The sequence below is a fragment of the Paludibaculum fermentans genome (assembly GCF_015277775.1).
Classification (GTDB): domain Bacteria; phylum Acidobacteriota; class Terriglobia; order Bryobacterales; family Bryobacteraceae; genus Paludibaculum; species Paludibaculum fermentans.
On the sequence record NZ_CP063849.1, the window covers coordinates 3,977,336 to 4,035,006 of the forward strand.

General features: G+C 63.0%; 45 protein-coding genes and 1 pseudogene (2 of these 46 running past the window's edge). 14 read left to right on the forward strand and 32 right to left on the reverse strand.

All coding sequences use genetic code 11. The annotated features are described in order from the left end of the window. The 15 genes from IRI77_RS15540 to IRI77_RS15610 form a co-directional block, all read right to left on the reverse strand. On the reverse strand, positions 1-299 hold the 5' end (the start) of the coding sequence (locus tag IRI77_RS15540; protein WP_194452956.1) for a heavy metal translocating P-type ATPase. It extends 2,038 nt beyond the left edge of the window; only the first 299 of its 2,337 coding nucleotides appear in the window; its start codon is at positions 297-299; its stop codon lies off the left edge, out of view. Between the two features lie 53 nt (positions 300-352). Continuing rightward, positions 353-529, reverse strand: coding sequence for a hypothetical protein (locus tag IRI77_RS15545; RefSeq protein WP_194452957.1), 177 nt, complete (start codon positions 527-529; stop codon positions 353-355). Beyond that, complete coding sequence (locus IRI77_RS15550) at positions 526-1,863, reverse strand: 4Fe-4S dicluster domain-containing protein (RefSeq protein ID WP_194452958.1); 1,338 nt, start codon at positions 1,861-1,863, stop codon at positions 526-528. Before IRI77_RS15550 ends, IRI77_RS15545 begins: the two co-directional genes overlap by 4 nt. After that, entirely contained in the window at positions 1,850-2,545 is a 696-nt protein-coding gene (locus IRI77_RS15555) for a sulfite exporter TauE/SafE family protein (protein ID WP_194452959.1), read from the reverse strand. The genes IRI77_RS15550 and IRI77_RS15555 overlap by 14 nt, the downstream gene beginning before the upstream one ends. Beyond that, on the reverse strand, positions 2,542-4,476 hold the full coding sequence (locus IRI77_RS15560; protein ID WP_194452960.1) for an FAD-dependent oxidoreductase: 1,935 nt from the start codon (positions 4,474-4,476) through the stop codon (positions 2,542-2,544). The genes IRI77_RS15555 and IRI77_RS15560 overlap by 4 nt, the downstream gene beginning before the upstream one ends. 6 nt (positions 4,477-4,482) lie before the next feature. Beyond that, positions 4,483-4,785, reverse strand: coding sequence for a hypothetical protein (locus IRI77_RS15565; protein ID WP_194452961.1), 303 nt, complete (start codon positions 4,783-4,785; stop codon positions 4,483-4,485). After that, positions 4,782-4,958: a cbb3-type cytochrome oxidase assembly protein gene (locus IRI77_RS15570; protein WP_194452962.1), complete on the reverse strand. Its 177-nt coding sequence runs from the start codon at positions 4,956-4,958 to the stop codon at positions 4,782-4,784. Before IRI77_RS15570 ends, IRI77_RS15565 begins: the two co-directional genes overlap by 4 nt. 9 nt (positions 4,959-4,967) lie before the next feature. After that, a complete protein-coding gene (locus tag IRI77_RS15575; RefSeq protein ID WP_194452963.1) occupies positions 4,968-5,537 on the reverse strand; it encodes a cbb3-type cytochrome c oxidase subunit II in 570 nt (189 codons plus the stop codon). A gap of 19 nt (positions 5,538-5,556) precedes the next feature. Further along, on the reverse strand, positions 5,557-6,963 hold the full coding sequence (locus tag IRI77_RS15580) for a cbb3-type cytochrome c oxidase subunit I (protein ID WP_194452964.1): 1,407 nt from the start codon (positions 6,961-6,963) through the stop codon (positions 5,557-5,559). Between the two features lie 16 nt (positions 6,964-6,979). Next, the gene (locus IRI77_RS15585) at positions 6,980-8,773 is read right to left on the reverse strand and encodes a c-type cytochrome (protein WP_194452965.1); all 1,794 of its coding nucleotides are present in this window, start codon (positions 8,771-8,773) and stop codon (positions 6,980-6,982) included. A 9-nt stretch (positions 8,774-8,782) separates the two neighbouring features. After that, on the reverse strand, positions 8,783-10,054 hold the full coding sequence (locus tag IRI77_RS15590; RefSeq protein WP_194452966.1) for a cytochrome b N-terminal domain-containing protein: 1,272 nt from the start codon (positions 10,052-10,054) through the stop codon (positions 8,783-8,785). Beyond that, positions 10,051-10,551 (reverse strand): QcrA and Rieske domain-containing protein, encoded by a 501-nt coding sequence (locus IRI77_RS15595; RefSeq protein ID WP_194452967.1) that lies wholly within the window; start codon positions 10,549-10,551, stop codon positions 10,051-10,053. Before IRI77_RS15595 ends, IRI77_RS15590 begins: the two co-directional genes overlap by 4 nt. Next, on the reverse strand, positions 10,517-10,720 hold the full coding sequence (locus IRI77_RS15600) for a hypothetical protein (RefSeq protein ID WP_194452968.1): 204 nt from the start codon (positions 10,718-10,720) through the stop codon (positions 10,517-10,519). The genes IRI77_RS15595 and IRI77_RS15600 overlap by 35 nt, the downstream gene beginning before the upstream one ends. After that, positions 10,711-11,154, reverse strand: coding sequence for an RrF2 family transcriptional regulator (locus tag IRI77_RS15605; RefSeq protein WP_194452969.1), 444 nt, complete (start codon positions 11,152-11,154; stop codon positions 10,711-10,713). Before IRI77_RS15605 ends, IRI77_RS15600 begins: the two co-directional genes overlap by 10 nt. A gap of 226 nt (positions 11,155-11,380) precedes the next feature. After that, positions 11,381-11,761, reverse strand: a complete 381-nt coding sequence (locus tag IRI77_RS15610) for a ribosomal maturation YjgA family protein (RefSeq protein ID WP_194452970.1) — start codon at positions 11,759-11,761, stop codon at positions 11,381-11,383. Positions 11,762-11,850: 89 nt separating this feature from the next. Here IRI77_RS15610 and IRI77_RS15615 point away from each other — a divergent pair, with 89 nt between their 5' ends. Beyond that, a complete protein-coding gene (locus IRI77_RS15615; RefSeq protein WP_194452971.1) occupies positions 11,851-13,152 on the forward strand; it encodes an acetylxylan esterase in 1,302 nt (433 codons plus the stop codon). Positions 13,153-13,184: 32 nt separating this feature from the next. Here the strand turns inward: IRI77_RS15615 and IRI77_RS15620 are convergent, their stop codons facing one another. Together IRI77_RS15620 and IRI77_RS15625 are read right to left on the reverse strand one after the other, a co-directional pair. Then, positions 13,185-14,051, reverse strand: a complete 867-nt coding sequence (locus tag IRI77_RS15620; RefSeq protein WP_228486755.1) for an alpha/beta fold hydrolase — start codon at positions 14,049-14,051, stop codon at positions 13,185-13,187. A 60-nt stretch (positions 14,052-14,111) separates the two neighbouring features. Then, the gene (locus IRI77_RS15625; RefSeq protein ID WP_194452972.1) at positions 14,112-14,618 is read right to left on the reverse strand and encodes a DinB family protein; all 507 of its coding nucleotides are present in this window, start codon (positions 14,616-14,618) and stop codon (positions 14,112-14,114) included. Positions 14,619-14,745: 127 nt separating this feature from the next. Here IRI77_RS15625 and IRI77_RS15630 point away from each other — a divergent pair, with 127 nt between their 5' ends. Both IRI77_RS15630 and IRI77_RS15635 read left to right on the forward strand, forming a co-directional pair. Next, positions 14,746-15,555, forward strand: coding sequence for a carbohydrate-binding family 9-like protein (locus IRI77_RS15630; RefSeq protein ID WP_194452973.1), 810 nt, complete (start codon positions 14,746-14,748; stop codon positions 15,553-15,555). A 178-nt stretch (positions 15,556-15,733) separates the two neighbouring features. Then, positions 15,734-17,356: a carboxylesterase/lipase family protein gene (locus IRI77_RS15635; RefSeq protein WP_194452974.1), complete on the forward strand. Its 1,623-nt coding sequence runs from the start codon at positions 15,734-15,736 to the stop codon at positions 17,354-17,356. Positions 17,357-17,369: 13 nt separating this feature from the next. Here IRI77_RS15635 and IRI77_RS15640 read toward each other — a convergent pair whose 3' ends face one another. Further along, entirely contained in the window at positions 17,370-19,946 is a 2,577-nt protein-coding gene (locus IRI77_RS15640) for a hypothetical protein (RefSeq protein ID WP_194452975.1), read from the reverse strand. Between the two features lie 198 nt (positions 19,947-20,144). Then, positions 20,145-22,388, reverse strand: a complete 2,244-nt coding sequence (locus tag IRI77_RS15645) for a PD40 domain-containing protein (RefSeq protein WP_194452976.1) — start codon at positions 22,386-22,388, stop codon at positions 20,145-20,147. Between the two features lie 170 nt (positions 22,389-22,558). Between IRI77_RS15645 and IRI77_RS15650 the strand changes: the two genes are divergently transcribed. From IRI77_RS15650 to IRI77_RS15660, 3 genes are all read left to right on the forward strand, one after another. Further along, positions 22,559-25,981, forward strand: coding sequence for a TonB-dependent receptor (locus IRI77_RS15650; RefSeq protein WP_194452977.1), 3,423 nt, complete (start codon positions 22,559-22,561; stop codon positions 25,979-25,981). A 231-nt stretch (positions 25,982-26,212) separates the two neighbouring features. Next, positions 26,213-28,915, forward strand: coding sequence for a PIG-L family deacetylase (locus IRI77_RS15655; RefSeq protein ID WP_194452978.1), 2,703 nt, complete (start codon positions 26,213-26,215; stop codon positions 28,913-28,915). Positions 28,916-29,058: 143 nt separating this feature from the next. Next, complete coding sequence (locus IRI77_RS15660) at positions 29,059-30,834, forward strand: beta-L-arabinofuranosidase domain-containing protein (RefSeq protein ID WP_194452979.1); 1,776 nt, start codon at positions 29,059-29,061, stop codon at positions 30,832-30,834. 82 nt (positions 30,835-30,916) lie between these two features. On the opposite strand, the gene IRI77_RS15665 is transcribed toward IRI77_RS15660, so the two are convergent. The 3 genes from IRI77_RS15665 to IRI77_RS15675 all read right to left on the reverse strand — a co-directional run bounded on the left by IRI77_RS15665 (position 30,917) and on the right by IRI77_RS15675 (position 36,050). Next, positions 30,917-32,440 (reverse strand): M81 family metallopeptidase, encoded by a 1,524-nt coding sequence (locus IRI77_RS15665; protein WP_194452980.1) that lies wholly within the window; start codon positions 32,438-32,440, stop codon positions 30,917-30,919. A gap of 83 nt (positions 32,441-32,523) precedes the next feature. Then, a complete protein-coding gene (locus IRI77_RS15670; protein WP_194452981.1) occupies positions 32,524-33,273 on the reverse strand; it encodes a hypothetical protein in 750 nt (249 codons plus the stop codon). Positions 33,274-33,569: 296 nt separating this feature from the next. Continuing rightward, positions 33,570-36,050 carry an ABC transporter permease gene (locus tag IRI77_RS15675; RefSeq protein ID WP_194452982.1) on the reverse strand — a complete coding sequence of 827 codons (2,481 nt, stop codon included), beginning with the start codon at positions 36,048-36,050 and terminating at the stop codon, positions 33,570-33,572. A 475-nt stretch (positions 36,051-36,525) separates the two neighbouring features. Between IRI77_RS15675 and IRI77_RS38650 the strand changes: the two are divergent. The 3 genes and pseudogenes from IRI77_RS38650 to IRI77_RS15685 form a co-directional block, all read left to right on the forward strand. Further along, a pseudogene (locus IRI77_RS38650) lies at positions 36,526-36,678 on the forward strand (double zinc ribbon domain-containing protein); the annotation flags it as partial. A gap of 687 nt (positions 36,679-37,365) precedes the next feature. Continuing rightward, positions 37,366-37,626 carry a hypothetical protein gene (locus IRI77_RS38055; RefSeq protein WP_228486756.1) on the forward strand — a complete coding sequence of 87 codons (261 nt, stop codon included), beginning with the start codon at positions 37,366-37,368 and terminating at the stop codon, positions 37,624-37,626. 13 nt (positions 37,627-37,639) lie between these two features. Further along, positions 37,640-38,713: a GYF domain-containing protein gene (locus IRI77_RS15685; RefSeq protein ID WP_194452984.1), complete on the forward strand. Its 1,074-nt coding sequence runs from the start codon at positions 37,640-37,642 to the stop codon at positions 38,711-38,713. Between the two features lie 6 nt (positions 38,714-38,719). Here IRI77_RS15685 and IRI77_RS15690 read toward each other — a convergent pair whose 3' ends face one another. Then, positions 38,720-39,043, reverse strand: coding sequence for a hypothetical protein (locus IRI77_RS15690; protein ID WP_194452985.1), 324 nt, complete (start codon positions 39,041-39,043; stop codon positions 38,720-38,722). A 128-nt stretch (positions 39,044-39,171) separates the two neighbouring features. Between IRI77_RS15690 and IRI77_RS15695 the strand changes: the two genes are divergently transcribed. Genes IRI77_RS15695 through IRI77_RS15705 form a run of 3 tightly spaced genes read left to right on the forward strand, consistent with a single transcriptional unit; the run spans position 39,172 to position 44,462 of the window. Beyond that, positions 39,172-40,059, forward strand: coding sequence for a zinc metalloprotease (locus tag IRI77_RS15695; protein WP_194452986.1), 888 nt, complete (start codon positions 39,172-39,174; stop codon positions 40,057-40,059). A gap of 4 nt (positions 40,060-40,063) precedes the next feature. Further along, positions 40,064-43,150, forward strand: a complete 3,087-nt coding sequence (locus tag IRI77_RS15700) for a hypothetical protein (RefSeq protein WP_194452987.1) — start codon at positions 40,064-40,066, stop codon at positions 43,148-43,150. Position 43,151: 1 nt separating this feature from the next. Beyond that, positions 43,152-44,462, forward strand: a complete 1,311-nt coding sequence (locus IRI77_RS15705; protein WP_194452988.1) for a GYF domain-containing protein — start codon at positions 43,152-43,154, stop codon at positions 44,460-44,462. A 45-nt stretch (positions 44,463-44,507) separates the two neighbouring features. Here the strand turns inward: IRI77_RS15705 and IRI77_RS15710 are convergent, their stop codons facing one another. From IRI77_RS15710 to IRI77_RS15725, 4 genes are all read right to left on the reverse strand, one after another. Beyond that, positions 44,508-45,098 (reverse strand): hypothetical protein, encoded by a 591-nt coding sequence (locus IRI77_RS15710; RefSeq protein WP_194452989.1) that lies wholly within the window; start codon positions 45,096-45,098, stop codon positions 44,508-44,510. A gap of 76 nt (positions 45,099-45,174) precedes the next feature. Next, positions 45,175-46,296 carry a substrate-binding domain-containing protein gene (locus tag IRI77_RS15715; protein ID WP_194452990.1) on the reverse strand — a complete coding sequence of 374 codons (1,122 nt, stop codon included), beginning with the start codon at positions 46,294-46,296 and terminating at the stop codon, positions 45,175-45,177. 42 nt (positions 46,297-46,338) lie between these two features. After that, a complete protein-coding gene (locus IRI77_RS15720; RefSeq protein WP_194452991.1) occupies positions 46,339-46,827 on the reverse strand; it encodes a molybdopterin-dependent oxidoreductase in 489 nt (162 codons plus the stop codon). Between the two features lie 8 nt (positions 46,828-46,835). Next, positions 46,836-50,192 carry a TonB-dependent receptor gene (locus tag IRI77_RS15725; protein ID WP_194452992.1) on the reverse strand — a complete coding sequence of 1,119 codons (3,357 nt, stop codon included), beginning with the start codon at positions 50,190-50,192 and terminating at the stop codon, positions 46,836-46,838. Positions 50,193-50,303: 111 nt separating this feature from the next. Here IRI77_RS15725 and IRI77_RS15730 point away from each other — a divergent pair, with 111 nt between their 5' ends. Next, positions 50,304-51,239 carry a 3-keto-disaccharide hydrolase gene (locus tag IRI77_RS15730; RefSeq protein WP_194452993.1) on the forward strand — a complete coding sequence of 312 codons (936 nt, stop codon included), beginning with the start codon at positions 50,304-50,306 and terminating at the stop codon, positions 51,237-51,239. Positions 51,240-51,445: 206 nt separating this feature from the next. After that, positions 51,446-53,002, forward strand: coding sequence for a TolB family protein (locus tag IRI77_RS15735; RefSeq protein ID WP_194452994.1), 1,557 nt, complete (start codon positions 51,446-51,448; stop codon positions 53,000-53,002). A 35-nt stretch (positions 53,003-53,037) separates the two neighbouring features. Here the strand turns inward: IRI77_RS15735 and IRI77_RS15740 are convergent, their stop codons facing one another. The 5 genes from IRI77_RS15740 to IRI77_RS15760 all read right to left on the reverse strand — a co-directional run. After that, the gene (locus IRI77_RS15740; RefSeq protein WP_228486757.1) at positions 53,038-54,135 is read right to left on the reverse strand and encodes an ROK family protein; all 1,098 of its coding nucleotides are present in this window, start codon (positions 54,133-54,135) and stop codon (positions 53,038-53,040) included. 6 nt (positions 54,136-54,141) lie between these two features. Next, positions 54,142-55,290, reverse strand: a complete 1,149-nt coding sequence (locus tag IRI77_RS15745; protein ID WP_194452995.1) for an MFS transporter — start codon at positions 55,288-55,290, stop codon at positions 54,142-54,144. A 173-nt stretch (positions 55,291-55,463) separates the two neighbouring features. Beyond that, entirely contained in the window at positions 55,464-56,333 is an 870-nt protein-coding gene (locus IRI77_RS15750) for a vWA domain-containing protein (protein ID WP_194452996.1), read from the reverse strand. Next, positions 56,330-57,613 (reverse strand): TolC family protein, encoded by a 1,284-nt coding sequence (locus IRI77_RS15755; protein WP_194452997.1) that lies wholly within the window; start codon positions 57,611-57,613, stop codon positions 56,330-56,332. Before IRI77_RS15755 ends, IRI77_RS15750 begins: the two co-directional genes overlap by 4 nt. Next, positions 57,606-57,671, reverse strand: partial view of an efflux RND transporter permease subunit gene (locus IRI77_RS15760; protein ID WP_194452999.1) — the 3' end only. 3,057 nt of this gene lie beyond the right edge of the window; 66 of the gene's 3,123 nt are visible here — the last part of the coding sequence; the start codon falls outside the window, past its right edge; it ends in the stop codon at positions 57,606-57,608. Before IRI77_RS15760 ends, IRI77_RS15755 begins: the two co-directional genes overlap by 8 nt.

Genomic DNA, 57,671 nt, shown 5'->3' on the forward strand with positions numbered 1-57,671 from the left:
GCAAAGAGGACGTTGGCGGAGACGATGCCATGTTCGGAAGCGAGGGCGTGCTCTATGAGCCAGCCGCAGGAGGAGCACCAGAGTCCGGAGAGCTGGTAGGTGGACTCGCGGGTTTCCGCGCCTTCGGGGATCTCGATGGGCGCGGCTTGGCTGTTCGAGATGAGGCCCAGCCGCAGGCTCTCGCGGTAGACCTCGCTGTTGCGGAAGTCCTCTCCGCGGGCGATGACTCCGCTCTCGGAGAGGATCGTGTAGACGTTGAGGCAGCCCTGGCAGCAGAAGGCACGTTCGGCGTCAGCCACTGGAAGGCGCAGAGGCTGCGGGCCGGTGGGGAGACCGCAGAGGTCGCAGTTCATCAGCGAGCCGAGCCGTGGCCGCCGGAGCGGTAGTTGCCGTGGTCGTCGAGGATAACGGGGTCAGCTTCGCGGGCAATGAGGTAAGTGGCGATGAGGATCCCGACGAAGAGGAACATGATGAAGCCCAGGAACTTGGGCAGAAAGGGCCAGCCGGCGCGAGTTGGTTTCGGGGTCATTTGGATTTCTTCTCCTGCGGCATAAGGAAGGTTTCGTCGAACACTTCCGGATCCTTCTCGCCGGTGGAGGCGAAGATGCGGAAGCGGTTCACTTCGTTGGCACCAGTGAAGGGCCGGGCTGAGACCTCGAACTGACGGTCTATGGTTTCGCCAGCCTTGAGGGGGACGGGACTGGGCTGGAGAGTCAGGGAGCCGGAGGGGAGGCCCTCCAGCCAGAAGGAGACGCTGGCGTCGCTGGAGCCGCGGTTGGCCAGTTTGACGCGGAAGGTATTGTAGACCGTGCCGTCGTCGCCGAGGCGGAACATGCTGGTACGGACGGGCTGGAGTTGCACCAGGATGGTGCGGCGCATGGAGAGGGCGACGTAGAGTCCGGAGAGATAGAAGAGGGTAACGAGGAGCACGACGACGCGTTTGGAGTCGCGGATGCCGAGCTTACGGTACCAGGCGGTCTCGGTCTCGACAACTTTACCGGTTTCGCCCCAGGTGTAGTGGATGAGCCCCTCTTTGCCCAGCTTGCCAAGGATGTCGGCGCAGGAGTCGATGCACTCGCCGCAGTGGACGCACTCGATCTGGTAGGGCGATTTGCGGATGTCGATGCCCATCAGGCAGTCGCGGACGCACTTCTTGCACTCGATGCATTCGTGGTTCTCGTCGCGATAGGTGACGAGGAGGGTGTTGCCATCGCCAAGCATGCCCTGGAGGTAACCGTAGGGGCAGACGGTGGTGCAGAAGCGCTGGCGGAGGAGGGTGAAGTCGAGGAAGGTGATGAGGGTGACGACGGCGCCGGAGATGCCGCCGGCGGTGTGCATGTCCAAGCTGGCGAGGCGGCGGATGAGGTCAGAGGGTGTCACGAAGTAGGAGATGAAGATGAAGGACAGGAAGACGCTGGCCACGCCGACGATGGCGTAGAAGAGGCCGCGGGCGAGGAGGTTGCGGCGCGGCGCGGGCCACTTGATGAAGTGCTTGGTGACCTTGCGCTTAATCCAGGATTCCGTTTCGAGACTGGCTTCACTGAAGATCATCTGCGGGCACATATAGCCGCAATAGATTCGTCCGTAAACTACCGAGGAGACGACGATGACGAACATCAGGAACATGAGCGCGAAGAAGATGATGCCGAATTCGCTGATGAGGAGTTCGTAACCGGCGAAGTAGAAGCGCTGACGGGGGATGTCAAAGCGCATCACGTTAAAGAACGGCAGCAGGACAAAGATGAGGAAGCAGGTGAGGTGAACGAGTTTGCGAACCCGGTGGTAGTGGGGCCGCGGGGGTGGCGGGCCGGCGTTGTGGCCGCAGGACTTTGGCGGCTTGTTGGAGATTTCAGGAGTGGCCATGGCAGTTGCCCATCGACATTGCAGGACCGGGCATGAGACCGCGCCACAGCAGGAAGACGCCCATGATGACCATGCTGATGGCGGGGAGGAGAAGATTCCAGCGGCCCAGGCGTGCTCCGATGCTGGTGGAGAAGAGGCCGATGGCGAGCAGGCAGACGGCGGTGCCGAGGCCGAAGGCGGCCATGGAAAAGGCACCGTGGAGGGCGGAACCGGTGGCGGCCGCCTGCAGGACGGCGGCATAGAGCAGGCCGCAGGGCAGGAAGCCCATGATGGCTCCCAAGGCGAGCCGGGCGATGGGCCGCGGGGAGCGGAAGAGCGGGCCGAGGAAACGGTTGAAGTGGCGGCTGATGCCGAAGCGCTCGATGCGGACGAGACCGGATTTCGGCAGTAGCGGCGACATGAGGATGCCGGCGAGGATCATGAGGGCGCCGGCGACGAGGGCGGTGGTGCGCTCGAAACCGGCGAGGCGGCCGAGGAGCCCTACAGCGTTGCCGGCGGCTCCGGCGAGCGCGCCGAGCAGGGCGTAAGTCAGGATGCGGCCGGCGTTGTACAGCACATGAGACGCCGGCCGTCCTCCCCCCGAAAGTGAATAAGACAGGACTATGGGACCGCACATCTGCGAGCAGTGGAGGCTTGAGACGATTCCGAAGCCGAGGGGCACTGCCAGGTCGAGGGGGTTCATCTTGAGTACAGAATCTTCGTGTTCTGCGTGGGCACCGAGACGCACTCGCGGTAGAACTCGAAATGCTTCATCGTGATGGCATGGGTCGGGCAGCGGCTGGCGCACATGGCGCAGCGGATGCACGTGGTTTCGTCCTTCATCATGACGCCGCCCAGAGCGTCGAGTTCTTCAGCGGGCAAGTCTTTCACCTGATCCGCCGGAACGAGAAGCGCATCGGCGGCCATCTCCAGATAATTGGGATCGGAGATGAGCTGGCTGAGGCCGACGAGGCGGATGAGGTTTTCCGGACAGACGTCGACGCAGCCGTTGCAGGCGACACAGATGGAGGTATCGAAGATGGTGTTGACGTTGCAGCGCAGGCAGCGGGCCGCCTGATGGCGCGCCTCTTGCTCGGGGTAGACCTCCTCCACGATCTCCATCGAGGAGGCGCGCCTGCTGCTTTCGAGCGCAGGCGGATTCGCGCGCTCGAAGCGTTGCCAGCCTTCCGCCATGGCGTAATTGGCCGGCTTCCAATTCTTGCGTAGGGCAATATCGGTGCGGGTGCCGCGGAGGAAGTCGTGCATGGACCGGGCAGCGATCTGGGCCGAGGCGATGGCATCGATAAAGAGGCGCGGTCCGTGGGCGATGTCGCCGCAGGCGAACACGTCGGGCGCCGTGGTCTGGTAAGTTTCGCGGTTCACTTTAATGAGGCCGCGATCGCTCTCCACGCCGTCTTCGGGCGCGAGGAACGAAAGATCGGAAGTCTGGCCGATGGCGAAAAGGACCGTGTCGGCGTGGATGTCCTCGACCTGAGCTTCGTCGAAGGTGGGGCTGAAGCGGCCTTCGGTGTTGAAGACAGAGGTGCAGGTGACGACGCGGAGTCCGGTGACCCGGCCGTTCTCGCTGAGCACCTCGCGGGGGCCGCGGCTGTTGTGAAGGCGGATGCCTTCTTCGGCACCTTCCTCGACTTCGATTTCGTCGGCGGGCATTTCAGCGCGGGACTCGAGGCAGACGACGTGGACTTCCTTGTCACCGCTCATGCGGAGAGCGGAGCGGGCCACGTCGTAGGCGACCTGTTCGCCGCGCTCCATCTCGGCGAGCGCCTCGCCCTTCTGCATGGCTTCGAAGGGACGGACAGCGGAACGGGCTACGTCATAGGCGACATTGCCGCCGCCGATGACGACAATGCGTTTGCCGAGCGGCAGGGGCGTACCGGCGTTGAAGGCACGCAGGAAGTCCATGCCGTCGTAAACGCCTTCGGTTTCGCCGCCGGGCAACTGGAGGCGACGGCCCTTGGGCAGGCCGATGCCGAGGAAGATGGCCCGGAAGCCATCGTCGCGCAGGCTCTGGATGGTGAAGTCGCGGCCGAGCCGCATATTGCATTTCAGGTCGACGCCGAGCGAGAGGATGGCCTGGATCTCGTGGCGGACCAGATCGCGCGGCAGGCGAAAGATGGGGACGCCGACGGTGAGCATGCCGCCGGGTTCGGAGTCGGCTTCGAAGACGGTAACTTTGTAGCCGATCTGGGCGAGGTCGTGGGCCACGGTGAGGCCGGAGACTCCGGCGCCGACAACGGCAATGCGTTCGTAGTCGCCTCTGTTGGGCGGCAGCATGGCCTTGTTACAGGCGTCCCGGTGCATGGCGTAGTCGCCGGTTTCGGGACCGAACTGTGTGGTGACGAAGCGCTTGAGGGCGCGGATGGAAACGGGTTCGTCGAGGTCACCGCGGCGGCAGTTGGCTTCGCAGGGCGCGCCACAGACCCGTCCGCAGATGGAAGCGAACGGATTGGTGGCGCGCGCGATGCGATAACCGTCCTCGTAGCGGCCCTCGGCGATGGCGTTGACGTAGCCGCACGCATCGGTGTGCACGGGGCAGGCATGGCGGCATTTCACCATTTCCACCCAGTAGTCAGTCGGGTCAGGAACCCGAATCTGGTAGAAGCCGTTGTTCATACCAACTTACTCGTGGTGATCGGATTTGCGAATGGCGAAGAGCACGACGGTGACGACGAAGATCAGCGCCAGAGCGGCGACGAAGTACATCAGACCGTCGGCCGAGGTCGTGGCCTGATTCATCTTCTGCACGAGCGGGCCGCGATCTTCATGATGGATTTCGCCGTTCATGAAGAAGATGAGGTAGGACGCGCAGCCCAGGCCGATGATGGGGAACGCGACCTTGAGGAAGCCGGGCACCTCTGTGCCCTTGCGTTCCGTGATCCAGCCGCCCGCGTATTCCTTAAGTTCGTTCTTCTTGTCACTCATTTGCGAACCTCCGGCTGTTCGTCGTCGTGGAGCATTCTGTACTTGGGTTCCTCGCTGTCCTTGCCAAGGTAGCCGTGCTTGAGCGACTTCACGAAGAAGTAGAGGGCGCCGCCGGCGAGGAGGGCAAAGAGCGAGTAGGAGAAATAGATGCTGGGGTAAACGTAATCCTGCATAGTGTGCCTCTATTTCTCGTAGTCGTTATCAGGCCGCCAGTTCTTGGAGCGGCCGAGGGTCTGGATGTAGGCGGTGAGGGCGCGCAGTTCCTCGGGATTCTCGGCGATCCAGGGGAAGGGCGGCATGATGGAACCTGGCACGAGGTCCCGCGGGTTGCGGAAGTGAGTGCGATGCCACTGGCTGTCGTACTTACCGCCGACGCGGGAGAGGTCGGGGCCGGTGCGCTTGGTGCCGAACATATGCGGCGTGTCGTAGACGAACTCGTCGGGGGTAGAGATGGGGGAATCGACACCCTTCCAGCCGGAGCGTTTGGTGTCGGCCAGCAGGGTGCGGGTCTGCTGGGTATGGCAGTACCAGCAACCTTCGCGCACGTAGACGGCGCGCCCTTTGAGCTCGATTTCGGTGTAGGGCTTGAGTTTGCCGGTGGGGCCCTTGGAGGGATCGTTGTTCTCGAACGGCTTGCTCCAGGTCTTGTCGACCAGCGGCGGAACGATGGTGGTGAGGGTGCCGCCGATGAAGAAGAAGAGAAGCGCCGCGCCGATGGCGAAGCCGAAACTGGAATCCGCTTTTCTTAGCATATTCGTTGCTCCTTGCGGACTAAGCGGCCGCGGGCCGGTCCTTCGCCCCGAGGATGGTTGCCATGATGTTGTAGCCGAAGCTGACGATGCCGAGGAACATGAGGATGCCGGAGAAGAACCGGACGATCCAGACGGGCTTCAGCGCGATGACGGTGTCGATGAACGGAATGGAGGGGTTGTTCCATTGCCAGCCCTGCCAGAAGCCGCCGAGCCAGAGGGTGACGAAGAAGCCCAAGCCGCCGAACATGAGGAACCAGAAGCTCCAGTTGGCGAGCGCCTCGGAGAAGATGGTGGTCTTGAAGGCCCTGGGGATCATGTGGTAGCAGCCGGCGATGGCGAAGAAGCTGAAGGCGCCAAGGACAGCCATGTGGGCGTGGCCGGGAATCCAGTCGGTCTTGGAGACGATGGCGTTCACGGTACGGAGGCTGTGCATGGGTCCCTGGAAGCAGGTGAGCAGATAGAAGACGACGCCCGACATGAGGAACTTGAGGGGGACGTTGTCCTTGAGCTGGTGCCACTGGCCCTTCATGGTGGCGAAGAAGTTGTAGACCACGGCCCAGACCGGGATGAGGAGCATGACAGAGAAGGCGATGGAGATGGTCTGCAGCCACTGGGAGATGGGTCCGTGGAGCATGTGGTGGGCGCCGGTCCAGACATAGACGAAGGCCAGCGACCAGAAGCCGATCATGGAGAGCTTGTGGCTGTAGAGCGGCGTGTTGGAGGCCTTCGGGATGAAGTAGTAGGCGATGGCCAGGCCGACCGGGGTAAAGATCAGGCCCACGGCGTTGTGGACGTACATCCAGTTGAGGTTGGCCTGATTGGTGCCGGTGGCGAAGAGGACGGCGAAGTTGCCCGTGAGGTAGACAAAGGCAGTCCAGAGGATGGTGCCCATGATGTACCAGATGGAGACGTACATCTGGTCGTACTTACGGGAGGCGATGGTCATGAAGATGTTCACGCCGAACATGATCCAGGCCACGACGACGGCGATGTCGAGCGGCATGGGCAGTTCCGCATACTCCAGACCCTGGTTCCAGCCCATGAGGAGAGATACGACCGCTCCGAGGATGATGGCGTTCCAGAGGATGGCCGTGGCGACACCGAGCTTCTCACTCCACAGCTTGACGGCACAGAGCCGGGGCACCATGAAGAACGAGAGGCCCATGTCGGCTGCCAGCAGCCAGCCGAACAGCATGCCGTTGACGTGCAGCGGGCGCAGGCGGCCGTAAGTGAGGTACTGCACCGTCCCCAACAAGCTGGGCCAGACGAACTTGGCGGCAATGGTGACGGCGATGATCCCGACGATGAAGAAGTAGGCGATGGAACTGATCAGGAACCATTTCGCGGTTGTGTCGTCGTGCACCAGGGCCGGCCCGGAGGCCGCCGAGGAGCGCGTATCGACGCTCTTATTGATTTCCTCAGGCATTGATACTCCTCATGAACTACTTGCGGGCGGCACTCCGGGCATTGATGCCGCGGATGAAGTTGACCAGGTCGCCAACTTCGTTCTGGGACAGACCGTAATCGATCCACGACGGCATGGCGGAGCCTTGCACGCCGTAGAGAATGGACTCGAACAACCGGCGGTCGGAGACGCTGTCGACAAAGGCCGTGTTGCGCAGGTTGCGGGGCCGCGGCAGGATGTCGAGCGAGTTCGGACCCTTGCCGTCGGCCTTGCGGCCGTGGCAACCGGAGCAGCGGCGGACGAAGGTGTCTTCGCCGCGGGCCATGGACTCCGCACTGGTAGTGACCGGGTTCTTCTCCGGCACCTTGCGGGCGGTGATTTCCTTGCGCGGCTCCTTGGTATAGGTGGTGAAGACGTACTGGAGCACGCCCTGGATCTGGGTGTCGTTGAGCACCTGGCCCCAGGAGGGCATGGAGGTGCCGGCGACGCCGTTCTTGATGGAGCTTTGGAGGCGCTCGACGGGCTTGCTGTTGATGAAACCGGCCTTGGTGAGGTCGCGGGGATAGGGATCGAGGTAGATGGCGATGGGGCCGTGGCCGTCGCCTTTTTCGCCGTGGCAGCGTTGGCAGAGTTCCTTGAAGGTATCGGCCGGCGTGGGCATCGGCGGAGGAGTCTTCAGGCTGGCCAGGTAGGTGCTCATGGCCTGGAAGTCGGCTGCCGGGAAGCGGAAGGTCGGCATGATGGAATCGGGGATCTTCGACGGCGGGTTCTTGAAGTGGTCGAGGATCCAGGACTCATTCTTCATGAGGCCTTCGAAGCTGAGGTCGGGGGCGATGCCGCCGTCGCGCGAGCCGAGCTTGTGGCAGGCGGTGCAAGCGTGGTCGGTGACCAGTTTTTCGCCAGATGAGATCAGCGCGGCGCCCTGCAGGACCACGGGTTCAGCGGCGCCTTCCGGCGGCCGTTTGGCGTTGAGCGAGGCGCGGTAGCGCTGGAGGGAGGTCTCAGAGAAGTTGACGCCGCGGCGGCTCTTGAGGAAGATGACCAGCGCCTTGACGTCCGTCTCATTGAGATGGAACTGCGGCATGAACGAGGTGGCGAGGTTGGCGCGCGGTTCGACGATGGACTCCCAGAGGTAGTCGATCTTGAACTTCTTGCCGACTTCGGAGAGATCCGGGCCGAGGGTGCCTTCGGAGAGCCCTTCGATGCGGTGGCAGCCATAGCAGTTGTTGGCGAAGAAGAGTTTGCGTCCGCGGTCGACCAGCGCGGTGCCGGCGAAGTTCTCTTCGGTGTGGCACTGGGCGCAGTTGGACTGCATGTAGTCCTTGCCCTTCAGCTTGGTGGAGAAGTCCTTGCGCCAATTGGCCTGGACGATGTAGCCGGCGAGGGGATCTGGCCAGTACTCATCCTCGCCGTGGCTGTAGTGTTCCTGCAGACCGCGGCCCTGGCCGTCGTGGCAGACGGTGCAACCGAAGTCGGCGAACTTGTGGCGGCGTTCCCATTTGCCGTTGACCAGGACATCGCCCATGCCGGCGGTGTAGGGGTGGGTGCGCAGCGGCTGGGCATGATCCTTAAAGCGGGGATCGTCCATCGCCAGGTGGCAGGTGATGCAGCGATCGACGCGGTTGTCACCAAACTTGGTGACGAGGGACTGCTCGATGCGGGGTGAACGCGCGGTGAGAGCGGCCTTCTCGGCGTCGGTCTTGGAGAGGGCGCGCGCCTGGTCAAAGTAAGCGGTCTGGTAGTTCTCCCACTTGTGGAAGAACTGCTGGTAGAAGACGAGCCCGTGGACGATGAGGACCACGAAACTGGCGATAGCAAGTGCGAGTCTCATGATTTCACCTCATTTCCAAGGGGAGACGAACTCCCAGTTGGGCCCCCGGAAGAAGGTCCCGATGATGACGAACACTACGTTGACGATCAGGAAAGTCATGAAGATCGTATTGGCGAGCAGGCGCTCGCGGGCGAACCACTTGCCGACGCCGGCAGTGCGGCGGTCGAGATAGGGGGTTCCCAATAAGAGCAGGACGAAGATGGTGGGGATGCCGACGCCGCCCCAGAAGGCGGAGTAGCTGACCATCTCCTGCAGGCCCAGGAAGTACCACGGTGCCTTGGCCGGATTCGGCGGATGCATGACGTTGACGGGCTCTTCCAGTGGTGCGTTGAACATCATGGAGAGCGTGAGGATGGCGGCGAGGGTCAGGATGAACACGAACAGCTCTGCGATGAGCAGGTTGGGCCAGGCGAAGACCGAGTTGTCGGGGGTGTTGCCGATCTTGGTGAAGGGTCCGCGAACGAAGCCCTGCAGGCCATAGGTCTTGTTCTTGGAGAGCTCGACGGCTTTGACGCTGACGGCGACGGGCGTGGCGGTCTCTTCGGGGCGGGACAGGCCGCCGTCCTTGCGGATGCGCCAGAAGTGGATGGCGACGAGCAGGGTAACGATGACCGGCAGGACCGCTACGTGGAGGACATAGAAGCGAAGGAGCGCCTCCTGGCCAACAGTGGCGTCACCGAGCATCAGGAACTGGATGTCCTTGCCGACGACGGGAGCGTACGCGGCGATGGAGGTGCCGACCGTGATCGCCCAGAAGGCAAGCTGATCCCAGGGCAGCAGGTAGCCGGTGAAGCTGGAGAAGAGGGTGAGTAGAAAGAGCAGGACGCCGATGACCCAGTTGAACTCGCGGGGCTTCTTGTAGGAGCCGGTGAAGAAGACACGGCACATGTGGAGGACAACGACGCCGACCATTCCATGAGCGGACCAGCGGTGCATGTTACGCAGGAAGATGCCGAAGGCGACTGTGCCGCGCAGGTCCAGCATGCGGTCGTAGGCCTGCGTGGTGGACGGCACGTAGTAGAACATCAACAGGACGCCGGTGACGACCAGGATGAGGAACAGGAAGAAGGACATGAGGCCCAGGCCCATGGTGTAGATGGGCCGGAGCGTGTTCTTGTTCACCTTCACAGGGTGGATGTGAAGGAAGAAGTTGGTGAAGCTGGTGGAAGAGCGCTGCAGATCGTCTGTAGGAAGCGGGTTGCGAAACAGCGAGTGCCAGACGTTAGCCGGCAGTTCCCGCATGTTCGTCCACAGCGAAGGGGGTTTGACTGCCTGGCTCATACGTTCAGGTAGCTCCCGGGCTCGACCTCAGTGTCCTTGTCGATCTCGATTTCGCCGTTGGGGGCAAGGCTCACCTTGTACCAGGGGAGGGCCTTGGGGGCGGGACCGCCTGTGACGTTGCCATCCTGGTCGTAACGCGACCCGTGGCAGGGGCAGGCGAAGCCTGTGTCGGCGACGCTGACGATGCAGCCGAGGTGGGTGCAGGTGGTGGAAATGGCGGCGACCTTGTCGCCTTCCCGCACGACGCACACACGGCGGGTATCGAGGGCCATGCGTGTACCGGAGGGGAACTCCTCCGGCTTGCCGATGTTGAACCGTTGGGGCTGCCCGTAGGTGGCGCGCGGTTTGATGAACACGAGATTCGAAAACGCGCTCAGGATCGCCGAGCCAAACAGTCCAAAACCACTGAACCAGGCAAGCATGCGGCGCCGGTTCACACCCGGCTCGCCGGCCGCATCCTTGTTATGAGCGAATTTGGGATTTCCCGCCATCTTCATCCGACTCCTTGGGTTGATCTACCAGTTCTTGAATGTCCGACCAGAAGACCTGATACTTGGCGTCTTCGAGGTCACGAAAATAGTCGCGTTTCACGGCAAAGACAAAGACACACGCGGCGCCCAGGCCCATGAAGAGGCTGGCGGCGAGGGCGACCCAGGTCAGCTCCACTTGGGTACCCCGCAGATTGGGCCAGTGGCCGGGGTCCGGGCGGCGAGGGCAGCAATTGTGTGAGCGCGGAGGACGGCGGTCAGGGCGTCCTGGGCCTCCTGCCAGACCAAATGGACGCTACACCAGTCGCTGCGCCCGCAGAATCCTTCGGGGCCAATGCAGACGTTGAGTTGGAGGGGGCCTTCCAGGGCTTCGACGACGTCGAGGAGCGTGATGGACTCGGCCGGCTTGGCCAGGGTGTAGCCTCCGGAGACTCCGCGATGCGAGAGAGTGAGCCCGGCGCGTGTGAGGGCCTGGAGGACTTTGCTGAGGAAGGCTTCGGGGGCATCGCCGAAGTTCGCGAACTCAGTGAGGGTGACGCGTCCGCCAACGGGAACGGAGGCCAGGTGGAGCATCACCCGGACTGCGTAATCGGCTGCGCGCGTCAACTGCATTGGCAGAACCTTGATAAATTAGAGTCTTTTTCTCCGGTATTGTCAATAGAGTTTTTGAGACCTTGTTTACTTAAATATTGACGAGAAGATACAGAAAGATTCGGGACAGATCGACATGACTAAAGACACTTAAATTTGACTTTTTGGTTTGGTTTATCGGGCGGTCGATTTGGCAGGTGCGGGCCTTCGGGAACGCCAGGGGAGGCCGTTTGGATAGCTTGAGGACTCAGCTTTGGGCTATGTCGGCCCGGTAGATGCAGCCGATGCCTATCGCGTAGGCCAGGAGGTCGAGGAAGCTGAACTGGGTACCAAGGAGACGGGCCACGATTCGCACCAGACCGTGTTCGCTGGTGAGGAGTTGGGCGGGGATCCGGGTGAGTTGGAAGAGTTCGATGGCAGTCATGGCCGCCATGGCGTAGATCGCGGTGGTCGAGGGCTTCCAGAATGGCCGGAGGAGGACGTAAAACATGGCGGCATAGAGGGCGTCGCCAAGATACTTATCGATCAGGACGAAGCCTGTCTGATGCAGGCGGGAGAGGATTCCGGCCGCAATAATGGCGCAGAGGGTGAGGGCCCAGACGGCTCGGGGCGACGGGCGAAGGGACATGTGGGTAGTTTACGGTGCCGGGGCCGGCCGGCGTGGATTGGGCAAGGAACACAGGGAGGGCCGACCGCGATATTGTGTTAGGTCTAGACATGCTTCGACTTGCACTTCTCTCCCTACTTGCCTTCTCCCTTGCCGCCCAGGATCGGGTCGGCACGATTCAGGTTCGCGTCGCCACCGACCATACGGACTGGCGCTATGAACCCGGCAAGCCCGTGAAGTTCCAGATCACGGCTGTGCAGGATGGCCATTCGCTCAGCGGAGTAAAGGTGACTTACCGCATCGGCCCGGAGATGATGCCGCCGAAGATCGACCAGACGGCGACGATCACAGCCGAGAGCCTGACGGTGGAGGGCGGGACGATGAACGAACCCGGCTTTCTGCGGTGCATCGCCACGGTGGAGAAGAACGGGAAGACTTACCGGGGCTTGGCGACCGCTGCTTTCCAGCCGGAATCGATCAAGCCTACGCAGAAGGATCCGGCCGATTTCGATGAGTTCTGGGCGGCAGGCAAGGCCGCGCTGGCCAAGTTGCCGATCGATGCCAGGATCACGCCTCTGCCCGAGTATGGCAATGCGCAGGCCGACTGCTATCAGGTGAATCTGCAAAACGTGGGGATGGGGAACGCCCCGTCACGGTTCTATGGAGTGCTGTGCGAGCCCAAGGCTCCGGGCAAGTATCCGGCGCTGCTGAGTGTGCCGGGCGCCGGTGTCCGGCCTTATCGCGGCATGGCGGAGATGGCGGCTCGCGGCGTGATCACGCTGCAGGTGGGGATCCACGGGATTCCGGTGACGATGGACCAGCCGGTGTACGACTCGCTGGGCTCCGGGGCGCTGGCGAACTACAGCGTGTTTGGGCTCGACAACCGGGACCGGTATTACTTCCGGCGTGTGTATCTCGGATGTGTCCGCGCCAATGATTACCTGACCAGCCTTCCGAAGTGGGATGGCGAGCACCTGGTGGTGACGGGCGGCAGCCAGGGTGGAGCGTTGTCGATTGTGACAGCGGCGCTGGATCCGCGGGTCAAGGGCTTGGCTGCGTACTACCCGGCGCTCTCGGATGTCACCGGGTACCTGCAGAACCGGGCTGGCGGATGGCCGCACATGTTCCGCGCTACCGAAGGTCCGGCCGCTCACCGGTCGCAGGACAAGATCGAGACTTCGCGCTACTACGATGTCGTCAACTTCGCGCGGCGGGTGAAGGTGCCCGGGCTGTACTCCTGGGGCTTCAATGATGAGACGTGCCCCCCGACGTCGATGTATTCCGCGTATAACGTGATTCCCGGGCAGAAGAAGCTGATGCTGGCGCTGGAGACGGGGCATAACAATGTGCCGGAGCAGGTGGCCGAGGTGCAGGTGTGGTTGCTGGCGTTTCTGCACGCGGCGGGACAGTAAAGAGAAGCGCCCTGCTTTGCGCGGGGCGTCGCTTATCGTACGGCCGTGTGTTCGATGATGGCGTCGAGAATGACCGGCCAATCCTGAGGGTGCAGTTCGTGCCCCGACCCCTGCAGGGTGAGCAAGCGACTATTTCGCAATGCGGAATTGAGAGCCAGCCCATGCGCATAGGGGAGCACCGGATCCTCCGTGCCATGGATGATCAGCACCGGCGCCTGGATTTCTTCCAGGCGGCCGAGCCAGGCTGTCGCCTCATTGAGCCCTGCGTGATTGAAGGCCGAGAGCGGATTGGCGGTCCGATCCCAGTCTTCCTCGGCCAAGCTGCGAATGAACGCCTCATCAAACTGGTGGGCGGACCCGTTGAGCAGCCGCCAAGCGCCGACCTGATACTCCAGGACGGCCTGACGGTCGGTCCAGTCGAGTTCCGCAGAGCGGCTGTGATAGGCCAGTATCCGTGGATCCATTGTTGGCATGGCGGGATCGGCCGGCGCCAGGCGCTCAGAAGCGACGAGCGTCATGGATTGGACTCGGCCCGGCGCTTTGAGCGCAGCCAACTGGCTCAAATACCCCCCTAGGGACATGCCGACGAAGTGGGCACAAGGGATCCTGTAAGCATCGAGCACGGAAAGCGCGTCGTCGGCGAGGGTTTCGGTCGAGTAAGTGGCTCCGCCGGGTCCATAGCTGGTGGAGCGGCCCGTGTCGCGGTGATCGTAGCGGATCACGAAGCGGCCTCGACTGGCCAACTCCGTGCAGAAGGCGCGAGGCCACCACACACCGGAAGCCATCGCCCCCATGATGAGGAGGACAGGTGGCGCGGAACGATCGCCCACGCTTTCGGTAAACAGCGTGGCATCGCCGGCGGCGGCAAGACTGCTATTTATCGTCGGCTTCGAATTCACGAGTCAGGAGTCTCCCCTCTCAGCAAGAATGCACAGGCCCGGCACGGGGCGCATGCCCAGCTAGTTGCTACTGCGCTTGCGCCTCCACACGTCCCAAGTGAGCGGGCCGGCCACGTCGTCGGAGATTGGACGTCCGGCGAGCTTGAGGGCCAGCTTGATCTGGCCGTGGTGGTAGGACTCGTGGAAGATCAGGAGTTGCAGGAGGAGGATCGGGTGGTCGTAGTGAAGGTCCAGGGGACGGCTGGACTCTACCCTGCCCCGGACGGCATCACGAACTCGCTGTGCGCTCTCCACCAGCATTTGCGCAATGCGGTTGGGGTCGGGCTCAGGGAGCCACTCCTGGGTTGGCACCTGGCCCGCGCACTCGGGAGCTTCTTCGAGAACGGATACCATGCGCTCGTGGTGGAGGTGGGTGAACATCTCGGAGACCGTGTGGCTGCCGGGCATGGCGCGAGCGTCCAGACCACCCGGCGGGACGGCTCGGAGGAGGTTCAGCAGAATCGTGTTGTTGCGGTCCCAGGAGTCGAGCAGGGCGTCCAGCAGGTGGTGATCTGGTGCTTCCGGCATATCTGCTCCTATTTTGTACTAACCGGTCAAGATTTTCCGAGCCGACGCCTGATCTGTTTACACATAGGAAGCAGACACCGCGGGTGACGGCCGTACAGGCGTTCGGCCTATAATTCGAGAGCAACCCATGTACCCTTTCGAACCTGCGCGCTACACCTGCTACCGGGCCAATGGACCTCTCACGATAGACGGCAAGTTGAATGAGCCGTCGTGGCTGGCGGCCCCGAAATCGACGCCGTTTGTGGATATCGTCACTGGGGAGCCGGCGTGGTTTGACACGCGCACGGCGCTGCTGTGGGACGACGAGAATCTCTACTTCGGCTTCTGGGCGGAAGAGAACGACGTCTGGGGCACGCTCACTGAGCGGGATTCGAAGATCTATGAAGAGAACGACCTCGAGCTGTTCATTGGTGCGAAGGACGCCTACTACGAGTTCGAGATGAACGCCCTGAACACGGTGTATGAGGTGTTCTGGGTTTGGAAGGATATCTTCCTGCCGGGATCGAAGTACTTCGGGCGGCCGGAGTTCGATCCAGCCACACAGCGGACCATGGTGCTGGATGGAGTGGGCGGGCATGTGCACGAGCGCGGTGAGCGGTGGGGGTTCCTGGATTGGGACTACCCGGGCCTGCGGACGGCCGTGCACGTGGACGGAGTAGTGAACCGTCGCGACAAGACAGACCGGGGTTGGACGGCGGAACTCGCGTTTCCCTGGAAGGGACTGGAGTTGCTGCGCGACGGGCGTTCGCTGCCTCCGCAGGACGGTGATGTGTGGCGGATCGATTGCAGCCGGTTTGAGAAGATCGGACGAAATGGTGAAGTGCTGGATCCCTGCGCCGGGTGGACGTGGAATCAGCACGGACATTACGACTCGCACATTCCGGAGGTGTTTCCCTACGTGACGTTCTCGACACAAGTGGTGGGCGAGGGGCGCTAGTAGCGGTGGGCCTCGCGCTTCCCTGCCCTCCTCCCTTAATGGGGCCTCCGCACCGGATCAACTGGCTGTATATGATCTAGGTGGCTGAACGAAGCAACGTGTCCGTCCAGGCGACGCTGAAGTGGATTCGCGCGGAGCGCCGGCAGCGCGGATGCTTCCTCCAGATCGGAGCAGAACCATGAAGTTGTCGAGTAGTCTTTGTTTCTGTGCTTTGGCGGGCCTGGTGGCAGTCCAGGGAGCGCCCGCCGGTCCACGCGTCAAGACGGTGAATGGCGTCGTGGAGGGCATCACCGCGAAGTCCGGGGTCCGCATGTTCCGGGCGGTTCCGTTTGCCACCCCGCCGGTGGGTGAGTTGCGCTGGAAGGCGCCGCAGCCTCCGAAGAACTGGCAGGGCGTGCGCCCGGCGGTGGAGTTCGCCGCGAGTTGCATGCAGCGGCCCATCTTCGGGGACATGGAGTTTCGCGGCAAAGGCACAAGCGAAGACTGCCTGTATCTGAACGTGTGGACGCCGGCCAGGACGGCAGCGGAGAAGCTGCCGGTGCTGGTGTACTTCTTCGGTGGCGGACTGATGGCTGGCGACGGGTCAGAGTATCGCTATGACGGCGAGAGCATGGCGACGAAGGGCATTGTCTCGGTCACCATCAACTACCGCCTCTCCGTGTTCGGATTCCTGGCGCATCCCGAGTTGACGGCGGAGGCGGCCTATCACTCGTCGGGCAACTACGGCTTCCTGGATCAGAATGCGGCCCTGCAGTGGGTGCAGGCGAATATTGCGGCTTTTGGCGGAGATCCGAAGCGGGTCACGATTGCGGGCCAGTCGGCCGGATCGCGCTCAGTGAGCGTGCAACTGCTCTCTCCTTTGTCGAAGGGCTTGTTCGCGGGCGCCATTCTGGAGAGCGGCAGCATGGTCAGCGGCACGAAGCCGCTGTCCTTGGCGGATGCCGAGAAGCGCGGAATGGAGTTCATGGCCGCGGCCGGCGCGCAGTCGTTGAAGGATCTGCGCGCGATCCCCGGGGAGAAGGTGCTGGCGATGACCGCGCAGCCGGCCTGGACGCGATTCGAGGCCATCGCGGATGGCTATCAGGTGGCGGCGAAGGACCTGATCGAATGTGCGGACAAGGGGGAACTGTCTCGGGTGCCACTGCTGCTGGGTTGGGTGACGGAAGACCGGAACGCGCAGTCCTTGCTGGGCGAGAATCCGGCGACACCTGAGGGGTATACTGCGGCGGTCCGCAAGCTGTTCGGCGCGGATGCCGACCGCGTGCTGGCCCTGTATCCGGCGGGACAGACAGCGGACCAGGTACTGGATGCGGCACAGACGCTGGCAACGGACCGGGGCATGGGCTACAACATGTGGCGGCTGGCAGAGGGTCACCGGCAGTCGAGCGGACAACCGGTGTTCCGATTCCTCTACGGACGGCCGAGGCCCAAGTTCCTGGGGCGGGCCGACCAGTTGCCGGGCACCGCGGGTGGAATCATCACGAACGCCGCGGCAGCTTCTTCCGTTCCGAAGTGGCGCGGCGCAGTGCACTCGGCCGAGATCGAGTATGCGTTGGGCAATCTGGCCACGAACAAGCACTATGCCTGGGAGCTGGCCGACTACAAGCTGTCAGAGGTGATGGAAGGCTACTTTGCGAACTTCATCAAGACGGGCGATCCCAATGGCGCCGGACTGCCGAAGTGGCCGGCTTACGCGCCTGGCTCGGGTTTCCAGATCATGAGCCTGAATGCGGAGTCCGGCGCGGTGCCCGAGGCGCGGCAGCGGTATCAGTTGCTGGACGCGATCCTGCACGCCAAGTAGGGACGGCTGCGGCTCAGTTCGCCAAAGTCCAATTGGTTACCACGGCGGTGCTGCCGTCTGAGTAAGTGATGGTTCCCGAGCCTGACTGATCGAGCGCACCGGTTGCCAATACCGTACCCGAACTCATCTGGATGATGGATAGCGTCAGGTTGCGGACCGTATTGCTGACAACGGAGATCTGGAATTTCTGATCGTTGGCCGAGTCAGTGAGTGTCCAGGCGGTGGGCGTCGGCGGAAAGAGATTGAACCCGGCGGCGCCGCCGCTGCTTGTGGTGGTGGAGAATGCGGCGCCTCCCTGGATTGAGAGAGTGGTGGGCGAAGGGTTGGTGAGGGTGAGGGCTCCCAGCGGCCCAGTGAAGGCGGTGCCGCCACCGGTGAAGGTGATGGGATCGCTGGTCGAGTTGCCGTAGTTCAGCCGGATAGGGGTGACGGCCCCGATGGAAAGCCCGAGAGTCGGGAAGTCCTGCGCGATGCCGCCAGCACAGTCGCTACTCGCGTCGGCCAGGGAACAGTACAATCCCAATTGAACGGGCGTCCGGGCTCCCGTTGCCGGTGTGAACGTGCCCAGGCCATAGACGTTCCATGAGGAGCTGCCGATCTTGGCGGTCTCGTTGATGACCATGGTCCCGAGAATGCTTCCACCGGGTCCGTAGTACGTGGCGGCCTCCGAGATGACGACCGAGTCACCCAGGACGTTCATAGTGGTGTCGGCGCCGGTCGACAGATAGGGCTTCGTGCAGTAGGAGTCGTAGTAGATGGTAACCGCATTGGCGCTATTGCCCACCTTGATGCTTCCGCCTCCCTCGAGCGCCGTGCAGTAGGTGGCCGATTCAGAGATCGCCATGACAATCCGAAGCTGGCTTTGCAGCACGGTGGAGGCCTGTCCAATGGCCAGTCCGGTTTGCGCCAGCACGTGCTGCGCCACCAGGTCGCCCGCGGCGGCGGCGTGCATGCCTGTGGTGGGGATCGAGGTGAGCGCTAGTCCGTCGAAACGGAGCCCGAGCACGGCAACGCTGCCGGAGGAGGCCGTAAACTGCGCCGAGCCCCGTTTGCCGGCCATCGCCTCCAGGCCGGGCAGGGATCGCAGCACCGTGGCGCTCTTGTTATTGGGCGGCAGGACAATCGAAGAAGTGCCCAGAGTATTGCCGCTGTTGTCCCAGAGCGTTACGTCCACATTGGCGCTGGTCGAACTGGGGTTGACCATGGCTACGGCTGTCGTCAGGTTCGTCTCATCCCAGGTCAGCGAATTCGCGCCGGCAGCGGCATCGGACAACGGCACCACCGCCTCCTGGTCCGATTGCCCCGGGACGCTTTGACGGAAGACACCGTATCCGGATACGCCGCTGGGCAGGGTAAAGGCCGCGAATCCCTGGGCGAGCGCGCCTGAGTTGGGGGCTTCGAGAATGGCCGTGCCGTGCGCGGGCAGATTCACCTGCACGGTGGAGTTCTGGAGGGATGGCACGATGAGTGGGGCACCCCCATCGGTCATGAAGCGAACGGGAAACGAAACAGGCGACTCCGCGGTGTTTGTGAAGTAGAGCGCGGAATACCATCCACCGCCGAAGGCGATTTGCGGCAGCACCAGGGACCGGGTTCCGGAAACCGACGAGCCCGTGGTGGCGGGGATGGAGGTGAGGGCCAGCCCGTTAAAACGCAGCCCCAGGACAGCAATACTTCCGTTGGAGGTAGTGAAATGCGCCGAACCCCGTTTGCCGGCCATTCCGCCCAGACCAGGCAGGTTGCGCAGCACGGATGCGAATTTGTTGTGGGGCGGCAGAGTGAAGGCGTAGTTTCCTATCGTGTTGCCGCCTTCATCCCAGAGGGTAACGACCACAGTGGCGCTGGAGGAACTGGGATTGGCCATGGCTACGGCGGTGGTCAGGTTTGTTTCGTCCCAGGTGAGCATGTTCGAGTTTGCTCCTGCGTCGGACAGGGGGACGACAGCCTCCTGATCGAGCTGCCCGGTGACGCTTTGGCGAAAGACTCCATAGCCGAAGACACTACTGGGGAGTGTGAAAGCGGCGTAGCCTTGGACCAGGCTGCCGGAATTGGGCGCTTCGATGACGGCCGTACCGTGTGCCGGAAGATTTACCTGGACGGCTGAGCCGCCCAGGGCGGGGACGGTGAGCGGCGAGCCCGCGTCACTGATAAAACTAGCGGTGAATGAGACGGGCGACGCGGCGACGTTGGTGAAGTACAGTGCGGAATACCAGCCGCCTCCGAAGGCGAACTGTGGCAGGACGGTGGCCGGCGCGGTTGCGGGCACGGGTGTCCCAGGACTCGATGTGCTGGCCGGCGCCACCGTCATGGGTCCGTCAGGATTGCCAAATGTGCGTGTGTTGAAAGGGCCGAGCCGGTTAGCGCCACTGTGGATCCGGGCCGCCAGGGCGGCAAGCGAACTGCGTGGCGTCCGGACCGGGCCGGGCACGGTACTGAGTGGCGCTGTCTGCGCCAGGCAGGCGGGAATTAGGGCCAGAAGGGCGGACAGAAGAATCCGGATGGAAACAGAGCCTTTGATAGGAGGATCGTGCGGTTGGAGGAGCAGGAGCTTCTGGAACGGCAAAACCCGAAGATAATGAGTCGTCGTCATGCACCTCATAACCAGGGAAGCGGCACCCGGCGGCAAAAGAACTCATCCGGGTGTGGAATGCCGGAGCGGCCGCGCTCTATCTTTCGGATTCTCACCCTCACTCGGGCTGATGTGAAGGCCTGCTCCCGATTCAGCCACCTGGCGCCGGCCTTCCGCCAGGCGCGGTGAATGTGGCCGTCCACTTAGTTCAGAGGGGAGTTAGTGGAAGGGCTCGACCAGAAATAAATCGCTAGCCACGGGGTCGGCCAACGAGATAAAGATGGATGCCCCATCCGGTGCGACAGCAAGACCGGCGTCACCGACCAGAGGCCGATTGGGCAGGTTGGCGAGGATGGTCTCCCGCCGGGTAACCAGATCGAAGGCGCGGAGCGAATAAGGCGGCTGGACGCCGGCAAAGAAAATGGTGTCGTTGTGGAGTCGCCAGTTGCCCCACATGCCTGCATCGAGGCCTTCAAACACGGTTTCCTCGGTCCCACCGTTCACAGGCAGGCGCCAGATGGCGCGGCCGCCACGATCCTTTGTGTAGTAGATCCAGCGGCCATCGCTGGACTCCCAGGCTCCGAAACCGCCTGCCTGGGTCACCTGGACCGCGGTGCCCCCGATGAACGGGCGCTTCCAGATCTGCCAGGTGCCATTGGTGTTGGCCGAGTAGTAAATCGTGCGGCCGTCGCGGGACCAACTGGGGACCACCTCGTCGTAGTTCTCGCTGGTGAAGCGGCGCAGCTTGCCATTGTCCACATTCACGATGAAAATGTCCGAGTTGTCGCCGGTGCGGGAGTCGAGGGCAAGGGAGTGCCCGTCGGGAGACCAGCGGGGGCAGCCGGTGAGGGTACGGCCAAATTGGGTGAGGCGGCGCGGGGCCGTGCCGTGGATATCGGAGACCCAGATTTCGTCGGTACCGCTGCGGTCGCTGCGGAAGGCAATGCGGCGGCCATCTGGTGCAATGTCCGGGCTGACATCGGTGAGCGTGGAGGACAACACCAGCTCGGATTTTCCCGCCGGCAGAGGTTGCCGCCAGACACGAATTGTCTGGCGAGGACTCGCAAAGACCAGACGGCCGCCTGCACGGGCGATGCGGGGATGGCGAGCGGTGATGGTGCCGTCGGTGAGACGCCTGGGCTCTCCGCCGGCGGCGGGAATGCGCCACAGGCTGCGTTGCCGGGCAAAGACCAACGCGCTGCCATCCGCTGTCCAGGCGTGTCCCATCAGGGGGCGAGAACCGGTGGTGAGGCGGGTGATGCGTCCCGATGCCAGGTCGAGGAGGCTGAGTTGGTCGACGCCGTGGCTGAGCGCTTCACGGAAGGCGATAGTGCGGCCGTCCGGGGAGAAAGCCGGATCGTAGTGGCCGAGGATCCGCTCCGGGCTGGTGGTGATGCGGGTGATCGCCCCATTGGAGGTAGAGATCAGGACCAAGTCCCGTCGGTTCGTGGCGGCGATTGACTTGCCGTCCGGTGACCAGTCGATCAGGACCGAAGGGCCGACAGGGCTGGGGGCTGATTCGATGACTGCCCGGCGGACTATGTCACGGGTGGCCAGATCCATGACGAAAATACCAAGATGGTCAATACCGAGGGGTCGAAGGAAGGCGATCTCGCGGCCGCCGGGCGACCAGACAGGGCTCGATACCTCACCTTCCGCGTCCTTGGTGAGCAGCACTGGGGTGAAGCTGCCGACCGTCTGAACATAGATGTTACGGCGACCGCTTTCTGAACCGTTCCACAGGAACGCCACCTTGGTGCCGTCGGGAGAGAAGGCGGGCTGCAGTTCGGCTCCGGGCAGGCTCGTAAAGTTGTGGAATTCTAGAGGCGGGGGCCCGGGGCGCGAGGTGGCGATCTTCCACACCGCGGCAATCAGGACGGCAACGGCGACCAGGGCCAGGACGATCATCCGATGCGTGATCATCGACCGCGCGGTGGACTGGGCCGGCAGGGGGGCGGACGAAGGTCGAGGCGATGGCAAATCCGGCGTTTCAGGTCTAGATTCCTGAAGCGAGTTGGAACCGTTTCGGCGTTTCGGAGCTGGAATCCCGCTTTTTGTGTCAAGCATGACCGGAGCGGAGGGGCTCCGCGTTCTCCGGACGGCCTCGATGGATGTTACATAGCCGCCTTTGGGTAGGTTAATGAGGATGGGATCGTCCTTACCCTCCCCTGCATAGTACGCGGCGAGCTTCTCACGGAGGCGGCGGGCCTCAATCCGGACGATTGGATCCGCTTTCGGATCGTATGTGGCCGGGCGGTCAAACACGGCGCCACCGATCACACTCTCCTTCAGTTGCCCAAGGTCTTGAGCGAGCGAGTGTTCGACGGCATAGGACAGGAAACGGCGCATTCGCTCGGACTTGGCGAAGCCGTCGCTGGCCAGGATTTTCTGAAGTTCCTCGAGGGCGGCGTTTCTGACGTTGAAACCATCGTCCGGAGAGGCCTCGGGACGAGTTACTTGCATTTGCTTACCCCGTCATTACTGCGGGATTACTCCCTGTTTATCGTGTTTCTTTCTACAATTTTATCAGTTTGCACGGGGGTCGCGCTTGGATCGGTGGCGCCGTGTCCGGCACCGCGTTTCACCGTTGACGCGATCAGTTTGCACAACTCCAATTTCCAATGGAGACCTTCATGTCTATTTTCCGTACAGGACAGTTGCGCCGAGCCTGGTTGCTCGCCGCCACGTTTGCCCTGTCCTCAGCAATCCTACTCGGACAATCGGATAATGCCAGCGTTTCGGGCTTTGTCAGAGACTCAACTGGCGCTTCCATCCCCGCAGTCCGAGTTGTTCTCACCAACACAGCCACGGGCGCTGAACGCGAAACCAAGACGGGTGACAACGGGTATTACATCTTCACGCCTGTTCCATCCGGAGTGTATACGGTCTCAGCCGAAGCGACAGGCTTCAAGAAGACCAACAAAACAAAGAACAAGATCGACTCCAACATGGCGGCGGGCATCGACTTGACGCTGGAAGTTGGCGATCTGAGCCAGTCGGTGGAAGTTACGGCCTCCGCCACCCGAATCCAGACCGACACGGCCGCTTTGGGCCGCGTGGTGGATCGGGCGCAGTTTGAATCCATTCAGGTGACGGGCCGCAACCCGATGTACCTGGCGCTGCTGAAGCCGGGCGTGACCGGCCAGTCGGTGACCGGCGGCGGGTTCGGCATGGCGAACATCGCCAATATCAACGGCACACGCTCCTCCGACAGCACCGTGACCACGGACGGCGCGGTGGGCCTGCGTACGCGAGGTGCTGACGGTACGGCGATCGGCGCGGCGGACATGGACGCAGTGGCTGAAATCCAGATCCTTACGTCAGCTTTCCCGGCTGAGTATGGACGGTCGATCGGCGGCCAGGTGCGTATTATCACGCGCAGCGGCGGCCAGCAGTTCCATGGGTCCTTGTATGAGTATTTCCGGAACTCGGCGCTGAATGCGAATACCTGGGACCGGAACCGCAACTCGAACTCGAGCATCAGCGGCGGCCCGTCGCCGTTCCGCTACAACCAGTTCGGTTACAACGTCAACGGACCGGTTTACCTTCCGGGCAAGTGGAACACGGACAAGAGCAAGTTGTTCTTCCTGTTCAGCCAGGAGTATGTCCGCCAGCGCAGCACGGCCAGCACGACGCAGACGGTGGCGACTGCGGCGATGCGCAACGGGGACTTCAGCGAACTGTTGAACCCGGCCAACACGTTCTATACGGGCGCGCGGACGATCAACGATCCGACAACGAACAGCCCGTTTGCCGGCAACCTCATTCCGAAGTCGCGCCTGAGCGCGAACGGCGTGGGCATCCTCAGCGCTTCTCAGTTGCCGACGCCCGGCTTCCTCAGCGGCAGCAACAACTACTACTCAGCCACCGGCGCTCCGACGAACCAGCGAAAAGAGACTTACTCCATCGACTACAATCCTTCGAGCAGCCACCAACTGCGCTTCCGCAGCATGGTGTACAGCTACTGGGACTACTCGCCGTTCGATGGCAGCGGCCACACACCCCGTATCTTTGATCGCCCCAACAAGAGCTTTTCCCTCAACTACATCTGGACCGTCAGCCCCACGATGGTCAATGAAATGCTGGCAACCACCAGCGTCGACCAGGTGTTCATCGGCATCGACACGAGCACGGGCGTATTCGACCGGACGAAGTACGGGATCAACTATCCCTACATCTTCCCGGACCGCAAGGAGATCACGAACAAGATTCCGACGGCGGCGATTGCGGGCTTCACGGGCATCAACGGCGGGCCGTACCCGGCCAAGTCGGCAGGCCCGATCTACATGCTGTCCGACAACTTCACGATCATCAAGAACACGCACACGATCAAGTTCGGCGGCCTGTACGAGCGCGCCGGGCAGAACGACTTCGACCAGATCAACGTGACGGGCGTTCCCGGCGGCACGAACAACCAGAACGGCCGCTTCGAGTTCAACGACGGCTCATTCACGGGCCTCGCGGTCGCGAATGCAGCGATGGGTTTGTTCAGCAACTACGCGGAATTGGGCGCACGGCCCTACACTCCGTACCGTTCGCACATGTTCGAATGGTTTGCCCAGGATTCCTGGAAGGTTACGGACAAGCTCCGCCTCGAGATCGGCTTGCGGCACAGCATCATCCAGCCCTACTACAGCCAGTGGCGGAACATGGCAGTCTTTGATCCGGCTTCCTACGACGTCTCGAAGGCAGTGGTGCAGGATCCGAAGACCGGCGCCATTCTCAGCGGCAACTACCTGAACGGCATGATCATCCCCGGCGACGGCTGGCCGGATTCGGCCAAGGGCCGTGTGCCGATCGCCACGAGCGGCGAGTATAACTCGCTCTTCAAAGGCAACAAGGAATACTCAAAGATCCACTATGCTGACTTCCAGCCCCGCCTGGGTATCGCCTACACGGTGACCCCGAAGATGGTGGTACGCGCCGGCGGCGGACGTTTCTACACCCGCACCGGTGTTAGCGACTCAGTGTTCCTGGGCGCCAATGCCCCGTTCCAGCCGAACGCCTCAGTGGCGAACGGCAGCGTAGACAATCCGGGTGCGGCCGCGGCCAATGCGCGCCTGCCCCTGTTCGTGACGACACAGGATCCGATCTTCCGCATGCCGAGCGCCTGGAGCTGGAACACTGCGGTGGAGCGGGAACTGCCCTGGGCGACGACGTTGGAAGTTTCCTATGTCGGCCGCCGCGGCATCCATTTGCAGCGTGAACGCAACATCAACCAGCTGATGCCGGGCACCCTGCAGAACAGCACGGCCTACGTCGATACGCTGCGGCCTTACAAAGGCTATGCAACGATCCGCGTGACCAACAACGAAGCATCGTCCACCTACAACGCCCTGCAGGTCAGCGTGAACCGCCGGTTCAGCAAGGGCCTGAGCTATGGCCTGGCCTACACCTACGGCAAGTCGACCGACGACGCCTCAGGCAGCCGCACCATTCTGCCGAACGCCTACGATGCGAGCACCTTCTGGGGTCCGTCGGACTTCGACGTCCGCCAGATGCTGGTGGTCAACTTCATCTACGAACTGCCGGTTTTCCGCAACAACAACCTGAGCGGCAAACTGCTGGGCGGCTGGCAGCTTTCGAGTGTGAACCAGTTCCAGACCGGTAACCCGTTCACGGTGTCCACGAGCCAGGATGTTGCTGGCGTCGGCACCGGCAGCGGCAACCAGATCTGGGACATCAAGGGCGATGCGAAGATGGACAGCGGCGATCAGAAGTTCGCCTACTGGACCGGCGCGAACGCCTACTGGTTCCGGACGACCGCAGCCGACGGCACAGCTCTATTCCAGCGCGCCGCGGCAGGCACGTTCACGACCCAGAACAACCGCAACAAGTACTACCGGCCAGGCTCGCAGAGCTGGAACGTGGCGCTGTTCAAAGCGTTCAGCATCACGGAACAGCAACGCGTGCAGTTCCGCGCCGAGATGTACAACTTCCCGAATCACCCGAACTGGGACGCCCCGGTGACCGACCCGACCAACTCGGCGTTCGGCAAGGTGACGACGAAGAGCAGCAACCGGACGATGCAGCTGAGCCTGCGTTATTCGTTCTAGTTTGACCCAGCTCGTCCGATAACGGGCGAGTCCGACCGGCTGGCTCCTGCCTTTGGGTGGGAGCCAGCCATTTTTTGTTTGGGGACAGAGAAGCGGCGGGATGGCGCACAGGGTGGAGGGCCGATCGAAGTTGCGCAGCTGCTGTGGCTCATCGTGAAGTTGTATTTTGATCAGTACGGGCCGGCCGCGTTGAGAACCGACGGGGCCGGCCATCTCATTCACAGGGGACTCATGAAATCCGTTGCTCTTCTACTGACCGCAGGCCTGGCATGGGGACAGGCTCCGTACGAGACCGAGATCCGGCCGTCCGAGGTGCAACACGAGATTTCCGTGAATCGCGGATCGGCCGCCCTATGGCAGAGCCTGAAGAAGCTGCATACGCGCGCCAGCCTGATGATGATCACGGCGCATCCCGATGACGAGGACGGCGGGATGCTGGCCTACGAGTCGCGAGGCCTGGGTGCTCGGGTGTCGTTGCTGACGCTGAACCGGGGCGAGGGCGGCGCGAATGTGATGTCGCCGGATTTCTTCGATGCACTGGGCCTGGTACGCACGATGGAACTACTGCAGGCAGGCCGGCACTACGGGGTGGACCAGTTCTGGACGCGCGTGGTGGATTACGGATTCTCGAAGACGAAGGCGGAGAGCATCGGCAAGTGGACGCACGACCGGGTCCTGTTCGATGTGGTGAAGGTGGTGAGGGAGGTTCGCCCCCTGGTGATCACGTCGGTATTTGTGGGCGGGCCCAGCGACGGGCATGGGAATCATGAGACGGCAGGCGCGATGGCCCAGGAGGTGTTCCGGGCAGCAGGTGATCCGAGTGTTTTCCCGGAGCAGATTCAAGCCGGACTGAAACCGTGGTCGCCGGTGAAGGACTACGCGCGGGTTCCGTTCCGGCGGCAGGGCGCCAATGAACTGGCAGTGAACGTCCGGGTGCCGGAGGGGACTTACGATCCGCTGCTGGGATATTCCTACGTGCAGGTGGCCCGGGAGGGGCTGGGCCTGCAGAAGTCGCAGAACGGCGGCGGCGCTATGCCCAGGGCAGGCGAAGTGAGCACCGGGTATCACCGGTTCGGTTCGACGGTCGACGCCAAGGAGACGGAAGCGGGTTTCTTTGATGGGATCGATGTGACACTGGCCGGGATCGCGTCCCTGGCGAAGGGTGGGGATGCCGCGTTCCTGAGACCGGGCCTGGAGAAGATGAATGCGGCGGTGGAAGAGGCGATGGCGAAGTTCTCGGCGGTGAAGCCGGAGGCCACTGCGCCGTCGCTGGCCGCGGGACTGAAGGACACGGTGGCACTGATCGCGGCGGTCGAGAAGAGCGGACTGGACGCCGAGTCGAAGTACAACGTACTGCATGAACTGCGGATCAAGCAGGTGCAGTTCAACAACGCGCTGGCGCAGGCCCTGGGGTTGGCAGTGTATGGAACCGTGGCTCCGGAAAAGGAGCCGGATCCGATGTACGCGATGTTCATGGGGGATCCGGATACGATGCGCGTGGCGATTCCGAGGCAAACGTTCGGTGTGAATGTCCGCGCTGTGAACCCGAGCGCGGTACCTGTGACGCTGGAACGCGTGAGTCTAGAAGCGTCTGGGCAAAGCTGGCCCGTGGCGAAGGTGTCGGGCGGGCCACTCGGACCGATCGCCGGCAACCTGCCAGTGGATACGAAGTTCTCGGTGAAGGTGCCTGGGGATTCGGTGTATACACGCGCCTATTTCTCGCGCCCGGATCTGGAGCAGCCGTTCTACACCATAGACGACGCAAGGTGGACGAACCGCCCACTGGCACCTTATCCGCTTGCGGCCTGGGCGGATTTTCGCTACCAGGGTGTGCCGATACGGATTGGTCAGGTCGTGCAGACGGTGAAACGGGAAAACGGGTTCGGCCCGGTGTTCGAGCCGCTGGCCGTGGGTCCGGCGATCGGCGTGGCTATTGAGCCGCGGGCCGGCGTGGTGCCCCTGGAGGCGACGGCGTTCCCCGTAAAGGTAACGGTCCACAGCAATGTGAAGGGTCCGGCGAAGGGCGTCGTGCGGCTGGAGTTGCCGGCCGGATGGAAGTCAGAGCCGGCTGTGGGCGCGTTCCAGACCGCTGCTGAGGGGCAGGACCAGTCGTTGACGTTTCTGGTCACACCGTCGCAGTTGGGCAGGAAGGTGTATCCGATCACGGCGACGGCGGAGTACGAAGGCAGGAGGTATCAGGAGGGCTACCAGTTGACGGGCTATGCGGGCTTGCGGCCGTATTTCCTTTACCGCCCGGCCACCTACAAGACCAGCGGAGTGGATGTGAAGATTGCGCCGGAGCTGAGGGTCGCGTACGTGATGGGCAGCGGCGATGAGGTCCCCGCGTCACTGGAGCATTTGGGCGTGAAGGTGACATCGCTTTCCGCGGCGGATGTGGTGTCTGGCGATTTGAGCCGTTTCGATGTGGTCCTGCTGGGTGTCCGCGCCTATGCCGCGCGTCCAGAGTTGAGTGTGTCGAACAACCGGCTGCTGGAGTATGTGCAGCAGGGAGGCGTCATGATCGTGCAGTACAACACGCCCGAGTTCGATCACAACTTCGGTCCGTACCCTTACGAAATGGGGCGGAACCCGGAGGAGGTGACGGACGAAGCATCGAGAGTGGAGATCCTTAAGCCGGAGCACCCGTTGTTCGCCTGGCCGAACAGGATCACAGAGAAGGATTTCGAGGGATGGGTGGAAGAACGCGGGTCGAAGTGGATGAAATCGTGGGACGCCCACTACGAGGCATTGCTGGAGACCCACGATGCGGACCAGCCGCCTCAGAAGGGCGGGCTGCTGTACGCGAAGTACGGCAAGGGTGTGTACATCTACAACGCGTACGCGTTCTACCGGCAGCTGCCGGAGGGTGTGGACGGGGCATACCGGATCTTCGCCAACATGCTGAGCCTGGCGAAGAACCCGAAGATCCGGTGAGCGGATCAAGGCAGCTTTGATGCCCGGCGGCGGCAGGTTTGCACACAGTCTGAAATCGACTGGCAGGTGCGTCGAACGGGCATTGCAGTCGTGCGATTCCTGACACCTCATGGAAGATCTCCGGTGATAAAAAGGAGACAGCCATGACCCGAAGAAAGCTCCTGCAGACTGCAACGGCTTTGGCTCCGAGCCTGCCTCGTTTGCTCGGCAAGCCTGCCGCACAGCCCTCATCGAGTTCTAATTGTTTCAGCCAACGCTACCGTTTGACCCTCGATCGAGTCCGCGGAGAGGGCGCCCCTGCATACTCGCGAAAGATGGTGCTGGCGGATGCAATTCCGGAAGGGGGAAGGCGGTTCACGGAGTTTAGCGGCGATGTCTCCGGCCGGTATATCGGCGCGCTGGCGACGGCGTCCGCTGATCGGCATGAAGAGTTCCCGGAGCTGCGGCCGTTGGTGGAGGAGCTGATCCGGCTGCAGAAGCCCGAGGGTTACTTCGGCAACTCGTTTCCTGCCGCTGGTGTGTCGAAACAAGACATGGCTCTGCTTTGGGGCAATGGGCGGCTGCTCATCGGGCTGCTGGAGTACGCCAGGCAGTCGAAGGATCCCCAGGCGCTGGCCGCCGCCAGGAAGCTGGGCGATTTCGTTGTGCGGATCGCGCCGGAATTGAACTCGGACAAGACGCGCACACAGTTTGAATCCGGGGCGTTTGCGATGGGCTACATCTGCTGGACCCAGATCGCTGAAGGCATGGCTGAGCTGCATCGAGTGACCAAAGCCCCGCAATACCGTAGCGTTGCTCAGGAGATGGCGCTGCGGACGGAACGCCGGCCCAGCGAACACAGCCATGGGTTTCTGACGTCGCTGCGCGGGGTGGTCGACCTGTACGACGTCAGCGGCGAGCGGGCGCTGCTCGATCGCGCGGAACGCGAGTGGAAGGGTGTCATTGACAGCGGGAACCTGCTGGTTCCGGGCAGCATTCCCGAGGCGTGGAAGCCGAAGGCGCGCCGGACCGAAGGTTGTGCGGAGGCCGACTGGCTCCGGCTCAGCTTGCACCTTTGGGGGTTAACCGGAAAGACTCAGTACCTGGAACAGGCCGAACGGACCCTATTCAACGAGTTCTCAATGAACCAGTTCGATACGGGTGACTTTGGCCACCGTCTCATCACCCGGACCGGCTCACCGCTGGGCGGCATGGAAGAGGGTGGTGGAACGGCTCGCGCCTGGTGGTGCTGCACGCTGCACGGGCTTCGCGCGTTCCCTGACGTCCGTGCCCACGTCTTCCGCATACGGGGCGACAGCCTCTGCTATGACTTACCAGTGGAGGGCGAAGGCGAAGCCGCCGGCTGCCGTTTCGTATCAGAGTCTAAGCTGGAGACGGCGGCATCGGTAGGCATCACGGTGGAAGCCGCGAGCGGGAAAACAGTACTGCTGCTGGTCCGGCAACCGTCCTGGGCGCAGGCGGTGAAGCTTTTCGTGAACGGAACCCCAGAGACGACGGAGGCTCGCGATGGGTACCACCGTGTGAGCCGCATTTGGAAGGCTGGCGACCGGGTCGAGATCCGCTACGACATGCGCCCACGCGCTGAGCGGGCAGGCCGGGATGCGCAGTACACGCTGTGGCATGGTCCGTGGCTGCTGGGCATCGACGAAACGCGAAACCCGTATTTCTTCGACGAACCGATGGAGAGCAACCGGCTCACGGTGCCGCTCCAGAAGAACGGCTCGGTCGAACTGCAACGGGATGCGTTCCTGCCGGTGGGCCCGTTCTCAGTCACTCAAGCGCGGTTCCAGGTGCCGTACCTACCCGGCGGCTACGCCATGAGTCCCGCAACGGCGGTGGTGAGTCCTGTGGCGGAACAGACCGGGTTCCGCAGCACAGCCTGGGAGTATGTGTTTCACCTGCAGGGCAAGAACGCCTAGCAAGACAGGCGCGGAAGCCATTCCAGGCGGTGACTGCCGCGCCACGAACCAGAGAGTTACTGATGCCGCGCGCTAAGCGACACTAAGACCGATTCCGCGCTGAGGGGTAGACCTTTGGCGTGAAAGTCAGGTTGTCGACGAAGGGGTAGCTCGGCCGACGGTAGCGGTTCGCGGGCAGATGGACGATGTCCTGGTTAATGGCTCCGTCCGAGAGGGCCATGAGACTCGGATTGGCGATGGGCGCCAGGTCCGGAGACAGGTAGCCGGATTTCACAACGATAATCTTGAACGACTTGGGTTCCAGACCGAAACGAGTGAAGTCCTTGATGTCGTGGTACGGGCGGCGATAGGCCGATAGCACCAGCGTGATGCCCTGGATCTCGACAACCGCTTCGCGGCGGGCAGGCTTCGCATCCGGAAGCAGGTGTTTGACGATGGCTTCCGCCTTGACCGGTTTGCTCGCCTTGGGGTCGAGCGTGGCACCGATAGACAGGGAGATACGCGCACCGACACCAGCTGTATAGCAGGCTTCGGTGGCAGGGCGATCCGTGATGCCGGCAAAGACGACGTGCTGCGCCTTGTGACGAAGGAGCGATTCGAGGACTGTAGCCTGGTCTCCATTGCCGCCTCCGGTTGGGTTATCGCCGGAGTCGGCCAGGATCGCGGGTTGGGTCTTGGCGGCCATGGCGCGTTGCACGCATTCGTCCACCGTGCAAGTGGCGGTGCCGAACTGGAACTGCTTGCGCGCGTCCCAATACTGCTGGGCGAGATTCGTGGCAACCTTGCGCTGACTGGCGGGATTTGTGCCGGTGACGACGACTGAGGCGGTGGAGCGGGGTTCGTCGGCCCAGACATAACCCACCAGCATGCTGACATCGAGGATGCCGGACTCGCGGTTGAGGGCGGGCAGTTGCGCCCAAAGCCGCTTGCCGGGCTCCCATTCCGTGCTGCTGCGTTCGCCAGGCATGAGAACGGGGACCGGCGCCCACATGAGGGTTGGGCGGATCTTCTCCTTCAGGCAGTGCATGAGCATGTCGGTGGCGCGAAGCACGGTCTCCGCGCGGTCGATGTGGGGCGCGGTGCGATACGCGGACAGCATGTCGAGATTGTCGATGATGGCCTGGCTGATGTTGCCGTGGAGGTCGTAACTGGCAGAGATGAGGCAGTCCGGCCCAACCAGCTTGCGGGCAGCCTGGTACCAATCGGCCTCGGCGTCCTGCATTCCTTCGACGAACATGGCGCCGTGCATGGGCAGATAGAGTCCGTGGAGGGGCAGGAGCGCCTGGACGCGCTTGAGGAATTCAGCTTTGATTGCGTCGTAAGTCTTGCGTTCGATGGGGCCACCAGGAACGGCCGAGGCGACGAGGGTCGGCATGAAGGTGACGGGGTACTTTTTCAGGAATTTAAACCGGGCGCTGGACGTGAGTTCCTCGCCGCGGAGGATGGTGAACTCGTCCATGCGGGTCAGAAGCCGGCTGTAAGTACTGCATTCGATGGAGATGCCGCCATAGGCGATGCGCAAATCACGCGGAGGCGTTTGAGCCGTGGCGGCAGAGGCAGTGAAGGCGGCGAGAGAAGCGCCTTTGAGGAAGGAGCGGCGATGCATACTTCCAGGATCGTCGATTCGGAGGCTGGAGAGGAAGGCAGAAGTGCGAGCTTGAATTCGGCCTTGCGGTGGCAGCGCCCGAATCACTTCAGTTGGGCGATGGATTGGAGGCCCTGCAGATCCAGGGTCTTCAGGCCAAGCCTTTGCTGAAGCCACTTGGCCCGGTCCAGCCTGGCGGCTGAATTCAGGGCATGGCCTGCGTCGTAGAAGTCGAGCCGCTTGGGCCCGTTGAAGTACTCGAAGCTCTTTCTCACAGTGGCCTCGGGAAGGTCGGTATCGCTAAGACCGTTCTGGAGAAACACGGCAGCAGGAGCAGCATGGCGCACAAAGGGCAGCGAGTCGTCCCATGGGAATTGGCGGAGATAGGCGTGGATTGCCGCATCACCCACTTTTGCGCGCCAGGCCTTCAGTTCCGCGTTCCCTTCGTCAAAGACAAATTCGAGCATCGAGTAAGTATTCGCCATCAGGACGAAGGACTGGATACGCTTCTCGACGCCCGCGAGTTTGGCGCCTACGCCGGCACTGAAGCTGTGGCCGACATAGGCCACTCTTTGAGCGTCCACGTCTTTGCGGAGGAGCAGGATGTCGAGGGCGCGCCGCCACTCGCGGGCCATCTGGAGGGCGGCCTTTGGCTCCTGTCCATGGGTGAAGTCCGGATCCTCGGTCACTCCTTCGCGCACGAGCGGAGTGTCCAGGAGTAGACAGACGGCACCGGCACGGGCGTAGACGATTGCCTCTTCCAGGAACTCGGTGTGATTGCGCAGCGGGGAGCCGGCCATCATCCAATGTCCGAACAGGATGACGGGGAAGCGGCCAGGGCGATCGGGTGTCACCAAGACTCCGGGCACTCGGCCGGACACGGGGCTTCCGAACGAGATTTCGAGTATCCGGACACCTTGTCGGCCAGCCGATGGCGACAACTTCAGGTCAGTCGGTTGCCGCGGGTCGTTGTGGAAAAGCCTGGCAAGTTCGTCGAAGGAGTCCGGTTGACCGAAGGCAGCGAGAGCGAACACAGAGAGTGCCAGGACGAGCTTCATTGGGAACTATTTTCGCTCACCGTGAAAAGAAGGTGAACCCAGCGTGAGGGCAATATGGGCCCCTGGGAAACGCAGGAACAGTTCGCGGCTGGTCACTCGTAGCGAAGTGCACGGATGGGGTCCAACTTCGCAGCCCGGCGCGCGGGCAGCAGGCAAGCCATCAATGTGACCAGCGCCAGAAACGCGGAGGTGGCCAGGAAGACGAACGGGTCGCGCGGCTGTACCTCGTGCAGCAGGCTCTCCATGACGCGGCCCGCTGCAAATGCCCCACCCAAGCCGAGCGTGAAACCGATGGCCGCCAGGGTCATCCCTTGACGGAGGATGTCGCCCAGAACGCGCGACCGGGTTGCGCCCAGTGAGATGCGGATGCCGATTTCGCGTGTACGCTGCGTCACGACATAGGACAGCACACCGTAGATCCCGATGGCCGCCAGGAGCGCAGCCAGCAATGCAAACGAGCCGACGAGCGAGCTGAGGAATCGCTGCCCTTTCGAGTTGTCGTCGACAACCTCGGAGATTGTGCGCTCCCGGTAGAGGGCGAGACTGGGATCAATGGTGGACAAGGCACGCCTTACGGCCGGCCCGATGCTGGATGCGGGCAGGGAGATATGCAGGGTGAGAAAGACGCGGCTCGGAGCATAGAGGGCGTCGTAAGCTTCAGGCTGCGGCTTCTCCGTCAGACCCCATTGCCGCACGTCGCCCACCACTCCGACTACTTCGCGCCAGGGGCCGTTCTCATCCCCACCTCCACCAGAGAACATCCGCCCGACCGGATCCTCACCGGGCCAGAGAGTCCGAGCCATCGTCGCATTGATGACCGTCGCGTAAATCATCAGATTGCGTTGCTCGGCGGGCAATCTCGTGTTTTTCTCCCACGCCTGCTGGCGGCGGGTATCCATTTCCCGCGAGTGTTCCGTGTCTTCCGCCGTCAGAAGCCGCCCTTTGAGCAGGGGGATGCCCATGGTGCGGAAGTACTCCGGAGTGACCCTGTGAGATTCCACCAGCGGCCCGCTCATCTTCCGGGAGACGTGCCCGCGGATCTGGACATAGTAGTTGCTGCCACCTTCGAGCGGCAACCGGTCGCTGAGAGAGGCGGTCTGGACTCCCGGGACTTGGCGCGCCTGGTCGAGCAGCTTCTGCGCGAATACCGCACGCTGCTGGTCGGTCTTGTAGATCGCCTCAGGGAGTTGGACCGCACCTGTCCAGAGACCTTCCCTGCGTACCCCGATTTCCACACCTCGGACGCGAGCGAAATCCTTGAGCAGGAGGCCGGCAGAGATGAGCAGAATCATCGAGAGGGCAAGTTCGCCGACGACGAGCCCATTGCTCATGAGCCGGCGCCTGCGGCCCGGGCTGATGGAACTGCCGGCCCCGCCCTTGAGTTCGTCGAAGAGATCAAGGCGGGCAGCTTGGACGGCGGGGGCCAAACCAAAGAGAATACCAGTCAGCACAGTCAGCCCCAGGGCAAAGAGCAGAACAGCGCCGTTCAACTCGATGGTATTGAAATCCGGCAGGCTGAAGCTCTTGATCGTGGGCAGCAAAGTGATCAACACCCAGCCCAGCAGGACACCGAAGCCACCGCCCACCAGCGAGAGCAGAAGACTCTCCGTGAGCAGTTGCCGCAGCAGGCGCAGCCGGGAAGCGCCGAGTGAACTGCGCACCGCCATCTCCTTCTGCCGGCCAACGGCACGGGAGAGCAGAAGGTTGGCGATGTTGGCACAGGCGATGAGCAGCACGAGGCCTACCGCCGCCAGCATCATCAGCAGGGACGTTCGCGACTTGCCGGCCAGGTCATCCTGGAGAGGCACGACGATCGCGCTCACCTTGTGGTTCGTATCGGGGAAGGCTTTTTCGAGTTGCGCGGCAATCGACGCCAGATCCGCATGTGCCTGCGGCACCGTCACGCCCGGCTTCATCCGGCCGATCGCGTTAAAGGAATGACTGCCGCGTTCGCCTAACCCGCGGCTCGACGTATCGAGCGGGATCCAGAGCCGCGCCGCGGCCGGGAAGCTGAAGCCATCCGGCATCACTCCTATCACGGTCCGCTTGCGGGCATTCAACTCCAACACCTGGCCCACGACTTTGGGATTGGCGCCAAAGCGGCTCTGCCAAAGGGCGTAGCTCAAGATCACAACGTCGTCTTTGCCGGGCTGGTCTTCCCCCTGCACCCAGGTCCGGCCCAGGACAGGTGAAACCCCAAGCAGGGAGAAGAAGTTGGCTTCGGTTGGCACGGCGCGAACCGGATCCGGCTGCCCATTCCCGCTGAGGTTCATGTCAGTGGGCCAGTAGAACAGAGTCATGCCGGAGAACGTACTGTTTCTTGACTTCCAGTCGAGGTAGTCGGGTCCAGTGAACGGGTACTTGCCGGGAGCCGCCTCGGTTTCGTACAACCGGACAAGGCGGTCAGGATGCTGGTAGGGCAGTGGGCGCAGGAGGACAGCATCCATAATGCTGAAGATGGCGGTGTTGGCCCCAATACCGGCTGCGAGGGTAAGGACCGCGGTGACTGCGAATCCACGCGATCGTATGAAGGTTCGAAGTGCGTATTGCAGATCCAGGATGAGTGTTTGCATGGCGTTCTCCTTTGCTCAACACAGGGAGAGTAGCGATTGATCCCGAACATGCTTAATACGGATGAGTGCGAGGCTAGTTAGCAGTTATTTTTCCGTGTCGGCAGTGCCTGCTTTGGGAGAAGGGCCGGTGGGCAACCGCATTCCAGGCTGCCCGGTCAGAAACTGGGCGAGCCGCTGCGCTGATGATTGGGGCCGGAACGTGGGCTGCCGGGAATGGGCTCAGACGGGAGGGGGAGACGGTGCACCTCCGGGTCAAGCGCTTCGACGGGAAACCGACGAGACAGCCGCCCAGTGATTGGCAGCCCCAGCAGCGGAGGTCCACATACCTTACGAGGTGCCCCACAAACCAGGTGACGGTTCAGCCTGCGGGCATACTTCCACCGAAGCACACCCACCCCGTTGTGATTCCTCGCGAGATTCAGATATAGTTGTCGTAAATTTTTGAGAGCCTACAGAAGGCTGGCGCGGAGAGAGCGTGACCTGCAAGCGATGTAATGCTGCGTTGCGGCCCGGGGCCGCGTTTTGCGGAAAGTGCGGAACTACGGTAGAACCGGAGCCTGCCGCTATTCCAACTGAAGCAGTTTGTGCCGTCTGCGGCACGCCAGTGCGAGCCGGCAAGGGCTTCTGCGGACGATGTGGAAATCCGGTTGCCGCGGCCGCCGCTCCTGCCATGGCGGCTAGCATGGCGCCTGCAGCAACCAGGGCGCCAACTGCTTTCGCGCAACCTCCAATTGCCCCCGCCCCGGAATTCCCGGCGCCCGCGGTCGCGGCTCCTGCCAGTTCCGCCGGCAAAGGAATGGTCCTTGGCGGATTGCTTCTGCTTCTGGTGGCTGCAGCAGGCGGGGGGTGGTGGTATTACCAGCACGGAAAGGCGGCGCCGACTGAGGTGGCCGTTAACGAAGGACCGGCACCGGTCGCGCTAACAGCCACACCTTCGCCAGCTCCAGAGCGACCAGTGCCGGCAGCGGCTCCAAACCCTCCGGAAGTGGTGCCCGCGCCGCAGCAAACACCCGCGGTCCAGCCGCCGCAGAATCGAACGACATCGGCGGGCAATGTGGCTGAGTCCCGCCGGCCAAGTCCGGTTGCACAAGCAGCCCAGACGGCTACCCTGCCTTCGCCCTCGCCCGCGCGTCCCCCAGAGCGAGCAACGGGAGCGCCGGCACAGAATGCGGCCGTTCAGCAACAAGCTACCGCGCCGCCGGTGCCACAAACTTCACAGCCAGCGCCGCCCGCCGCCAATGCGCCGCCGCCCGTGGTTGAAACGCCCAGACCTCCGGTTGCGCGCACAGAGGCGCCGCCGCAGCGTCCACAAGTATTGATCCCCGCTGCCGGGGTTCTGACCTGGTCGGGCAAGCTGCGGAAGAACGAAGCGCTGGCGATTGACGGCAATGGAGCGTCCGCCGGAACCTTACAGGGCACGCTGCCGGGTGTCCCCGTCATGATCGAAGTGGAACCGAAGGATATCGGAGTGGCCGAGGCACCGGGCCCCGGAAACGGATGGAGACGGCTGGTGCTGCGAAGCCGCTCCGACCGCAATATTGCGGTGACCATCCGCTGGCAGAGATTGGGCAACTGACTCAGGAGGAACTGTGAACCGATACTGTGGAACGTGCGGAACACTGGCGGATGCGGAAGACCGCTTCTGTCCCGGCTGCGGCAAGCCGATTGGCGGAGCACCTGCTCCGGCCTTTGCGGCTCCGCCTGGCCCACCGCAGGCGCCGGCCTATTCAGCGTCGCAACGAACACCCCCGCCGCCCCCCCTCGCCATGCCCGCAGCACCACCACCCGCTCCGCCTCCTCCGCCGCAGCGGCCCGAGTCGCAGTGGTATTACGCAGTAGCGGGGAAGCAGCAGGGACCCGTACCGGAATCTGTCCTGCGAGTTGCCCTGCAGACCCTGCCTGCGGACACACTGGTGTGGCAACCGGGGTTGCCGAACTGGAAACACGCAGGGGAAGCGGGTCTGAAGGCGCCGCCCGCGCCAGCCTTCCCTGCCCCGCCCTCGCCGTTCCAACCCGCGCCGACTCCGCCCGGGGCTCCAGCCTTTGCGGCTGGTCCCTCCGCGGTTGGCTTCAACGCACCTTCAGCAGGATTCAACCAGGCACCACCTCCTCCACGCCCCGCATTCCCGCCGCCCACAGGCTTCCCCGCCGCGTCCGCGCCACAGTTTGGTGTTCCGGCCTACGGGGCACCCGCACCGCTCGCGTCGGCGCCGGTCAGCGGGCTGGTTCCGCCCAGCATGCACTGGGTGGTTCTGCTCATCCTGACGTGGGTTACGGCCGGACTGGCCGGGCTCATCTGGTTCTTCCGGCAGGCTCTGTTCGTCAAGAAAATAGATCCTTCCAGCAAGGCAGTCGTACTGCTGGTGGTCACAACGCTCGGCATGTTCGGGCAAGTGGCCCTCTACATTGCCGCAATGAGCTCCATGTCGTCATCGACCATGGCCACCGCCACCGGCCTGATCATGATCCTGAACCTGGTAATCGTGATCTGCGGACTCGTGACGGTGTTCTCCATGCGCAGTTCGATCGTGCGCCACTACAACTCGACCGAACCCATCGGGCTGAAACTGAGCGGTGTGATGACCTTCTTCTTCAGCATCCTCTACTTCCAGTACCACTTCTCGCGCATTGTGGAGTGGAAGAAGACAGGCCGGTTGGGCTGAGGCTCGCTACCTGGCGGTAGGAATGCGCTGCGCCATGCCTGCTCCGGCCGGCTTCACGAGTCGATCCCCGGGTTGCATGCCCTTGTACCAGAACGGGTAAGAACTGGCTTCGCACTCGAAGGAGCAGATCTGTCCATCGTCCCGGATGTAGCGGACCAGAAAGAACTCCCGTGTATTGGCATCACCATAGTCGGCCGAGCGCCGCTCAATGGAGCTCACCGTGCCTGACCAGGCGTCGCGGTTCTTCCGCTTCTGCGCCATCATGATGATGGCAGAAAGAACGCCGGCGGCCGCCAGGCCCAACAGCAGTGATCCGAGTTTCTCACCCATTTGCGTCCTCCCCCACCAGCGATCCAGCCCGCCGGTCCGGTGTCAGGGATGCGGCGGAGCGGACGGGCGCCAACAGTATATCTCTTCAGATAGCTTAGGATCTTTTTCTCGTATATGATGCGTGAAGCGTGCAACACGTGCGTATCAGGACACTCTCGGAGGACGAGTCCGCTCCCGCTACCAACCGCATGGATCAGAGGCTCTCCGTGTCGCAAGTTCTGGCCGCCCAACGGCCCATCGAAGGCGAGCACCTGGTCCTGATCACGCCTCTCGATCTTGCGCTGCGCGACTGCGAGTCGCTCTTCGGGTACGCCGACTGCAAGCGTGGGATCGCAGTGGTGTCCACCTTCCGGTTGGGCTTGGACGGGGAGCAGCTCCTGGCCGCCCGGCTGATGAACGTCATCGAGCACGAACGAGGGCACCTCGACGGACTGGGGCACTGCCGCACGAAAGGCTGCATCATGTCGGTGGCGCGCTGCGCGGCAGATCTCGATGTGCGGCGCCTGGAACGTTGCGGGCAGTGCCGCAAGCCGAAGCCGGCGTGGCAGGCGCGCGCCGCGGCGGCAGTTGTCTGCGTGCTGGCGATTGCGGCCGCACAGGGGGCAGCGTCGTTCGTGAAGGTAAAGTCGCCTCCCTTCTCGTGGAGGGCAGAGGGCGGCGCCGTCGAGGTCCTGTACAGGAAGCAGCCAACACTCCTGCTGGCGGGAGAACCGGCAGCGCGCTCGGCCGCGGGCACCTTGAATGCGCTCTACGCGCAGATTACCCCGCCGCCAATCGAAGCAAAAGCCGCGGGTCCGAATGCGGTCCTGATTGCCGGCGGAATGAAGCTCGCCGAGTTGGACGGGAGGTCGGCAGGCGGCGGAGATCCCCTAGCGTATGCGCAGGCTTGGGCTGCGAAGACAGATCGGTTAATGCGGGCCAAGGGAGAGGAGGCGGAGGGCTGCCCCAGTTGCCACATCCGCCGCTTGGACGAAGTGTTGGCAGCGGCGCGGATGCGGCGCGAGCGGAGGTGGTGAGCGAATGCGCGAATTCCTGAAGTCGATCGCGAAGAAGCAGGCGGACTTGCTGCGGTGGCTGGAGGCGCAGTCATTTTGGACGCCTGTGGTCGGCATGTCGACTCTCATCTGTACACCGGTGGTAAGCCTGGCGCGCGGTACTTTGAACGCGTTCCCGGCGCTGCGAAAGCTGGAGTGGTTGCTCGAAATCGAATTACTGACGAAGCGACACCCTGTGCTGCTGGCGTTCTCCCTGGTATTCCTGGCGTGGCGCGGCATTCAGACTACACCGTTGGGCCACATCGGAACGGATGCCATTGTGTACCCGCTGATGGGCATCATCTCCGGTTTCAATCCGTTTCTCGGCCTGGTCTGCGGAGGCGTCTACGGCATTGCGGACCTTTTGCAGAAGCTTGTTTGGCCCGATATGTACGGAGCCCGCGGCTGGGGCGATGGAAACTACTGGGGCGCCATGTGCGGGTATGTAGTGGCCTACTCGTCACTGATGTTGATGGGGGTCTGTCCCGGGATGCTCTCTCGCTGTTTCCGGGCTGCGGTCCGGGCGATCCTCAAGAAGCTGTTTTTCCGGCGCGCGGCTGCCGCGGCCGATGGCGCCGTGCCACTCGGGGAGGCAGCCTATCCCGCGGCTGAGCTTCTTGCGGCCGCAATCGGTGGCTACGCGGGCGGCTGGTTGATCATGCATCAGGTGGCGCCAGTCACCGAGATGCCGGCGTTTATGTGGCGCCCGCAACCCGATGTTTCCTGCCATCAACTGGAGATCGGTACACACCTGAAGGGGCGCGCGAATATTGGTGGTGGGGGCTCAGCCGTCGGGGGTGTAATCCCCGCACTGGTCCCGCCGACACAGGGCCCACCTCCGGGCGGCTATGGGGCGGATCATGACGCAGCCACCTCGGCCCGCGACAAGGCGCTGGACGAATACGATCGCCTGAAGAAACAGTGGGACGAGCAGGACGCTACCGCCGACAAATCGGATCCGAACTACGAACGGCTACGCCAGCAGTATCAGGACTACATGGACTACCTGAAACAGCAGGCGGTGGCCAATGATGCGCAGGCTCAGGCGATTGCGGCGGCGACCGACCAGGCACGCAACACACGCGTGCTGAAGGGGCTGGATGGCCGCGACTATGAGATCGTCTACGATCCGCAGTCCGGCCAATGGCGGAACGCGGCCAGCGGAACATACTTCGATCCCAACGAGTTCGACCGCTGGCAGCAGGACCTGGTGAAAGACCGCAAGTTCATGGATGCCGAGAACGAGAAGATGCGGCGGCGGGAAGACTGGTTCAGCAAGGAGATGGACCAGCAGGCTGCCCAGCGCAAACAGCAGGCCGAGGCCGCGGCCTACCTGAGCCGCATCCAGCAGGCAGCTCTGAAGCACGACCTGTGGAATCCAGGCGGCCCCGGCGACGTTGTCGGCAAGACCGACCAGTTGATCAAGGACATCTATGCGGGCAAGCCGATCGACTGGAACGCGATCCAGGCGACGCGTAAATACACGGGTGACTCGATCAGTGGTGCGGTTGCGCCGGAGTCCTCGTTGCGAAACCAGCCAGGCTTCATGGATACGATGTCGGAGGCGGCATCGGGTTCTCTCCGTGAAATCATCACTGGAAAAGACGCGCAGGGCAATTCCACACTGGCCGGCACAGCGGCGTCGCTGCTGGGCCGTCTCACAGCGGGCGTCGCCACGGCGGGGTGGTCGGAAGCGGCGTATACAGCGGCCAACATGGGCTACGCGCAGCATGATGCCGCGATGCGCGGAGCTTCGGACGCTGAGATCTTCAAGGCCGGTTTCAAGACCGGTATCGTCGAAGCCGGCCCCACTATGTTGGGCGGCGCCATGATGCACTACTTCCCCAAGGCGTTCCCGAATGTGGCCCGGGGCGTGGGCGAGATGATGGAACCGGTGGGCAAGGCGGTGCAAACGGCGGACCAGGCCGTACAGGCAGGCAGTAAGTCGCTAAGCAACCGCATGTCGAGTCTGTTCACGACAGTGCCTGAGACGCTGCAGCCCACCCGGTCCGCTGTCAGCCGCGTGCTGGCATCCAGTGATCCGGCGGATCTGGCCAAGCTCTACAGCCAAGGCGGCATGGACCGGCTGGCCAACCTACAGAAGGCCGGCGCGCTCAGTGCCGACGAAGCGAAGCTGCTCAACGCACGGCTGGCGAATCGGGTCAGCCAGAATGTCGACAACGGGGTCCGCGACACCATGCGGTCTTTCGAAGCCGAGACCGGTGTCAAGGTGAAGAGCAGTGTCATCGGCGACTCGGGATCGAGCGCCAAACCCGGCGGCAATCCGAAGGCCCGGACCGATTTTGATGCGACCCATTCCACCAACTTCGACAAGGCGGATCTGGCTGGCTATGCCGAGCAGCGCAGCCGTGACCTGGGCCGCACAGTCAGCATGGAAGAGGCCAACAACGAACTGCAGGCGAAGTTCGGCCAGCACCTCACCGAGAACGTGGACCGCAACCTGCGCGCGGACGGGTTCAGCCGCGGCATCAACGACATCGACTACAAGACCTATAACGGCATAGGCAAGGGTTCGGGCCCGGGGGACGCCTATCCGCCGGGGTTCACGGGCAGCCGCATGGCGGTGCAAGGCAAAGGCAAGATGTTCGAGTCCTGCAGCGACGGCTCCATCAGCTCACACAACATCTCCGGCCAGGCGGTGGTGGACCAGCACGGCATGAACCAGTTGGCCGTAACGGGCGAATTGCCCAAAGATCCCACGAAGTTTGGAGCCAACGAGTTCAAGGACTTCAGTTCACAGCAAGTGAAGGCGGTCACTGAACACACCGATGTGAAATCGCTGGCGAAGGCGATGGGCCGGGAGCAGGATCTGGCCGGCCGCATCAACAACATGGCAGGCAACCCGGCGCAGTCAGGGCAGTTGCAGTCGGCGGGCCTCCCCACGTCACCGCCCGGCCTGGATCCCAAACTGGTCGAGATTTCGAATCAGATCAATCGCAATCCCAGCCAGGCAATGAAAGTGCTGGAGAAGAACGGCTTCACGGAACAGAGCTTCGGAGAAGCGGTCCGGACGAATGTGTCCCAGTATCACGGAGCCATAGGAGGGAAATAGCATGAACCCCACAACGACAGCAGCACTGCTGCGAATGGAGGAGGAAGACTTCCTCATCGCGCTGGACGACCTGGCCGCGCTGGCCGATTCGCTGGACGCCCGCGCCAATCCGTTATCGCTCATCCCTCCAGGCCCGGGCGGTAATCGAACAACGGCCGCGGCAGCGGCCTTTCAGGCTCTTAGCCCGGAAGCGCAAGTTCGTCTGGCTGTAGCCATCGCCATCCTGCGCGCTCCCGCGAAGATGGCCCACTGGCACCACAGCATTGCCGATGAAACAGTCAGCCGCTCGGTGCTGGCCTGGTCGACCAGTGTGGACGATTCCATCGTCGGACTCGCCGGAACCGTGGATCCACGCCGGATCACTTTCTGGACCCAGGCCAGCGTCACGGCCTCGATCAGCAAGATGCTCGCGGCCGGCAGCAGCCTCAGCAACGATGAGATCGGCTGCAAGCTCTCCACGCCGGCAGTAGTGGTGTTTCTCGCGGTATTGGGTCAGATGCAGGCCGCGAGGCTGCATGGGATGCTGACCCATTGCGCACCCGCCGCCACGTTCTCACGGGAGGAAATCCTGGAGCGCCTGCGCGACGCCGCCAGTGAGGACTTCCGCTGGCCGTTGCTCTTTGTCGAGAAATTGATTCCCGGCCAACTCGTGACGTCCCTGACGGACCACGAGGTGGCTTCGGCATTGGGCGAACTCATGCGGGCCGGATTGGTGGAGACTGCCGCGGAGAGCCGCATCCCAAGGTACGAGCTCACAACGGGCGGCAAGGTCCTCGCAGACGGCGTGCTGCATGAAGTCAGCAAAGTGGCGCTGGGCGTCACGGAGCCCCAGGCGGATGGTCAACTCGGACGAGACATCGTGCTGCTGGTGCGCAGCACCTATCACTTGTTCCTATTCGCCATGGCCGGGCAGACCGGCGCGATAGCCGCCCTGGATCAGGATGAGCTGGCAGCCTCGCTGCACTTCGCGTTGCGTCCGCCGTCGCCGCCGCCAATTGTCCGGGAACCCGCCCCCGTCGCGGCGCCTGAGCCGCCCGCGACAGCCGCCGCTCCGCCTCCGTTACCAGCGAAGGACTGGTATGTCATCCACGCCGGCCAAAGCAGGGGTCCCATCGACGAAGCGACGCTGCTGAAGATGCTGCCTTCCCTGCCGGCCGAGACACTCGTGTGGAACCAGGACCTGCCCAACTGGATGACTGCGCGCGAAGCCGGCCTGATGCCGGCGCCTGCGGTGCAGGTATGCGCGCGATGTGGAACGGTGCGCGATCCGAACCAGCGCTTCTGCGCAAACTGCGGGCTCCCACAAGGCTAGCCGCCTTGGGCCCTCCAATATCGAACAACAGGCGCGGCAAGCGTACTACTTGCCGGCCTCGCGGCGCTCCCGAACCGACAGGACAATTTCGCTGCCGGAAGCGAAGGTGACGTTCGCTCCTTTGGCACCAACCTGAATCAACACGAGTCCGGCAGCAGCCCCAGCGCCGGCTCCGATCGCTGCGCCTTTTGCACCGCCCGCCAGGGCGCCAATCAGCGCGCCAGCACCGGCAACCGCAGCCAGTTTGCCGACGTTGCTTTTCTTCTCGATAATCCGGCCCTCTTCGTCGACATTGGCCTGCCCCTTGGAGTTGAAACACGATTTCACGTCGGAGTTCACCGGGATCGTCTTGCCCCCGCTCACAATGTTCTGAAAGGTGAAGTTCAGAATCGACTTGCCGCTGACCTTTCCGCCGCTCTTCGACTCCTTGACTTCGCCCTCCATCATGGCGTTGGCGAACTCGGGCGGCTGCAGGATCATGGCGGTGATCTTGTCACCCTTTTTGTTTGTTTCCGTGCTGAGCGGTGCAGTCAGCTTCACGCGGAATTCCGTGTCGTTCTTGATAGTCTGGGCCGGCGCCACAAACAGCGCGGAGCCCGGAACGAGGAGGAGAGCAAGCAGCAATGGATGGCGCATAAGATCCCTTCGAGGATGAACCATTCAAATCATAGTTTCAAACCCGAAATACTTCAATTGGAAACGCCTGGCCGCCTCAGGCCTGAACCGAGCCGGTCTGCGCCGTATCGTAACCAGCCAAAGTTTCCAGTTTGCGCCGGAGGGCCGCCCTTTGCAGCACATCCAGGAAACCCTGCACCGCGGGCATCTCAAGCGTCTGCCTGCGCATGACGAAGTCGTAGCGCTCGCTCCGCAAGGCTACGAAATCCAGTCCGAAGGCCTGTGCGGCTGAGCGCGTTGCCAGGCAGCAGTCTGCCTCGCCGGCCAGAACGGCATAGGCGGCCGCCAGGTGCCCGTAGGCAACGCGATCATAACCCACTACTTTGCGCGGCGGCACGCCGGCCTCGGCCAATAGACGGTCGAGCAACCCGCGACTGCCGGAGCCCTTTTCCCGATTCACAAACCGTACGGCGGCGCCAGCCAGGTCGCCGGCGGAGCGGATCCCCAAGGGATTGCCCGGCGCGGTGACGAATCCTTCTTCCCAACGCGCGAAGGTGACCACGGCCAAATCGTCGTCCGGAAACTCCAGTCTCAGGAACGGCAGATTGAACTCGCCGGTTGCCGGATCCTCCAGGTGCGAGCCCGCAATGTGGACCTTGCCTTCCTTGAGCCAGGTGAGCGCCAGGCGGCTGGAAGCGGCAGCGGAAATCAGTTCCACCCCACTCAACTTCTCCACCATGCTGGAGACCAGGCCGATGGCCGGATCGCAGCCCGCCAACGTCAGCTTCTTCTGCTGCGGATCCTCAGGCGCGAAAACGGCCAGTTCCGCATGACCAGGGGCTCGGCCCACCCGAGAGATGACCCCGTCGGCCTCGGGCAGATAGTAAGGCGCCGACTGGACAGGGATGCTCACCAGTCGTTCACCCACACGGCAGACGCGCACAGCCTGTCCCTTGGCGGCCGGTACCGCGCTGAGCACCTCGGAGTCGATGGCATCGGGTGCTGGGACGTCTTCCGCCTCCAGGGTAAACAGCTCTTCCACGGAGACTTCCAGCTCGCGGCCGAGCTTCAGCGTGACTTCGGTGTTGGGAATGTAGGATCCGGCCTCAATCGCGTGAATCGTCTGCCTGCTGACACCAACCCGCCGCGCCAGTTCGGCGGCGCTGACGCCACGCGCCCGGCGGACGGCGCCCAACTGATTGCGGATGGAAGTCGGCATGCGGTTGCTTCCCCTTTATTGTGACGTGCTTCGGCCGGCGGGTCACCTCCGGAGGAGCACCAATTGGAACCGGGTTACCATGCGCGCGCCTCGGGCGCCTCGTTTGTCGCCCGGCACCACCAGGCGGAAGGGACCTTGTCCCTCGCCCAGCGGCTTGCCGTCGGCGGCGTCGGCCAGCAACACCACCTTATCAGTGAACGCCGGATCCACTTCAGGCAGCGCGAACACCACCTGATAGCCGTCCTTCGCTTCGACAAGCAGGTAGCTGGCCAGCGCCGTACCGTGCAGGTCCTTGCCTGCCGGTAAGCCTGCGCGCTTCAGAATTTCGTGGACCGGGACACCCGTGTACTCCACGGTCGCCTTCTCCCCTTTCAGCTGCGCCGTCGCCCTGGGCATGTCCGCCAGGTCCCGCGCGGTCAGGGTGAGCGGCGTTTTCACGTCGCCACCGACGGTCAATGTGGCGGATGGCGCCTGGGCCCAGGCACAGGCCAAAACAACCAACAGAATCAGGCACGCTCGGCGAGCCGGCATAGTTCACCTCAGAATTGAAGCTTCAAAACAAGTTCGAAGACACGCGGATCCAGCGCCGTCGTGATCGTCCCGAAAGCCGCATTGCCGAAGCTGCCGTTGGGATTACCCAGCGGCGGCGTGTTCGTGACGTTGAACGCTTCGGCGCGGAATTCGGACCGCACACGTTCCGTGACCGGAAAGGTCTTGCCCACCATGAGATCAACGGTCCGGTAGCCGGGGCCGTTGACCGGATTACGGGAACTGCTGCCGATGGTGAACTGCGCCGCCTGCGTGAAGGCCGCCGTGTTGAACCAGCGCCCGGTGCTGCGCTGATCCGCGGGTAGCGTGGGGTCCGCGACACGGTTGGGCCGCTGGATCCCGAATCCCGCGAACGCATTGAGATTGGTGGCTTGCGTGATGGCTAGCGGACTACCCGACTGGGCGCGGACAATGCCGCCCACCTGCCACCCCCCGGCCAGCGCCTCTTTCCAGCCGTCCAGCGATTTCGCCCGGCCGCGACCGACAGGCACCTGGTAGACGAAGCCGCTGGAGAAGATGTTCGGGATGTTGCCCGTCGAGACATCCTTCTCCAACCGCTTGTTGTAACTGTCCGCGGCCTGGAAGTTGGCCACGGGTCCGGTGAGCACCGCGGAATCGAAAACAGCGCCGGCATCGTCGATCAGGCGGGAGAACGTATAGGACGCTGTAAACGTGAGCCCCTGCGAGAATCGCTTTTCCACACGCGCCTGGAAGGAGTGATAGGTGGAGTGCCCGGTATTGTTACGGTAGAGGGTCACGGTCGTGAACCGCGGGTAAGGCCGCAGCAGCTGCCCGCGCGCAATCGTCTGGGTGCCGAGCGAAGTGTTGGCCGGAATCTGCCCGAAGTAAGGATTCGCGACCTGCTGCGTCAGCTGCGAGCCGAGCGCGAGTTGCTCCACCGTGAGCTGGTTCAGGTTCACATCGGGTACGCCCAGGCGGGTCAGCTTGGATCCGAGGTAACCGGCTTCCACGCTCCAATCCTCACCCCAGGTCTTCTGCAGTGTGAAGTTCCACTGTTGGGCGTAGCCGCTGCCGTTGCTCCGCTGCACGCCAAAGACGCCCTGGCCGAGTCCAGAATCAGCAGTGGGACTCTGCAACGTGACCGTAGGACCGGACGACAGGACAAAGGCCGGATTGATATTGTCCAGCGACTGCTGGCCCAGCGTCTGAATGAAGGGGAACAGCGGAGTAGTGAAAGGTGTGGTGATGCCCGCCTGCTCAATCCACGTCATCCCATACCCGGAGCGCACTACGAACGAATCAGTGATTCTGTAGGCCAATCCGACTCTGGGCGCAAAGTTCTTCTTCTCCAGATTTCGGGCCGCTCGCGGGAATCCGTTTTGCCCGAGGTAGTCGAGCCTCTGGGTGGCCAGGTTGAACACCGCGCCCTGGTTATCGACTACCGTCGAAGGGAAGTTCAAGGTGTACCTCACTCCGAGATTCAGGCTGAACCGGCGGCTGATCCGCCAGTCGTCCTGTAGGAAGAACTCGGCGATGGTCGCACGCGGCTGGATCAATTGCGGCTGCGCGTCAATGCTGAACCGGCCCACCTGTCCCACCAGGAACGAGGCGACGCTGTTGCCCGTGCCGGACTGCGCTGTACCGGCGGGTGTGAGTCCGCTGGTGAAGATATTGGTGAACTGGAAATTGCCGGTCGGACTGGGCGGCTGCAGCACATCGAGAGTTTCGTGCCGGATGTCCGCGCCCGCCTTCAGGCTGTGCCCCCCGCGGACCCACGAGAAACTGTCAATGAACTGGGTCACCGAGGTGGTGAAGGCTGCGTTGCCGCTGGCCGGCGGTCCGAGTTGCTGCAGACCCACGACATCATAAGTGGGCAGAACATCGGAGAACGAGGTCACCGGAATGTTGGGGATCAGCGTGGTCTGCGCCACCGGTTGCCCGGTGCGCAGCGCATCGCGGTCGAACTTGCGGCGGGTATAGCCGAAACGCAACTGGTTCACAGAGAGCGAAGAGAGGCTCCAGGTATGCTCGGCGGCGATACTGTCAGCGCGCGTGAGCGTGTTGCCGATGACGCCGCTGGTGAGATTGCCGCTCCCGTCCGGCAGCGGCGTGGTGGGCCGGCTGTCGTCCCGCAGATAAGAGTAGCGGCCGAACAGGCGATGGCGTGCGCCGAGATAGCGGTCGAGCCGGCCGTCGTACTGGTCGGCCGCCGTCGTGTCGTTCCCCAGCCGTCGATAGTTGTTGGCCGTGGCCTCCGCACCAGCGGTCGTGAATACATTGGGCGCCGGATAGCGGCTGAGCACGGCCAGGGCGGCGCGATCGAAGCGGCTCACCGGAACCGTGTTTGCGGCGAAGGCATCGCGGGCATAGCCGGTGTCGGTCCGTCTCGTCGTGGCTGGATCGAAGATGGCGTTGGTGAAGACCCCGCTCTTCTGGGCGGTAGTGGGCACCGTGCTGGTCCGAATTACGCCCGTACTGAGCCTTGTGCCCTGCCAGTCGACAAAGAAGAAGGTCCTGTCTTTTTGAATGGGACCGCCCAACACGAATCCATACTGATTGCGTCGAAACTGCGGCTTGCCGCCCGTGGTGGCAAACAGGTTCCGGGCGTTCAGCTTCTCGTTGCGGAAGAACTCGAACAACGTACCGTGCAGGCCGTTGGATCCGGCCTTCTGGTTGACCATGATCACACCGCCATTCGAACGGCCATACTCGGCCGAATAGCTGTTCGCTTCCACTCGAAACTCGTCGATCGCGTCGATGACAGGATAGAATGCCACCTGGCCAGGTTCCGGCTGCAGCACGCTGACACCGTCATAGAGGTATTCGCTGACGCGCGGACGGCTGCCGTTCACACGCGGCAACAGGTTGCCTGGGGGCAGGCTGACGCCCGGCGAGAGCGCGATCAGCGGCACGAAGTTGCGGCCGTCCAACGGCAAGGTGACGACCTTGCGCTGCTCCACGACGAAGCTCACCGTACCCCGGCTCGCCTGCAGCAGCGGAGCGGCTGCCGTCACCTCCACCACCTGGTTGGCCTCGCCGACCCTCAGGCTCAGGGGCACCTCCAGCCGGTCACCCACGCGCAGGGTGATGCCGTCGCGCTGCAGCGGTGCAAAGCCCGGCTTCTGCACAGAAACCTCGTAGGAGCCTGCAGGCAAGGCCAGGAACTGGTAGCTGCCATCCGTCCGGGTGGTGACAGCAGACTCAAGGTTCGTGCCGGTATTCGTCAACTGGACGACGGCCAAGGAGACGGGCAAGCCGCCAGGATCGGAAACCACGCCGAAGAGTTCGGCCTTGGTGGATTGACCAGCGAGCGGGCCAGGCGCAAAGACGACTAGAGCCGCGAGCAGGCAAAGCTGTGGTGACTTCCTGGGGTGACCTTTATACACGACGTAGTAATCTTAACATTACAATCCTTCATATGAGATCAGGCACGCAACCAGCCGCATCTTCCGGATAGTCCGAGGCCGCGCCGGCCTGCTTTGTAATACACTTCGACCATGTATAAGATCGCCGCTGGTATCGCCCTGTTCACCTCTCTGCTAGTGCCCGCATTTGGCCAGAAAGGAAAGAGCCCCCTGGTGGGCCGATGGGATTTCAATATCACCACTCCGGGAGGTTCGCGCGCCGCCTGGCTGGGCGTCACGGAGAAGGATGGAAAGCTGGACGTCTGGTATCAACCTACCGGCGGAAACGTCTATCAGTTGAAGGAATTCAAAGCGGATGGAGCGCACCTGAGCGCCACGATCTCAGCCGCCGCGGCCAACCGGCCCGCGGTCATGTGGGAACTCGACGCCGCCGGCGACAAGCTGTCCGGCGTGCAGAAGCGCGGCGACGCCAGCACTCCGCTCGCCGGCGTGCGCGCACCTGAACTGAAGCGCGCCGAGCCGAAGAAGTGGAGCAAGCCCGAGGCACTGTTCAATGGCAAGAACCTCGACGGCTGGGAGCCGATGGGTAACCCGGCGACCAGCCACTGGACCGTCAAGGACGGCCTGTTGGTGAACGAAGACCACGGCGCCAATCTCAAGTCGGTCCGCAAGTTCGACGACCTGAAGTTGCACTTCGAGGTAAACTGCCCCGACCACGCCAACAGCGGCTTCTACCTCCGCGGCCGTTATGAAGTCCAGATCGAATCCGAACCGCTCAGCGCAAACCCGGTGGAGCGCCGCATCGGCTCCATCTATGGCCGCATCGCGCCCAAGACGGAACTGCCTCGCAAACCGGGCGAATGGGACACCTTCGACGTGACACTCGTAGGCCGCACCGTCACCATCGTGCGGAACGGCGTCACCACCATCGATCATCAGGAGATCGAGGGGATCACCGGCGGCGCGCTGGACGCGAATGAAGGCGAACCCGGTCCGTTCTACATCCAGGGCGACCACACCGGCGGCCTGAAGTTCCGCAACATCACAGTCGCCGTCCCCAGCCGCTAGACCGGTTTTCCACCACGGGCGGCCCTTGGGGGAGAGCCGCCCGCTTGCCCGCCTCATCCTTCCGCCGGGATTCCGGCAACCGCTCTCCATGCTATGGAGGCACGGCCACCGCAACCTGGCAGGAGATGCCCGATCCGTGATAAGTTCGGGGCGTCCCACATCCGGCTGACCGCCTATATTTGCGAGCCGGCATCAGGAGCCCACCAATGCAAGCCAAACTGAAGCGATACGGTTCCGGAGCCATGGCGCTCGCCATCACGGTGCTGGCCGCCGGACTCGCCCCCGCACAGACCGCTTCTTCCGCCCTGGGCCAACTGGAGTCCAGCGCCGACATCGGCGTTACGCCCCAGAAAGGCAGCGCATCCTTCGATTCCGCCAGCGGGGAATACCGCATCACTGGGGGAGGCGCCAACATCTGGGCCGCGGAGGATGCCTTCCAATTCGCTTGGAAGCGTATGTCCGGCGACTTCAACTTTACAGCCGATGTGCGCTTCATCGGTACCGGCACGGTGGCCCACCGCAAGGCTGTGCTGATGGTCCGGCAGGACCTGACGGCCGGCTCGGCCTACGCCGATGTCGCACTGCATGGCGACGGACTCACGTCCCTCCAGTACCGTCCCCTGGCTGGCGCAACAACGCTGGAGGTTCGCTCTACCGTCACTGGGCCCGTGCGCATCCGCATTGAGCGCCGGGGCAACCGCTTCACCATGGCCGCGGGGAATCCAGGCGCTGACCTGACCCCCTCCGGCCCGGTCACCATGACGCTCACGGATCCCGTGTACGTCGGCCTCGGCGTCTGCTCGCACGATGCGAATATCCTCGAAACCGCCGTCTTTTCGAATGTCCGTATCGAGCAGGTGCCGCGCTCACCCTCCTATCGCAGCAAGGTCACTATCTACGACCTCAAGAAGCGCTCCACCCAGGTCGTCTATCAGATGGACGGCATCATGGAAGCACCGAACTGGTCCCGCGACGGCAAGTTCCTGCTGGTCAATACGGGCGGCAGCCTCTATCGATTGCCGCTTGGCGTCTCCGGCGAACCGAAACTGGAGAAGATCGAACTGGGCCCGGGCGGCTATCGCTGCAACAACGACCACGACATCTCCAGGGACGGCAAACTCCTCGCGTTCTCGGCCTCCAGCACCGCCTCGCGCCAGTCGCAGGTCTACATGGCGCAAGCTGACGGCACAGGCGCGAAGCTGCTGACACCCGCTTCGCCAAGCTACTTCCATGGTTGGTCGCCCGACTCGAAGTGGCTCGCCTTTGTAGGTCAGCGCGAGGGCAAGTACTCCTTATTCCGCGTGGCCGTCGAAGGTGGGCCCGAGCAACGCCTCACCTCCAAGGGCAACTATGATGACGGTCCGGAGTACTCGCCCGACGGGAATTGGATCTACTTCAACAGCAACCGATCCGGCAATTGGGACATCTGGCGGATCCCCGCGGACGGTGGTGGTCCGGACGACGCCAAGGCGGAGCAGGTCACCAGGGACGAAGGCGAGGACTGGTTCCCCCACTTCTCGCCCGACGGCAAGCAGATGCTCGTGTTCTCCTTCCCGAAAGGCACGGCAGGCCACAACGACCGCATGAAGGGCGTTGTCCTGCGGGTCATGAAGGCCCCGGGCCGGAAGCTGAAGCCTGCGAAGTTCAACAGGCTGCTCGAGTTCTTTGGAGGCCAGGGCACCATCAACGTGAACTCCTGGTCGCCAGACTCCAAGCGCTTCGCCTTCGTGCAGTACGAACCCATTGCGGCACCAGCACAGTAGCAGAAGCGGCGCCGGATCAGAACCAGGCCGGGCTGCTACAGCCGGCTCAAAGCGAACGAGTACGCGCCGATCGCCGTAGCCTGGCTGGTGCCAAGCCTCGAAATACCGACGCCCGTGCGCTGCAGTCCGTCAAACCGTACGGTGCGCGTGCTGTGCGGCACCGTGAGTTCCCTGGTCTCGCCGCGCAGGAATTCCGCCCGTTGCCCCTCGTCTTCCAGATTGAAGGCACGGGGGATCAGGCGGCGGAACCGCTCGCCCGATGGCGCTGCGTACGTACCATTCATCTCGTCGACGATCGCAGGCAGGAACTGGCGATGCGCCCCGGCGATGCCGCCGCCAACCACGACCAGAGCGTCCATCAGCGTGATCGCCTCGGAGATCGCATCGCCGGCCACTTCGCCCATTCGCCGGAACGCCGCCTGCGCCGCCGCCTGATTCCCTGCCGCTTTACCTTCCGCGATCTCATAGATCACCTTCGGCTCCGGAGCATCCGCGAAGGCGATGCCGGAGCGCTCCGCGTACACCCTGCGCACCGCGCGAATCGCCGCGCCCTCTTCGGCGTTGATATCCCGTTCCAGCTTGTGCCGCAGCAGCCACACTTCACCCGCCACGGAGTTGTCGCCGGTGAACAGTTGCCCGTCGCGGACGATGCCTCCGCCGAAGCCAGTGCCCAGCGTGACGCCCAGCAGGTTGCGAAACCGCTTGGGGCTGCCTGCCTGCTCCAGCAAACCGTTGACATAGGGCAGAAACCCGCTCGTCGCCTCGCCATAGGCAAACAGGTCGCCGTCGTTGTTGATGAACGTGGGCAGACTGAAGGTGTCCTCCAGCATCGGGCCCAGCGCCACATTCTTGTAGGCGGGCAAATTCCGGGGACCGACAATAATCCCGTTGAAGTAGTCGGCCGGGGCGGGAAACGCAAAACTGATGGCGACAGGCGGAGCGGGCGCAGCGGCCTGAACCCGCCGGAAGCCCTCCACCAGGGTATTCAGCGATCGCTCCAAATCATCTGCGCACGACGGCAGCGAGAAGCTCTCCACCACCGGTTGATTCGCCTGCATGGCGGAGAAGACAAAGTTCGTACCGCCGGCATCCAGCGTCATGACGACGCGGTTATCGTTCGAAGGATTGGACATGAGAGATTACGCCTTTGCCGTCTTCAGGTTCATCAGCGCGGCCCACGTGATATAGAGCACGCACGCCAGGGGCACCAGGAAGCTCAACTGCACGGTGCTGCCATCGGCCACCAGGCCCGTCAGCGGCGGAACGAACGCCGCGCCGACGATCGCCGTCACCATCAGGCCGGAAAGCTCATTCACGTGGCTCGGCATCGACTCAACTGCGATGGCAAACACGAGCGGGAAGATATTCGCAAACCCGATGCCCGTAAGGAAGAAGCTGGCCACGGCGATGTTCTGATCCGGGATAAACAGCCCGAGAAGCCCGAGAATCGAGATCCCGCAGGTGACGAGAAAGAACTTGCGAGGCGACATCCAGTTCAGGATGACACCGCCCGAGAATCGGCCCACGGTCAGAGCCGTGAAGAACAAGCCGGTGCCCAGCAATCCGACCTTGGCGATCTCGAGGCCAAACCGTTCCTTCAGAAACAAAGGAATGCCGGCGCTGACGCTGACCTCGGCCCCGACGTACACGAAGATCGCCCCCACCATGGCCAGGGCGTAGCCGTTCTTCAGCAGCGCCAGGCAGGAGGCGAGCGTCGCAGCCTTGTGCTCAGCCTTCTTCTCCTCCACCTTCATCGGAGCGACCGCAAGAATCGTAAGGATCAGAGCCCCCGTGTAGACAAGGAAGATCACCTTCCAGTCGGCACCGAAGTACTTGGCGGCAATCACCGGAATCATCGGACCGGAAAGGGAGCCGATCGCCTTGATGAACTGGCCCAGCGAGAGATTCCGGGCATACTTCCCTTCCTCGGAGACATCGCGCATGATGGGATTGCCCGCCACCTGAAGGATCGCCGCGCCCGCGCCCACCAGCATCACCGTCACCAGGAACTGCGCAAACGAACCCAGTCCGATGCTGGCATTCAGCAGCCCCAATAGGGCCACCAGCAATCCCATCATCAGGACGAACTTCTTGCCCTTCTTATCCTGCAGCAGGCCCACCGGGACGGATAGGAGGCCGAACATACTGAAGCCGACGAACGGAATCAGTGACGCCACGCTGTTGCTCAACTGGAACTCATTCTTGGCGAGGCTGACGAAGGGCCCCACGGCGTCGGCAAAGCCCATGGCGAGAAACGCCAGGAATACCGGCATCGTACGCAATCTCATGCGAACTCCTCTTTTTCAACGGCCGGCGGGCGCTCGTGGAGCCCGCGCGGTCCTTACTAATCCGGAGCCGCTGATCTGAAAGCCCGGAAGCTGTCAGTATATCGCCATGAGTAGGCGGAACTCTTGCCATGGCAGGCCCGGACAGGGGAGAGTTCCGGACCTGAGACGCCCTTTTACCGCCCGGCAACCGCCTTCAGGCCCAGGCCGCCGGGCCACTGCCGCTGGTAACGGAGGCTCACACCGCCATGTTCCACGCCCGGCGTCCAGTCCAATTTCAGGCGTTGCTCGTGTTCGCAGGCGTTGCCCGCCGCAGCCGGAAACCACAGCCGGTATTGCGGGCGTACGTCCACCCGCGCCAGTGCCTCGCCGAGTTTCGCGAACGACGAGACGTCCCACGAATCTCCGCCACTCTCCTCTGCCAGCTTCTGCAGCTCGAAAGACACGGGCACCAGGTCGTCGGCGTACCGCGCGCAAAGATTCACCGCATACACCGGGATGTGCTCGACCAGGAGGCGGCCCTCCAGTTGCTTTGGCTTGGTCACGCTGGCCACATCGTCGTTCGCATAGATCACGACCAGAGCTCTGTTCGCATTCCGGGCGTGGCCCAGGTAGTCAAGGGCGAAGGTCATTGCGTCCAGCAGGTGCGATCGCCGCTTGCCCGGCGGGACCGTGATGCTGGACACCAGGGTATTCACCTCGGAGGTGAAGCCAGCGCCCAGCACCGGAGCATCGAGGCTGTTCACGGTAAAGAACTCATCACCGGGACGCGCGTGCTCCAGGAATTTGCGTATGGCCAGTTGCGCCTGGCCGGTATTCTCCTGCATGGCTTTGCTGCCCTGCACCACGATGCCAACCGACACCGCGCCGCCGCCTGACTTGATCGTCGCCCCGGGCACGGCCTGGTGTCCGCACGACACCCGCACATCAGACGTTTTCAACTCCACCGGCCGGTCGGCATACACGGAGAGCGGCAGCCACCGCGCATCCTGCGCTTGCAGGACAAGCGGCGCAAGCAGCCACGCAACGCTCCGCCAGACGGTCATTTCAGGGCTCCCGTCTGATAGTTCAGAGACGCCCGCTCTGCCTGATAGTCGAACTTTGCGCTGGCCTGCGCAATCTGGGCCCGCGTCACATTCAACTGTGCCTGCGACAACTCCACGATGCTGCTCAGGCCCAATTCATAGCGCGCCTGGGCCAGCTTCAACGACTGTCCGGCCTGGTCCAGCAGCTGCGCCGTCAGTTGCAGCCGTTTGTAGGCGTTGACGGCGGAAAGGTAGGCCACGCGCACGTCCCGCGCGATGCGGTTCTCGATGTCCCGGCCCTGCTGCCGAGCCGCCTCCATGCGCAGTTCCGCTTCGGTCCGCCTGGCCGTGAACAGGCCGCCGTTGAAGATGGGGATCTGAACATTGACGGCCGCTGCGGCCCACCCCGGGGTGAAACGCTCGGGCCGCACCGGGGCGCCGCCGGCGTTGGCGCCCGCCGACAGCGTCGGATAACGGAGCGCCCGTTCCGCCCGCGCAAACCGCTCCGCCGCCTGGATCTGCAGCTTTGCCTGCCGCGCCTCCGGCCGCTGGTTCAGGGCCTCGCTGATCAGCGGAGCTGAATCGGGCGGCAGTTCGCCGGGGATTTCGTCCTCCTGCAGCGTGAACTCCGAAGGACCACTTTCACCCAACGCCGTCGACAACTCCGCCATGGCCGCACGCTCTTCGTTCTCGGCGTTGGAGAGCAGCAATAGCGCCTCTTCCAGGTTCACTTTCGCGAATGTCACATCGAGCTCGGAGCGCAACTTGCTCTGTGCCAGCGTCGACGCCTGGTCGGCCACCAGTTGCCGTGCCTTCACCGTCTGCTGCGCCACCCTCAGCACCGCCTGCGACCGCAGCGTCGTATAGTAGCTGCGATCCACCTGCAGCAGGACGCCCGCATGCGTCGTATTGGTCACCTCACCCTGGGCCTGGGCCTGGAACTGGGCGCTGGCCGTCAGGTTCCGCGTCCGGCCGAAATCGGTAATCAACTGGCTCACAGAGAGCCCGGCGCCCACGTGATTGAACAAGCTGGGCGAGTTCAGGGCGCCTGCAAAGATGCGGGCCGTGTCGTCGTTGACCAGCGCCCCGGTCACATTGCTCTCGACAGTCGGAAACAGGCGCGAGCGGACCTCCTTCGGCACTTCCAGCGATGCCTTCTCCAGAGCCTTCGCCGATTGCAGCAATGGATGGTTCTTCAACGCCCGCTCTTCCGCCTCGCGAAGGGTCAACCTGCGCGGTGGATCAGCCGGTGCACCCATGAGAACTGCGGGGAAGACCGCCAGCCAAATCCATCTACGCATGCTGCGCCTCCTGGCGGTCCCGGCCGCGGTACCACAGGTAATAACCTGCCGGCACCAG

What these genes read in the sequence shown, in the direction of transcription:
- IRI77_RS15545 (WP_194452957.1), bottom strand. Translation starts at nt 529, where the DNA reads ATGACCCCGAAACCAACTCGCGCCGGCTGGCCCTTTCTGCCCAAGTTC.
- IRI77_RS15550 (WP_194452958.1), bottom strand. Translation starts at nt 1,863, where the DNA reads ATGGCCACTCCTGAAATCTCCAACAAGCCGCCAAAGTCCTGCGGCCAC.
- IRI77_RS15555 (WP_194452959.1), bottom strand. Translation starts at nt 2,545, where the DNA reads ATGAACCCCCTCGACCTGGCAGTGCCCCTCGGCTTCGGAATCGTCTCA.
- IRI77_RS15560 (WP_194452960.1), bottom strand. Translation starts at nt 4,476, where the DNA reads ATGAACAACGGCTTCTACCAGATTCGGGTTCCTGACCCGACTGACTAC.
- IRI77_RS15565 (WP_194452961.1), bottom strand. Translation starts at nt 4,785, where the DNA reads ATGAGTGACAAGAAGAACGAACTTAAGGAATACGCGGGCGGCTGGATC.
- IRI77_RS15570 (WP_194452962.1), bottom strand. Translation starts at nt 4,958, where the DNA reads ATGCAGGATTACGTTTACCCCAGCATCTATTTCTCCTACTCGCTCTTT.
- IRI77_RS15575 (WP_194452963.1), bottom strand. Translation starts at nt 5,537, where the DNA reads ATGCTAAGAAAAGCGGATTCCAGTTTCGGCTTCGCCATCGGCGCGGCG.
- IRI77_RS15580 (WP_194452964.1), bottom strand. Translation starts at nt 6,963, where the DNA reads ATGCCTGAGGAAATCAATAAGAGCGTCGATACGCGCTCCTCGGCGGCC.
- IRI77_RS15585 (WP_194452965.1), bottom strand. Translation starts at nt 8,773, where the DNA reads ATGAGACTCGCACTTGCTATCGCCAGTTTCGTGGTCCTCATCGTCCAC.
- IRI77_RS15590 (WP_194452966.1), bottom strand. Translation starts at nt 10,054, where the DNA reads ATGAGCCAGGCAGTCAAACCCCCTTCGCTGTGGACGAACATGCGGGAA.
- IRI77_RS15595 (WP_194452967.1), bottom strand. Translation starts at nt 10,551, where the DNA reads ATGAAGATGGCGGGAAATCCCAAATTCGCTCATAACAAGGATGCGGCC.
- IRI77_RS15605 (WP_194452969.1), bottom strand. Translation starts at nt 11,154, where the DNA reads ATGCAGTTGACGCGCGCAGCCGATTACGCAGTCCGGGTGATGCTCCAC.
- IRI77_RS15610 (WP_194452970.1), bottom strand. Translation starts at nt 11,761, where the DNA reads ATGTCCCTTCGCCCGTCGCCCCGAGCCGTCTGGGCCCTCACCCTCTGC.
- IRI77_RS15615 (WP_194452971.1), top strand. Translation starts at nt 11,851, where the DNA reads ATGCTTCGACTTGCACTTCTCTCCCTACTTGCCTTCTCCCTTGCCGCC.
- IRI77_RS15625 (WP_194452972.1), bottom strand. Translation starts at nt 14,618, where the DNA reads ATGCCGGAAGCACCAGATCACCACCTGCTGGACGCCCTGCTCGACTCC.
- IRI77_RS15630 (WP_194452973.1), top strand. Translation starts at nt 14,746, where the DNA reads ATGTACCCTTTCGAACCTGCGCGCTACACCTGCTACCGGGCCAATGGA.
- IRI77_RS15635 (WP_194452974.1), top strand. Translation starts at nt 15,734, where the DNA reads ATGAAGTTGTCGAGTAGTCTTTGTTTCTGTGCTTTGGCGGGCCTGGTG.
- IRI77_RS15640 (WP_194452975.1), bottom strand. Translation starts at nt 19,946, where the DNA reads ATGACGACGACTCATTATCTTCGGGTTTTGCCGTTCCAGAAGCTCCTG.
- IRI77_RS15645 (WP_194452976.1), bottom strand. Translation starts at nt 22,388, where the DNA reads ATGCAAGTAACTCGTCCCGAGGCCTCTCCGGACGATGGTTTCAACGTC.
- IRI77_RS15650 (WP_194452977.1), top strand. Translation starts at nt 22,559, where the DNA reads ATGTCTATTTTCCGTACAGGACAGTTGCGCCGAGCCTGGTTGCTCGCC.
- IRI77_RS15655 (WP_194452978.1), top strand. Translation starts at nt 26,213, where the DNA reads ATGAAATCCGTTGCTCTTCTACTGACCGCAGGCCTGGCATGGGGACAG.
- IRI77_RS15660 (WP_194452979.1), top strand. Translation starts at nt 29,059, where the DNA reads ATGACCCGAAGAAAGCTCCTGCAGACTGCAACGGCTTTGGCTCCGAGC.
- IRI77_RS15665 (WP_194452980.1), bottom strand. Translation starts at nt 32,440, where the DNA reads ATGCATCGCCGCTCCTTCCTCAAAGGCGCTTCTCTCGCCGCCTTCACT.
- IRI77_RS15675 (WP_194452982.1), bottom strand. Translation starts at nt 36,050, where the DNA reads ATGCAAACACTCATCCTGGATCTGCAATACGCACTTCGAACCTTCATA.
- IRI77_RS15690 (WP_194452985.1), bottom strand. Translation starts at nt 39,043, where the DNA reads ATGGGTGAGAAACTCGGATCACTGCTGTTGGGCCTGGCGGCCGCCGGC.
- IRI77_RS15700 (WP_194452987.1), top strand. Translation starts at nt 40,064, where the DNA reads ATGCGCGAATTCCTGAAGTCGATCGCGAAGAAGCAGGCGGACTTGCTG.
- IRI77_RS15705 (WP_194452988.1), top strand. Translation starts at nt 43,152, where the DNA reads ATGAACCCCACAACGACAGCAGCACTGCTGCGAATGGAGGAGGAAGAC.
- IRI77_RS15710 (WP_194452989.1), bottom strand. Translation starts at nt 45,098, where the DNA reads ATGCGCCATCCATTGCTGCTTGCTCTCCTCCTCGTTCCGGGCTCCGCG.
- IRI77_RS15715 (WP_194452990.1), bottom strand. Translation starts at nt 46,296, where the DNA reads ATGCCGACTTCCATCCGCAATCAGTTGGGCGCCGTCCGCCGGGCGCGT.
- IRI77_RS15720 (WP_194452991.1), bottom strand. Translation starts at nt 46,827, where the DNA reads ATGCCGGCTCGCCGAGCGTGCCTGATTCTGTTGGTTGTTTTGGCCTGT.
- IRI77_RS15730 (WP_194452993.1), top strand. Translation starts at nt 50,304, where the DNA reads ATGTATAAGATCGCCGCTGGTATCGCCCTGTTCACCTCTCTGCTAGTG.
- IRI77_RS15735 (WP_194452994.1), top strand. Translation starts at nt 51,446, where the DNA reads ATGCAAGCCAAACTGAAGCGATACGGTTCCGGAGCCATGGCGCTCGCC.
- IRI77_RS15740 (WP_228486757.1), bottom strand. Translation starts at nt 54,135, where the DNA reads ATGTCCAATCCTTCGAACGATAACCGCGTCGTCATGACGCTGGATGCC.
- IRI77_RS15745 (WP_194452995.1), bottom strand. Translation starts at nt 55,290, where the DNA reads ATGAGATTGCGTACGATGCCGGTATTCCTGGCGTTTCTCGCCATGGGC.
- IRI77_RS15750 (WP_194452996.1), bottom strand. Translation starts at nt 56,333, where the DNA reads ATGACCGTCTGGCGGAGCGTTGCGTGGCTGCTTGCGCCGCTTGTCCTG.
- IRI77_RS15755 (WP_194452997.1), bottom strand. Translation starts at nt 57,613, where the DNA reads ATGCGTAGATGGATTTGGCTGGCGGTCTTCCCCGCAGTTCTCATGGGT.